Source organism: Sphingomonas sp. S1-29 (assembly GCF_026167545.1).
GTDB lineage: Bacteria > Pseudomonadota > Alphaproteobacteria > Sphingomonadales > Sphingomonadaceae > Sphingomonas.
This window is the reverse complement of sequence record NZ_CP110678.1, coordinates 1,501,850-1,556,251: the sequence shown is the minus strand read 5'-3', so window position 1 is coordinate 1,556,251 and position 54,402 is coordinate 1,501,850. Positions and strand designations below refer to the sequence as shown.

At 61.6% G+C, this 54,402-nt stretch carries 61 protein-coding genes and 1 tRNA gene (2 of these 62 only partly in view); 26 read left to right on the top strand and 36 right to left on the bottom strand.

What is annotated here, in order from left to right; translation table 11 throughout:
• The 3 genes in view from OKW76_RS07300 to OKW76_RS07290 are tightly spaced (each overlapping or abutting the next) and all read right to left on the bottom strand, a layout consistent with a single transcriptional unit that may run on beyond the window.
• Positions 1-467 carry the 5' portion of a class I SAM-dependent methyltransferase gene (locus OKW76_RS07300; RefSeq protein ID WP_265552449.1) on the bottom strand. It extends 82 nt beyond the left edge of the window, so 467 of the gene's 549 nt are visible here — the first part of the coding sequence; its start codon is at positions 465-467; the stop codon falls past the left edge of the window.
• Entirely contained in the window at positions 464-1,906 is a 1,443-nt protein-coding gene (locus tag OKW76_RS07295) for an APC family permease (RefSeq protein ID WP_265552447.1), read from the bottom strand. Before OKW76_RS07295 ends, OKW76_RS07300 begins: the two co-directional genes overlap by 4 nt.
• Complete coding sequence (locus tag OKW76_RS07290; protein WP_265552446.1) at positions 1,903-2,196, bottom strand: GCN5-related N-acetyltransferase; 294 nt, start codon at positions 2,194-2,196, stop codon at positions 1,903-1,905. Before OKW76_RS07290 ends, OKW76_RS07295 begins: the two co-directional genes overlap by 4 nt.
• 137 nt (positions 2,197-2,333) lie before the next feature.
• Between OKW76_RS07290 and OKW76_RS07285 the strand changes: the two genes are divergently transcribed.
• Positions 2,334-2,663 carry a hypothetical protein gene (locus OKW76_RS07285; RefSeq protein ID WP_265552445.1) on the top strand — a complete coding sequence of 110 codons (330 nt, stop codon included), beginning with the start codon at positions 2,334-2,336 and terminating at the stop codon, positions 2,661-2,663.
• Positions 2,664-2,705: 42 nt separating this feature from the next.
• Here the strand turns inward: OKW76_RS07285 and OKW76_RS07280 are convergent, their stop codons facing one another.
• On the bottom strand, positions 2,706-3,701 hold the full coding sequence (locus OKW76_RS07280; RefSeq protein ID WP_265552443.1) for a cell wall hydrolase: 996 nt from the start codon (positions 3,699-3,701) through the stop codon (positions 2,706-2,708).
• Positions 3,702-4,205: 504 nt separating this feature from the next.
• On the opposite strand from OKW76_RS07280, the gene OKW76_RS07275 reads away from it, so the two are divergent.
• Positions 4,206-5,300: a DUF475 domain-containing protein gene (locus tag OKW76_RS07275; RefSeq protein WP_265552442.1), complete on the top strand. Its 1,095-nt coding sequence runs from the start codon at positions 4,206-4,208 to the stop codon at positions 5,298-5,300.
• 13 nt (positions 5,301-5,313) lie between these two features.
• Here OKW76_RS07275 and OKW76_RS07270 read toward each other — a convergent pair whose 3' ends face one another.
• The 8 genes from OKW76_RS07270 to OKW76_RS07235 all read right to left on the bottom strand — a co-directional run bounded on the left by OKW76_RS07270 (position 5,314) and on the right by OKW76_RS07235 (position 13,944).
• Positions 5,314-5,715 (bottom strand): Na+/H+ antiporter subunit G, encoded by a 402-nt coding sequence (locus OKW76_RS07270; RefSeq protein ID WP_265552440.1) that lies wholly within the window; start codon positions 5,713-5,715, stop codon positions 5,314-5,316.
• A gap of 8 nt (positions 5,716-5,723) precedes the next feature.
• Positions 5,724-6,002 carry a K+/H+ antiporter subunit F gene (locus OKW76_RS07265; RefSeq protein WP_265552438.1) on the bottom strand — a complete coding sequence of 93 codons (279 nt, stop codon included), beginning with the start codon at positions 6,000-6,002 and terminating at the stop codon, positions 5,724-5,726.
• Complete coding sequence (locus OKW76_RS07260) at positions 5,999-6,490, bottom strand: Na+/H+ antiporter subunit E (RefSeq protein WP_265552436.1); 492 nt, start codon at positions 6,488-6,490, stop codon at positions 5,999-6,001. Before OKW76_RS07260 ends, OKW76_RS07265 begins: the two co-directional genes overlap by 4 nt.
• A complete protein-coding gene (locus OKW76_RS07255; RefSeq protein ID WP_265552434.1) occupies positions 6,487-8,010 on the bottom strand; it encodes a monovalent cation/H+ antiporter subunit D in 1,524 nt (507 codons plus the stop codon). The genes OKW76_RS07260 and OKW76_RS07255 overlap by 4 nt, the downstream gene beginning before the upstream one ends.
• Complete coding sequence (locus OKW76_RS07250; RefSeq protein ID WP_256508076.1) at positions 8,007-8,363, bottom strand: Na+/H+ antiporter subunit C; 357 nt, start codon at positions 8,361-8,363, stop codon at positions 8,007-8,009. The genes OKW76_RS07255 and OKW76_RS07250 overlap by 4 nt, the downstream gene beginning before the upstream one ends.
• Complete coding sequence (locus OKW76_RS07245; protein ID WP_265552432.1) at positions 8,363-11,185, bottom strand: monovalent cation/H+ antiporter subunit A; 2,823 nt, start codon at positions 11,183-11,185, stop codon at positions 8,363-8,365. The genes OKW76_RS07250 and OKW76_RS07245 overlap by 1 nt, the downstream gene beginning before the upstream one ends.
• A gap of 113 nt (positions 11,186-11,298) precedes the next feature.
• Positions 11,299-11,382, bottom strand: a tRNA-Leu gene (locus OKW76_RS07240).
• A gap of 1,053 nt (positions 11,383-12,435) precedes the next feature.
• Positions 12,436-13,944, bottom strand: a complete 1,509-nt coding sequence (locus OKW76_RS07235; protein WP_265552832.1) for a YifB family Mg chelatase-like AAA ATPase — start codon at positions 13,942-13,944, stop codon at positions 12,436-12,438.
• A 202-nt stretch (positions 13,945-14,146) separates the two neighbouring features.
• Here OKW76_RS07235 and rpmH point away from each other — a divergent pair, with 202 nt between their 5' ends.
• From rpmH to OKW76_RS07200, 7 genes are all read left to right on the top strand, one after another.
• Positions 14,147-14,281, top strand: a complete 135-nt coding sequence (rpmH, locus tag OKW76_RS07230; protein ID WP_256504976.1) for a 50S ribosomal protein L34 — start codon at positions 14,147-14,149, stop codon at positions 14,279-14,281.
• A gap of 5 nt (positions 14,282-14,286) precedes the next feature.
• On the top strand, positions 14,287-14,604 hold the full coding sequence (gene rnpA / locus OKW76_RS07225) for a ribonuclease P protein component (RefSeq protein ID WP_265552430.1): 318 nt from the start codon (positions 14,287-14,289) through the stop codon (positions 14,602-14,604).
• 148 nt (positions 14,605-14,752) lie between these two features.
• Positions 14,753-14,965 (top strand): membrane protein insertion efficiency factor YidD, encoded by a 213-nt coding sequence (gene yidD, locus OKW76_RS07220; RefSeq protein WP_265552428.1) that lies wholly within the window; start codon positions 14,753-14,755, stop codon positions 14,963-14,965.
• Between the two features lie 21 nt (positions 14,966-14,986).
• Positions 14,987-16,690 carry a membrane protein insertase YidC gene (gene yidC, locus OKW76_RS07215; protein ID WP_265552426.1) on the top strand — a complete coding sequence of 568 codons (1,704 nt, stop codon included), beginning with the start codon at positions 14,987-14,989 and terminating at the stop codon, positions 16,688-16,690.
• Positions 16,639-17,328 carry a ribosome biogenesis GTP-binding protein YihA/YsxC gene (gene yihA, locus OKW76_RS07210; protein WP_265552424.1) on the top strand — a complete coding sequence of 230 codons (690 nt, stop codon included), beginning with the start codon at positions 16,639-16,641 and terminating at the stop codon, positions 17,326-17,328. Before yidC ends, yihA begins: the two co-directional genes overlap by 52 nt.
• Positions 17,329-17,430: 102 nt before the next feature.
• Positions 17,431-17,697 carry a DUF3253 domain-containing protein gene (locus tag OKW76_RS07205; protein WP_265552421.1) on the top strand — a complete coding sequence of 89 codons (267 nt, stop codon included), beginning with the start codon at positions 17,431-17,433 and terminating at the stop codon, positions 17,695-17,697.
• 171 nt (positions 17,698-17,868) lie between these two features.
• The gene (locus OKW76_RS07200; RefSeq protein WP_265552419.1) at positions 17,869-18,264 is read left to right on the top strand and encodes a response regulator transcription factor; all 396 of its coding nucleotides are present in this window, start codon (positions 17,869-17,871) and stop codon (positions 18,262-18,264) included.
• 98 nt (positions 18,265-18,362) lie between these two features.
• Here the strand turns inward: OKW76_RS07200 and OKW76_RS07195 are convergent, their stop codons facing one another.
• Positions 18,363-19,049, bottom strand: a complete 687-nt coding sequence (locus OKW76_RS07195; protein ID WP_265552417.1) for a TetR/AcrR family transcriptional regulator — start codon at positions 19,047-19,049, stop codon at positions 18,363-18,365.
• Positions 19,050-19,144: 95 nt separating this feature from the next.
• Here OKW76_RS07195 and OKW76_RS07190 point away from each other — a divergent pair, with 95 nt between their 5' ends.
• The gene (locus OKW76_RS07190) at positions 19,145-21,547 is read left to right on the top strand and encodes a TonB-dependent receptor (RefSeq protein ID WP_265552415.1); all 2,403 of its coding nucleotides are present in this window, start codon (positions 19,145-19,147) and stop codon (positions 21,545-21,547) included.
• 165 nt (positions 21,548-21,712) lie between these two features.
• Entirely contained in the window at positions 21,713-22,990 is a 1,278-nt protein-coding gene (locus OKW76_RS07185; protein WP_265552413.1) for a spinster family MFS transporter, read from the top strand.
• Between the two features lie 106 nt (positions 22,991-23,096).
• On the opposite strand, the gene OKW76_RS07180 is transcribed toward OKW76_RS07185, so the two are convergent.
• Positions 23,097-24,704, bottom strand: a complete 1,608-nt coding sequence (locus OKW76_RS07180; RefSeq protein ID WP_265552412.1) for a GNAT family N-acetyltransferase — start codon at positions 24,702-24,704, stop codon at positions 23,097-23,099.
• A 152-nt stretch (positions 24,705-24,856) separates the two neighbouring features.
• Between OKW76_RS07180 and OKW76_RS07175 the strand changes: the two genes are divergently transcribed.
• Positions 24,857-27,454, top strand: a complete 2,598-nt coding sequence (locus tag OKW76_RS07175; RefSeq protein ID WP_265552410.1) for an ATP-binding protein — start codon at positions 24,857-24,859, stop codon at positions 27,452-27,454.
• A gap of 73 nt (positions 27,455-27,527) precedes the next feature.
• Here OKW76_RS07175 and OKW76_RS07170 read toward each other — a convergent pair whose 3' ends face one another.
• Together OKW76_RS07170 and OKW76_RS07165 are read right to left on the bottom strand one after the other, a co-directional pair.
• Positions 27,528-27,878, bottom strand: a complete 351-nt coding sequence (locus tag OKW76_RS07170; protein ID WP_265552408.1) for a response regulator — start codon at positions 27,876-27,878, stop codon at positions 27,528-27,530.
• Positions 27,860-28,111 carry a hypothetical protein gene (locus OKW76_RS07165; protein WP_265552406.1) on the bottom strand — a complete coding sequence of 84 codons (252 nt, stop codon included), beginning with the start codon at positions 28,109-28,111 and terminating at the stop codon, positions 27,860-27,862. The genes OKW76_RS07170 and OKW76_RS07165 overlap by 19 nt, the downstream gene beginning before the upstream one ends.
• Positions 28,112-28,768: 657 nt before the next feature.
• On the opposite strand from OKW76_RS07165, the gene OKW76_RS07160 reads away from it, so the two are divergent.
• Both OKW76_RS07160 and OKW76_RS07155 read left to right on the top strand, forming a co-directional pair.
• Positions 28,769-30,001: a tyrosine-type recombinase/integrase gene (locus OKW76_RS07160; RefSeq protein ID WP_265552404.1), complete on the top strand. Its 1,233-nt coding sequence runs from the start codon at positions 28,769-28,771 to the stop codon at positions 29,999-30,001.
• 42 nt (positions 30,002-30,043) lie between these two features.
• Entirely contained in the window at positions 30,044-30,331 is a 288-nt protein-coding gene (locus OKW76_RS07155) for a hypothetical protein (protein WP_265552402.1), read from the top strand.
• A 203-nt stretch (positions 30,332-30,534) separates the two neighbouring features.
• Here OKW76_RS07155 and OKW76_RS07150 read toward each other — a convergent pair whose 3' ends face one another.
• From OKW76_RS07150 to OKW76_RS07140, 3 genes are read right to left on the bottom strand one after another with little or no spacing between them, the layout of a single operon-like run.
• Positions 30,535-30,792: a hypothetical protein gene (locus OKW76_RS07150; protein WP_265552400.1), complete on the bottom strand. Its 258-nt coding sequence runs from the start codon at positions 30,790-30,792 to the stop codon at positions 30,535-30,537.
• Positions 30,793-30,821: 29 nt separating this feature from the next.
• Entirely contained in the window at positions 30,822-31,193 is a 372-nt protein-coding gene (locus OKW76_RS07145) for a hypothetical protein (RefSeq protein ID WP_265552398.1), read from the bottom strand.
• Positions 31,193-31,600 (bottom strand): M15 family metallopeptidase, encoded by a 408-nt coding sequence (locus OKW76_RS07140; protein WP_265552396.1) that lies wholly within the window; start codon positions 31,598-31,600, stop codon positions 31,193-31,195. The genes OKW76_RS07145 and OKW76_RS07140 overlap by 1 nt, the downstream gene beginning before the upstream one ends.
• Positions 31,601-31,677: 77 nt before the next feature.
• On the opposite strand from OKW76_RS07140, the gene OKW76_RS07135 reads away from it, so the two are divergent.
• Genes OKW76_RS07135 through OKW76_RS07125 form a run of 3 tightly spaced genes read left to right on the top strand, consistent with a single transcriptional unit; the run spans position 31,678 to position 32,776 of the window.
• Entirely contained in the window at positions 31,678-32,211 is a 534-nt protein-coding gene (locus OKW76_RS07135) for a hypothetical protein (protein WP_265552393.1), read from the top strand.
• Positions 32,212-32,246: 35 nt separating this feature from the next.
• Entirely contained in the window at positions 32,247-32,522 is a 276-nt protein-coding gene (locus OKW76_RS07130; RefSeq protein WP_265552391.1) for a hypothetical protein, read from the top strand.
• Positions 32,519-32,776, top strand: a complete 258-nt coding sequence (locus OKW76_RS07125; RefSeq protein ID WP_265552389.1) for a hypothetical protein — start codon at positions 32,519-32,521, stop codon at positions 32,774-32,776. Before OKW76_RS07130 ends, OKW76_RS07125 begins: the two co-directional genes overlap by 4 nt.
• 25 nt (positions 32,777-32,801) lie before the next feature.
• On the opposite strand, the gene OKW76_RS07120 is transcribed toward OKW76_RS07125, so the two are convergent.
• Positions 32,802-33,353 (bottom strand): hypothetical protein, encoded by a 552-nt coding sequence (locus OKW76_RS07120; RefSeq protein ID WP_265552387.1) that lies wholly within the window; start codon positions 33,351-33,353, stop codon positions 32,802-32,804.
• Between the two features lie 106 nt (positions 33,354-33,459).
• Positions 33,460-33,645: a hypothetical protein gene (locus OKW76_RS07115; RefSeq protein ID WP_265552385.1), complete on the bottom strand. Its 186-nt coding sequence runs from the start codon at positions 33,643-33,645 to the stop codon at positions 33,460-33,462.
• Positions 33,646-34,008: 363 nt separating this feature from the next.
• On the opposite strand from OKW76_RS07115, the gene OKW76_RS07110 reads away from it, so the two are divergent.
• Both OKW76_RS07110 and OKW76_RS07105 read left to right on the top strand, forming a co-directional pair.
• Positions 34,009-34,629: a hypothetical protein gene (locus OKW76_RS07110; RefSeq protein ID WP_265552383.1), complete on the top strand. Its 621-nt coding sequence runs from the start codon at positions 34,009-34,011 to the stop codon at positions 34,627-34,629.
• Positions 34,626-35,321, top strand: a complete 696-nt coding sequence (locus OKW76_RS07105; RefSeq protein WP_265552381.1) for a hypothetical protein — start codon at positions 34,626-34,628, stop codon at positions 35,319-35,321. Before OKW76_RS07110 ends, OKW76_RS07105 begins: the two co-directional genes overlap by 4 nt.
• Here OKW76_RS07105 and OKW76_RS07100 read toward each other — a convergent pair.
• Positions 35,318-35,647 carry a hypothetical protein gene (locus OKW76_RS07100; RefSeq protein WP_265552379.1) on the bottom strand — a complete coding sequence of 110 codons (330 nt, stop codon included), beginning with the start codon at positions 35,645-35,647 and terminating at the stop codon, positions 35,318-35,320. The two genes, OKW76_RS07105 and OKW76_RS07100, sit on opposite strands and share 4 nt — an antisense overlap.
• Positions 35,648-35,676: 29 nt before the next feature.
• Here OKW76_RS07100 and OKW76_RS07095 point away from each other — a divergent pair, with 29 nt between their 5' ends.
• Positions 35,677-35,949 carry a hypothetical protein gene (locus OKW76_RS07095; RefSeq protein WP_265552377.1) on the top strand — a complete coding sequence of 91 codons (273 nt, stop codon included), beginning with the start codon at positions 35,677-35,679 and terminating at the stop codon, positions 35,947-35,949.
• Positions 35,950-37,021: 1,072 nt separating this feature from the next.
• On the opposite strand, the gene OKW76_RS07090 is transcribed toward OKW76_RS07095, so the two are convergent.
• The 11 genes from OKW76_RS07090 to OKW76_RS07040 form a co-directional block, all read right to left on the bottom strand.
• Complete coding sequence (locus tag OKW76_RS07090) at positions 37,022-37,246, bottom strand: hypothetical protein (protein ID WP_265552375.1); 225 nt, start codon at positions 37,244-37,246, stop codon at positions 37,022-37,024.
• Positions 37,227-38,078, bottom strand: a complete 852-nt coding sequence (locus OKW76_RS07085; protein ID WP_265552373.1) for a hypothetical protein — start codon at positions 38,076-38,078, stop codon at positions 37,227-37,229. Before OKW76_RS07085 ends, OKW76_RS07090 begins: the two co-directional genes overlap by 20 nt.
• 718 nt (positions 38,079-38,796) lie before the next feature.
• The gene (locus OKW76_RS07080; protein ID WP_265552371.1) at positions 38,797-39,453 is read right to left on the bottom strand and encodes a hypothetical protein; all 657 of its coding nucleotides are present in this window, start codon (positions 39,451-39,453) and stop codon (positions 38,797-38,799) included.
• Positions 39,454-39,612: 159 nt separating this feature from the next.
• Entirely contained in the window at positions 39,613-41,040 is a 1,428-nt protein-coding gene (locus tag OKW76_RS07075) for a KAP family P-loop NTPase fold protein (RefSeq protein ID WP_265552369.1), read from the bottom strand.
• Between the two features lie 264 nt (positions 41,041-41,304).
• Positions 41,305-41,739 carry a hypothetical protein gene (locus tag OKW76_RS07070; RefSeq protein ID WP_265552367.1) on the bottom strand — a complete coding sequence of 145 codons (435 nt, stop codon included), beginning with the start codon at positions 41,737-41,739 and terminating at the stop codon, positions 41,305-41,307.
• Between the two features lie 266 nt (positions 41,740-42,005).
• Positions 42,006-42,347, bottom strand: a complete 342-nt coding sequence (locus OKW76_RS07065; protein WP_265552365.1) for a hypothetical protein — start codon at positions 42,345-42,347, stop codon at positions 42,006-42,008.
• Positions 42,344-42,691, bottom strand: coding sequence for a DUF2958 domain-containing protein (locus OKW76_RS07060; RefSeq protein ID WP_265552363.1), 348 nt, complete (start codon positions 42,689-42,691; stop codon positions 42,344-42,346). Before OKW76_RS07060 ends, OKW76_RS07065 begins: the two co-directional genes overlap by 4 nt.
• A 70-nt stretch (positions 42,692-42,761) precedes the next feature.
• Complete coding sequence (locus tag OKW76_RS07055) at positions 42,762-43,649, bottom strand: ArdC family protein (RefSeq protein WP_265552362.1); 888 nt, start codon at positions 43,647-43,649, stop codon at positions 42,762-42,764.
• Between the two features lie 44 nt (positions 43,650-43,693).
• Positions 43,694-43,828: a hypothetical protein gene (locus OKW76_RS07050; RefSeq protein ID WP_265552360.1), complete on the bottom strand. Its 135-nt coding sequence runs from the start codon at positions 43,826-43,828 to the stop codon at positions 43,694-43,696.
• Between the two features lie 653 nt (positions 43,829-44,481).
• Positions 44,482-44,796 carry a hypothetical protein gene (locus OKW76_RS07045; protein WP_265552358.1) on the bottom strand — a complete coding sequence of 105 codons (315 nt, stop codon included), beginning with the start codon at positions 44,794-44,796 and terminating at the stop codon, positions 44,482-44,484.
• 113 nt (positions 44,797-44,909) lie between these two features.
• Entirely contained in the window at positions 44,910-45,314 is a 405-nt protein-coding gene (locus OKW76_RS07040; RefSeq protein ID WP_265552356.1) for a hypothetical protein, read from the bottom strand.
• A gap of 150 nt (positions 45,315-45,464) precedes the next feature.
• On the opposite strand from OKW76_RS07040, the gene OKW76_RS07035 reads away from it, so the two are divergent.
• On the top strand, positions 45,465-46,277 hold the full coding sequence (locus tag OKW76_RS07035; RefSeq protein ID WP_265549176.1) for an IS5 family transposase: 813 nt from the start codon (positions 45,465-45,467) through the stop codon (positions 46,275-46,277).
• Here the strand turns inward: OKW76_RS07035 and OKW76_RS07030 are convergent.
• Complete coding sequence (locus tag OKW76_RS07030) at positions 46,268-46,498, bottom strand: hypothetical protein (protein ID WP_265552354.1); 231 nt, start codon at positions 46,496-46,498, stop codon at positions 46,268-46,270. The two genes, OKW76_RS07035 and OKW76_RS07030, sit on opposite strands and share 10 nt — an antisense overlap.
• A gap of 3 nt (positions 46,499-46,501) precedes the next feature.
• Complete coding sequence (locus tag OKW76_RS07025; protein WP_265552352.1) at positions 46,502-47,005, bottom strand: hypothetical protein; 504 nt, start codon at positions 47,003-47,005, stop codon at positions 46,502-46,504.
• A 91-nt stretch (positions 47,006-47,096) separates the two neighbouring features.
• On the opposite strand from OKW76_RS07025, the gene OKW76_RS07020 reads away from it, so the two are divergent.
• The 4 genes from OKW76_RS07020 to OKW76_RS07005 are packed head-to-tail and all read left to right on the top strand — an operon-like array spanning position 47,097 to position 52,817.
• Positions 47,097-49,028 (top strand): glycosyl hydrolase family 28-related protein, encoded by a 1,932-nt coding sequence (locus tag OKW76_RS07020; RefSeq protein ID WP_265552350.1) that lies wholly within the window; start codon positions 47,097-47,099, stop codon positions 49,026-49,028.
• A gap of 7 nt (positions 49,029-49,035) precedes the next feature.
• Complete coding sequence (locus tag OKW76_RS07015) at positions 49,036-49,389, top strand: hypothetical protein (protein ID WP_265552348.1); 354 nt, start codon at positions 49,036-49,038, stop codon at positions 49,387-49,389.
• Positions 49,386-50,927, top strand: a complete 1,542-nt coding sequence (locus OKW76_RS07010) for a hypothetical protein (RefSeq protein ID WP_265552346.1) — start codon at positions 49,386-49,388, stop codon at positions 50,925-50,927. Before OKW76_RS07015 ends, OKW76_RS07010 begins: the two co-directional genes overlap by 4 nt.
• Positions 50,928-50,942: 15 nt before the next feature.
• A complete protein-coding gene (locus tag OKW76_RS07005; protein WP_265552344.1) occupies positions 50,943-52,817 on the top strand; it encodes a hypothetical protein in 1,875 nt (624 codons plus the stop codon).
• 3 nt (positions 52,818-52,820) lie between these two features.
• Here OKW76_RS07005 and OKW76_RS07000 read toward each other — a convergent pair whose 3' ends face one another.
• A complete protein-coding gene (locus OKW76_RS07000; protein ID WP_265552340.1) occupies positions 52,821-53,372 on the bottom strand; it encodes a hypothetical protein in 552 nt (183 codons plus the stop codon).
• A 251-nt stretch (positions 53,373-53,623) separates the two neighbouring features.
• On the opposite strand from OKW76_RS07000, the gene OKW76_RS06995 reads away from it, so the two are divergent.
• A protein-coding gene (locus OKW76_RS06995) for a hypothetical protein (RefSeq protein WP_265552338.1) crosses the window boundary here: on the top strand, positions 53,624-54,402 show its 5' portion. It continues 25 nt past the right edge of the window; only the first 779 of its 804 coding nucleotides appear in the window; it begins with the start codon at positions 53,624-53,626; the stop codon falls past the right edge of the window.

Sequence of the window (54,402 nt, the reverse complement as noted above, 5' to 3'; positions counted from 1 at the left end):
AAGGCATGGCTCACGATCCGCGTCCCCGGCTTGAGCTGCAGCAGCCGCGGCATCAATTTCTCGTTGAGCGAATTGAGCAGGTACAACGTCACCACGCTCGCATCCGAAAAGTCGGTGGTGAAGATATCGTCGCGCTTGAAGGTCACCTTGCCCTCGACGCCCTGCGCCTTGGCGTTCGCGCGTGCCTCGGCGATCCGTTCGGGGTCGATGTCGATGCCGGTCGCCTTCACCTTGGCGCGCTTGACCGCGGCGATCGGGATCCGCCCGTCGCCCGATCCCAGGTCGTACAGCACGTCGCCGTCCTTCAATTCGACCATGTCGAGCATCGCCTCGACCACTTCGGGCGGGGTCGGGACGTAGATTACGTCGGGCAGCCGCTCGACCGGCGCGGTCTGCGCGAGGGAAGGGGAGGCGGGGGCGAGCGCCGCTAGTGCACAGGCGGCGGTCAGCATCCATCGGTTCTTCATGGCAAAGTCTCCATAGCTTCGTCGGGGACGGGGGTCAGGAACAGCAGGAACATGCCGCCCACCGCGAGCACGCCGATGCCCGCCAGCGCGCCCCAGCCGGTATAGGCGACGCTCGAATAGAGCAGGTACGCGGTGGTCGCGCAGAAGACCGCGGGCAGCAGTGGGTAGCAGGGCACGCGATACGGCCGCTCGAGATCGGGCATCCGCCGCCGCAGCACGAACAGCGCAAGGCCAGTGAGCAGCAGGAAGAACCAGAATACCGGCGCGGTATATTCGACGATCAGCCGGAAACCGTCGCGCGCGAACGCGCCCGCGAGCACCAGCACCAGCGCCACCGCCGCCTGCGCGATCATCGCATTGCCCGGCGTGTCGCGCTGCTCGTCCCAGCGCCCGAGCCACGACAGCGCGGGAAACCGCCGCCCGATCGCGCAGGTCGTCCGCGCGCCGGTGATCGCGGTCGCATTCGCCGAGGTGAGCGCGGCGATGGCCACCGCCAGCGCGATCACCGCCGCGCCGCCGTCGCCCAGCGCAAGCCGCGCGACTTCCGCCGCCACCGCGTCGCTCTCGGCCATGCCCGCCAGCCCCAGCGCGTTGAGGAACGACAGGTTCGCCAGCACGTACAGCAAGGTCACCAGCGCCAGCCCCGCCGCCATGATCGGCGCCATCCGCCGCGGCGCGTCCTTCATCTCGGCCGAGACGTACACCGCCTCGCTCCACCCGCCATAGGTCAGCAGCACGAACACCAGCATCAGCCCCAATGCGCTGTCGTCGGTCACCGGCGCGGGCCGCGCCTCGGCGGGCGACACCAGGAAGCCCGCGACGATCAGCAGCACCAGCCCCGCGACCTCGGCGATCGTCAGCCAGCGCTGCGCCGCCGCGCCCTCGCGCACCCCCGCGCGGTTGAGCGCGCTGATCAGGATCACCGCGAGCGCCGCCCAGATCGTCGATCCCATCGCCCCCAGCGGCAATATCGCCTGCAGATAATCGCCGCAGACATAGGCCAGCAGCGCGAGCGACCCGGTCTGGATCACCGACAGCCGCGCCCAGGCGTAGAGGAACGCCAGCCGCTCGCCATAAGCGCGCCCGAGGAAGTGGTAATCGCCCCCGACATTGGGAAACGCCGCCGCCAATTCGGCATAGCATAGCGCACCGATGATCGAGAGCAGCCCGCCCGCCACCCACACCGCGATCAGCATCTCGGCGCTGCCAGCGACCCCGGCCACCAGCGCAGGCGTCCGGAAGATACCCGCACCGATCACGATCCCGACGGTCAGCGCCAGCACGTCGAAATTGCCGAGCGTCCGGCGCGGCGCCCCCAGCGGCTGGTGGAATTGCGGTCGGTCGGTCACGAAAGCATCGGCATCCTTGCCCCCGGACATGGCGGTCTTGGCATCCCCGACGAACGGGTCGCTGCCGGGCGGGTTCCCCCGGGCGGTCACCGCTTGCCGCGCCAGCGCAGCGACTGGCGGTTCAGCGCGGCAAGATCCTCGCTACCCGCCAGCACCGCCCGCCCCAAGGCGATGGCGGCAGCCAGGACGTCGGGCGCGGCGTGGCGATAGGCCGGGCGCTCGCGGATCGCATCGTACCAGCATCCCCCCGTCGCGGCATCGAGCAGCACGCGCTGGAAACAATGGTCGCGCGCGATCGGCCAGCCGCGCGCCGCCGCCGCCTGCGGCAGCGTCTCGCGCGTCAGCGTCAGCCAGGCCGCCTCGAGTTCGTCGCGCTTCATCGCATTCCCTGAACCATGCGCTCGCTCTTGCCACATTTCGCGACACAAAACCGCCTTTCGTGCCAATCGGGCGCGACAAAGCGCGACCATATGTTGGTTCGACCCCGCAAGGGGCGCCACCCAAGGAGTGAAGCGTGATGAAGAAAATTGCCCTCATGATCGCCGGCCTCGGCATCGCTATTTCCGCGCTGCCCGCCACCGCGAGCGCCCAGCAGTGGCAGAACATCAATGCGCGCCAGGTGAATATCGAACAGCGGATCAACACCGGCATCCGCAACGGCGCGCTCACCCGCCCCGAAGCGACGCGGCTGCGCACCCAGTTCCGCAACCTCAATGGTCTCGAGCAGCAATATCGTCGTTCGGGCGGCGGACTGACCCAGGCCGAACGCCGCGACCTCGATCGCCGCTTCGATGCGCTGGCGCAGCGGGTGCGTACGCAGAAGAACGACCGCCAGGGTCGCCGCTGATCCTGGCTCCGGCCCCCTCCCCGATGCGGGAGGGGGATCGGGTCAGCGGATCGGCTGTCCCGAATCCTTCCACCGGTCGAGGATCTGCGAGTCGGCGGCGGCGACCGCGGTGCCGCTGTCGGCATAGCTCGGCTGGATCTGCGTCGCGGGCACGACCGCCGCAGCCTTGCTCGCGGGCGCGGCAACCGGTGCAACCGCCGGAGCCGCCTGCGCCATCACCGGCGCCGCAGCACCGAGCTTGCGCAGCGGCCCCGGCAGCGGCTCGCCGCCGAAATACCGGTCGCGAAACGCCGCCGGCGTCCCCCAATAACCTTTCCAGCGATGGAAGAAATGCGCGCCCTCGACCCCGGTCATCACCAGGCTGCGGTTCCACGACGGCGTCACCGCATAGGTGTGGTAATGCGTCGCCATCCCGACGGGCGCGAACACCGACCCGTTGAGCGCCGACGCCGCGACCCGCTGCGCGCGGTCCCACGCCGCGCGCGCCGGCACCCGCGCCATCGCGCCGTCGCAGGCGAAGCTGAACTGGCAGACGCGCTTGTCCGACCCCTGGAACACCACGCCGCACACCGTCGCGGGGAAGGCAGGATGCCGCACCCGGTTGAGCACCACCTGCGCGACCGCGCGCTGCCCGGCATCGGGCTCGCTCGCCGCCTCGTAATAGATCGCCGTCGTCAGGCATTGCAGCGCGCGCGACTGGTCGCTGCCCGATCCGCGCAAGGCAAAGGGCGGGGCGGCGGGGATCGTCGCGCCGGTGGTCAGGGTCGCGCCGGCGGGAACCGGCAGGTCGGGCAGCGCGATCGTGCCGGTGGTGCCGGCGGCGGGCGCGGCGTCGTCATCGAGCGCGGTGAGCAGCGCGGCCCCCGGAAAATGCTCGCCCGCGTCATACCCGAAGCCCGGCGCCGGCGACAGCGCCGCCGCCTCGATCTGCTCGATGCTGGCGATCGCCGCATGCGCGGTAAACCCCGCCAGCGCGAGCACCAGCGTGCCCGCAGCGAACATCTTGCACATCCGGCGGGAAGGAATCGACCAAAGCATGCAGCCCGCATAGCCCAAAATTCGACGCCCTTCGCGCCCCCAAACCACCCCGTCCCATCACGAAACGGATGAGGGTTAACGCAACGGAAGTCCTCCTCCACCAGGGGGGCAGCGTTTGCGCCTAGCAGCCCCCGCCCCAAACCATCCTCCCCCGCAAGGGGGAGGGGGACCATGCGCAGCATGGCGGAGGGGGAGGACCCCCAACGGCTCGCGCGTGTCCGCCCCCTCCACCGCTTGCGCGGTCCCCCTCCCCCTGGCGGGGGAGGAAAGTGGCGGTGCCGCGCCGCCCGTTCGACACGATTAATCCTCCCTCCGGCGGCGGAGGAAAGGGTGGGGTTGGCCTTGTCGCAGCCCAATCCCCATCAACTGGCTTGCGATCTTCGTCGACATCCACGAAGGCGTCTTTTGACCTAGCGGAACGTTGCATCACCGCGCCGAAACCCGGCAACCCCCTTGGGGGTGCGGCTGCACTCGACCGCCGGATGCAAGGATTAGACACCGCCGATGTTCCATTACTTCAAAGGTTCGCTGCTCTTCACCGCGATTTGCGTGGCGCTGGGGGCGTGGCTCGGCTGGAGCATGACTGGGTCGGTGGTCGGCACGCTCGGCGTGTTGTGGATCGTCGTCGTGCTCGGCGTGCTCGAAGTGTCGCTGTCGTTCGACAATGCGGTGGTCAACGCCTCGGTCCTCAAGGACATGGACGAGATCTGGCGGCGGCGCTTCCTGACCTGGGGCATCTTGATCGCGGTGTTTGGCATGCGGATCGTCTTCCCGGTCGCGATCGTCGCGATTGCGGCGTCGCTGGGGCCGATCGAGGCGATCCGGCTGGCGGCGAGCGATCCCGAGCAATATCAGCGCATCATCACCGACGCGCATATCGGCATCGCCGGCTTCGGCGGCGCGTTCCTGGGTATGGTCGGGCTGAACTTCTTCTTCGACAGCAACAAGGAAGTTCACTGGATCGAGGTGATCGAACGCCAGCTGATCAAGCTGGCATCGATCGACGCGGTGGCGATCGCGATCCTCCTGGCGGCGCTGTACGGCATCTCGACGCTGCTCGACCCTGCCGATGCCCTCTCGTTTATCGTCGCCGGCATCTTCGGCCTGCTCGCCTATATCGCGGTCGAAGCGGTCAATTCGCTGCTCGAAGCGCCAGAGGCGGTCGACGCCGCGGGGAACCTCACCGGCACCGTCGCGCGCTCGGGCTTTGCGAGCTTCCTGTACCTCGAACTGCTCGATTCCTCCTTCTCGTTCGACGGTGTGATCGGTGCGTTCGCGCTGACCAACAACATCTTCATCATCGCGCTCGGCCTCGGCATCGGCGCGATGTTCGTTCGATCGATGACGATCATGCTGGTCGAAAAGGGGACGCTGGCGCAATATCGCTATCTCGAGCACGGCGCGTTCTGGGCGATCCTCGCGCTGGCGGCGATCATGCTGCTGTCGGCGCGCTATCATATCCCCGAGACGATCACCGGGCTGATCGGCGCGGTGCTGATCGTCACCGCGCTGTGGCGCTCGGTGCGCTGGAACCGCGCCAACCCGGGCCAGGATGCGCAGGCGCCAGTAGGGTCGGACGGCAGCGCGCTGAAGATTTGAGGTGTCGTCGCAATCAGGTGTTGGCGGTCGAGGCCTGGGTCTTTTGCTCGGGTGCCTCGTACGTTGCCCAGGCGCCGTCCTCGCCCGGGCGCGGCGGCGGGCCGGCGATGCTGTCGCGCTCGGTAACCGCGCCGATCCGTAACCGGTGCAGGTGGACCTTGGCGATCATGTTCGCCGAGATCGGCGCGGTGATGAACAGGAAGAGCGAGATCAGCACTTCGTGCGCCGACCATATGCCGAGCTTCGCCTGGAAATAGAGCATCGAGGCCAGCAGCAGCGCGCCAAGCCCCAGCGTCGTCGCCTTGGTCGGCCCGTGCAGCCGCTCCATTGTCGATGGCAGGCGCACCAGCCCCCAGCTGCCGATCAGCACGAAAGCGCCGCCGAGCAGGATCAGCGCCGCGATCGCAATGTCCATCCCGCCGCTCATTCGATAATGTCCCCGCGCAGGATGAATTTGCAATAGGCGATGGTGCTGACGAAGCCGACCATCGCGAGCAGCAGCGCCGCCTCGAAATAGGTCGCGGTGCTGCCCATCATGCCCATCATGCCGATCAGCACGATCACCGCGATGACGTTGATCACCATCGTGTCGAGCGCGACGATCCGGTCGCCGAGCGCGGGTCCCTTGAGCAGCCGGTACCCGTTGAACAGCAACGACAGCGCGACCGCGCCGGCGGCGATCTGGAGCGCGATGGCGATCATGCGAAAATCCTCCGCAGCGGGGCTTCGTAGCGCGTCTTGATCCGCGCGATCTCGGCCTCGGGATCGGGTGCGTCGAGCGCGTGGACCAGCAGATAGCCGCCATCGGCGGATACGTCGGCGCTGACGGTGCCGGGAGTGAGGCTGATCGTCGCTGCGAGCACGGTGATCGCCTCGGGGGTGGTGAGATCGACGGGAATGACCAGCCATCGTGACCGGAGGTCGCGGTTGCGGCGGAACAGGATCAGCCGCGCGACGTGGAAATTGGCGACGACGATGTCGTAGAGCACGATCACCAGATACCCCAGCAGCGCGCGGCCGAAGCGGATGCGCGGCCGATCGGGCCAGAAGGGCTCGGTGAATTTGGGCAGCACCAGCGCGAACACCGCCCCCAGCACGATACCGCCGACGCTGACCCTGTTGGCCATCAGCAGCCAGACGACCAGCAGCATCGCCGACAGCGCGGGGTGCGGAAGGATGCGCTTCATCATTCGCGGTCGCCTGCCAGCACCGCGGCGATATAGCGTTCGGGCGCGAACACCTGCGCGGCGATCGCCAGCGACTGCGCGGTCGCCCAGCCGGCGCCGATCGTGAGCAGCGCGAGCAACGCCACCAGCATCGCGGGCGCGACGAACTCGGCGCGCGCCCGAGGGGGGCAGGCGATCGGGTCGCCATCGGGCGCCGCCTTCCAGAAGATCGCGCTGCCGCTGCGTGCGAAGCCGATCACGCCGACCAAAGTGGTGCCGAGCACCGTCGCCCAGATCAGCCGCCACGGCGCGGTGCCGAAGGTCGTCTGCAGGATGAAGAGCTTGGCGACGAAGCCCGACAGCGGCGGCAGGCCGACCGCGGCGATCGTCGCGGCCAGGAACAACAGCCCGGCGGCCTGCTGGCCGGCAAAGCGCGGGCTGGCGACGGTGGCATCGCCATATTGGCCGCGCCGGCGAAGCGTCACGTCGGCGACCAGGAACAACGCCGCGCCCGCCAGCACCGCATGGACCAGGTAATAGACCGCGGCGGCGGTGGTCGCCTGGGTCCAGCACGACAGCGCCAGCAGCAACGTCCCGGTCGATCCAAGGATCGCGAACGCCGCCTGCTCGCGCATCGCGCGTGCCGCCAGCACCCCTGCAAAGCCGACGATCGCGGTGAGGACCGCGGCGGGCAGCAGCCAGGGCGCGGGCACCCAGGCGGCGGCGCCTGCGTCGTCGCCGAAGATCAGCGGGACGACGCGGATCATCGCATAGACCCCGACCTTGGTCATGATCGCGAACAGCGCAGCGACCACCGGGGAAGTCGCGGCATAGGTGCGCGGCAGCCACAGATGGAGCGGCGCGATCGCGGCCTTGAGCGCGAACACCGCGACCAGCAGCAGCCCCGCCATCCGCAGCAGCCCCTGATCCTCGGACCCGAGCGCGGCGACGCTGCGCGCGAGATCGGCCATGTTGAGCGTGCCCGTCAGGCCATAGAGCAGCCCGAGCGCGATCAGGAACAGCGCCGAGCCGACGATGTTGACGACGACATAGGCGACGCCCGCCTTCAGCCGCGCGGCGCCCTGGCCGTGGAGCATCAGCCCGTAGGAAGCGATCAGCAGCACTTCGAAAAAGACGAACAGGTTGAAGAGATCGCCGGTGAGGAACGCGCCGTTGAGCCCCAGCAGCTGGAAATGGAACATCGGGTGGAAATGCCAGCCCTTGCGATCGACCGCGGTGACGATCGCGTGGATCATGACGATCAGCGCCAGCGTCGCCGCCAGCACCAGCATCGTCGCCGCCAGCCGATCGAGCACCAGCACGATCCCGAACGGCGCGGGCCAGTCGCCCAGCGGATAGGCGCGGATCGAATCGTCCTGGACGATGCCGAACAATGCGAGCGCCGCGACCAGCATCGCGGTGCAGCCCGCGAGCGACAGCGCGACGCCGATCCGCCGCCGCCGCCGCATCGCTAGCAACGTCAGCGGCGCGACGATCGCGGGGATGACGACCGGCGCGATCACCAGATGGTCGAGCAGGTTCATGGGCGCATCTCGTCGGCCGGGCGATCGGCGACGCCGTCGACCTGGTCCGATCCGCTTTCGAGGAAGCTGCGCAGCGACAGGATGACGACCAGCGCGGTCATGCCGAAGGTGATGACGATCGCGGTCAGCACCAACGCCTGCGGCAGCGAATCGGCATGCTCGGTGACCCCCTTGGCGTAGAGCGGCGGGCGATCGACCACCAACCGACCGACCGCGAACAGGAACAGGTTCACCGCGTAGGACAGCAAGGTCAGCCCGAGCACGACCTGGAAGGTGCGGCCGCGCAGCGCTAGGTAGATGCCGCCGGCGACCAGCACCGCGATCGCGCTGGCGACCAGGAATTCGAGACTCATCATGCTGCCTCGTCCCCGGCACGGTCTTCGTGGCGCGCGGCGCGCTGCGCGACATGGCTGAGCTGCGCCAGTGCCATCATCACCGCGCCGACCACGACCGCGAGCACGCCAAGGTCGAACAGCGACGCGGTGGCGAGCTCGAACTCGCCGATCAGCGGCAGCGTGAAATAGCCGAAGCTGCTGGTGAGGAAGGGGGCGCCGAACACCAGCGAGCCGAGCCCGGTGGCGATCGCGATCAGCACGCCGAACGCGATCAGCGGATGCTCGCCGATCTTGCGCCGCTCGTCGGTCCAGTCGAAGCCCGACGCCAGATATTGCAGCAGGATCGCGATCGATACGACCAATGCGGCGATGAAGCCGCCGCCGGGCTGGTTGTGCCCGCGCAGGAAGATGTAGATGCCGACCAGCATCGCCAGCGGCAGCAGCAGCCGCGTCGCCATCACGAACATCATCGGGTGGCGCTCGGGCGAATATTGCATGTCCTGCCGCCACGACCGCAGCCGCCGCCCGGCGACCCCACGCGCGGCGGGTTCGAGCAGCGCGTAGATCGCCAGGCCCGCGATCCCGAGCACGATGATCTCGCCCAGCGTGTCGAACGCGCGGAAATCGACGAGCGTGACGTTGACGACATTGGTGCCGCCGCCGCCCGAATAGCTGTTCGCCCAGTGGAAGGACGATACCGAATCGCGGATGTCGCGGGTCATCACCGCCCACGCCGCCCAGCCAGCGCCCGCGCCGGCAACGATCCCGAGCGCGGCATCGCGGCTCCGCCGCCCGCCGCTCGACAGCCGCGGCGGTATCTTGGGCATCAGATGGAGCGCGAGCAGCAGCAGCAGGATCGTCACGACCTCGACCGAAATCTGCGTGAGCGCGAGGTCGGGCGCCGAGAGCCGGACGAACGCCAGCGCCATGACGAGGCCGATGACGCTGATGAAGACGAGCGCGAGGTAGCGCTGGCGCTGCGCGACGACGACCGCGACGGTGGCGGCGACCAGCGCGAACCAGGCGACGATCGCGATCGCCGAGGCGGGCTGGGTGGCGCGGCTGCCAGCGCCGATGCCGCCGGGGGCGAGCAGCGCGTCGATCCCGAAGCCGACCGCGACCGCGAACAGCGCGAACAGATAACGCTGCAGCGAGGCGGCGTGGATCGCGAGCGAGGCGCGGCGGGTGGTATCGACCACCGCCTCGATCGCGGTGTCGAACATTGTCTTGGCATCGGGCGCGCGGCGGCGCGCCACGAACGCCGCGAACGGTTCGCGCCGCCACAGCAGCAGCGCGCCGATCGCGACCGCGGCGATGCTCAAGGCAAGCGCGGTGTTGACGCCGTGCCACAGCGCAAGATCGAGCGCGGGCGGGGCGGCACCGATCACCGCGCCGGTCGCGGCGATCACCAGCGGGCCGGCGATCGTCATCGGCAGCAGCCCGAAGGCGATCGCAAGCAGTACCAGCGCCACCGAGGGGCCGATCATCGCTGCGCCCGGATCATGCGGCGCCGCGACGTCGCCGGTGCGGCGCGCGCCGAAGAACAGGCCGTGCGCGTAGCGGAGCGAATAGGCGACCGACAAGGTCGCCGCGATGGTCGCGAGCAGCGGCACCAGCACCGCCTGGCCGGCGAAGGCGGTATGCACGCTCTCCTCGAGCATCATTTCCTTCGAGATGAACCCGCCGAGCGGCGGGATGCCCGCCATCGCGGCGGCGGCGAGCGTGCCCAATGTCGCGGTGAGCGGCATCAGTGCGGCGAGCCCGCCCAGCCGGGTGATGTCGCGCGTGCCGGTCTCGTGATCGACGATGCCGGCGTTCATGAACAATGCCGCCTTGAACGCGGCGTGGTTGAGGATGTGGAACACCGCCGCCGCCGCCGCTGCGGGCGTGCCGAAGCCGAGCAGCATCACCATCAGCCCCAATTGGCTGATCGTCGAATAGGCAAGGATCGCCTTGAGATCGTTGCGGAACAGCGCGACCCCGGCGCCGAACAACATCGTCACCAGCCCGGTCGACATGACCAGATAGAACCACCATTCGGTACCTGCGAGTACCGGCCAAAGCCGTGCGAGCAGGAACACCCCCGCCTTCACCATCGTCGCCGAATGCAGATACGCGCTGACCGGGGTAGGCGCGGCCATCGCGTGCGGCAGCCAGAAATGGAACGGGAATTGCGCCGATTTGGTGAAGGCGCCGAGCAGCACCAGGATCAGGATCGCGGGGTAGAGCGGCGAGGCCTGCACCGCATTGGCACGCGTCAGGATCGTTGCGAGCTCGTACGACCCCGCAGCCTGCCCCAAAAGCAGCAGCCCGGCGATCAGCGCGAGCCCGCCGCCGCCGGTCACCGTAAGCGCCATCCGCGCACCCTGCCGCGCATCGGCGCGGTCGCGCCAGAAGCCGATCAGCAGGAACGACGACAGGCTGGTCAGCTCCCAGAACACCAGCATCAGCAGCACGTTGTTCGACAGCGCGATCCCCACCATCGCGCCCTGGAACAGCATCAGGAACGACAGGAAGCGCCCCGTCGGCTCGTCCTTGTAGAGATAGCCCTGCGCATAGATCGCAACGAGCAGCCCGATGCTGAGGATCAGCCCGGCGAACAGCAACCCCAGCGGATCGAGCCACAGGCTGAGATCGAGGCCGAGCGCCGGGATCCAGCCGATCCGTGCGGTCAGCGGCGCCCCCGCCAGCACCGCGGGTGCCGCCGACAGCAGCAGGACGAACCCGACCGCGCTCGCGCCGATCGCTATGCCCATGTGCACGCCGCGGCCGGCGCGGGCGAGCAGCGCGAGCAGGATCGCGGCAACGAACGGCAATGCAGTCAGGGCAAGCAGGAGCATCAGGCGAATTCTTTCGGCAGCCTGAACGCGTTACCGACCGCAAGCCGCGATGGGTACCCATCAATCGACCCTTGCGCGTCGATTATGCCGCTCGGGCGACAATGCTCGAAAGATGGTGCCCCTGGCCGGACTCGAACCAGCACGCCTTGCGGCACTCGATTTTGAGTCGAGCGCGTCTACCATTTCACCACAGGGGCAGCGCGTCGTCGCTAACCGATGCGAGGGGCGGGGGCAAGATGCTGCGCGGCGGGGCGGGGGTGGTTTGGGGACAGGTGGGGGCGAGTCGCGGGCGGCCGGAGGCTCGGAAGGCTACAAAAGCTACACTACGTACCCCCCGGATTCGCCCTTTCCGCGCAATGGAACGCGATGCGGGTGCAGGATGCGGGGCGCGTTTTCATGCAGGATGCGTATCAAAGAGGGAGCTTGTAGGACAGGGGGGCTGGCGGCAGCGTCATCGTGCCAGCCGGGCCGACGGGATGACGGGAAGTGGGTGGAAAACGGATCGGCGGCTTTTTGGTAGTATTTGGTGAAAGCGGACATTGCGAGTTTGACGGCACGAGCTAAGCTAAGGCGGTGCCAACCCGGAACATGCTGGAACCCTTAGTCGATGAGGAGCCGACGGACTTCGCGGCATTAGTAGTCTCATGCGGTAAGTTCATTGATGCGTGGCTTGCTGATGGCGGCGAGCCAACCGACGAGGACGTGGTCGGCTTCTACAGTCTTTGGAGTCAATCGTTAGACGCGCGTGGCCGTGATGAAGGCGACTTCTATGATTGGGCTTACCCCTTCTTCGTTCGCTACCGCGATGAAGTTCGAGCCCTCCTTGAGCGGACATAATGTCGACAACTGGGTGGTGAGCAGTCCGTCCGCTTACGGAAGCGCGATGGCTTTAAGCGGATGCATTCTAATCGGCTTCTATGGGCTGCGGACGATCCTAAACGCGATGTAGCCTGCCACCGCGAGCACAAGACAAATCACGATCGTCGTGCCGGGCGTCAGATACATATTCGACACGATGAACCGCAGGGTCCACCTTGTCGGGGGGGCGGGTTGGCCGGATCGATCAAAACCGCATGCGTGCGGATTGGGATCATGCAGAAGACTACCCCCGCCGTGACGATTCCGAGGATTGTCAGTTTCCACCACATACGACGGTCATCATGTCCGCTCTAGGGAAAGTTGCAAGAAGCGGAAAACGACCGCAACTGGGCGATAGCCGTCGCCCGACTTTGCCACTCGCTCCGGCCCCCTCAATTCGTCGGCCCCCGCCGCCGGTAGCTCAGCGCCTCGGCGATGTGCAGTCTCCCTACCGTCTCGACCCCTGCCAGATCGGCGATGGTGCGCGCGACGCGCAGGACGCGGGTGTAGCCGCGGGCGGACATGCGCATCGATTCGGCGGCCTGCGCCAGCAGCTTGCGGCCGGCTTCGTCGGGGGTAGCGACGGCCTCGAGCGCGCGGCCTTCGACTTCGGCGTTCGTGCGCGTTGCGGTGCCGGGGTAGCGCGTCGCCTGGACGGCGCGGGCGGCGGTGACGCGGGCGGCGACTTGTGCTGATCCTTCGGCGGGGGGCGGGAGGATCAGGTCGGCGGCGGTGACCGCGGCGACTTCGACGTGGAGGTCGATCCGGTCGAGCAGCGGCCCCGATACCTTGGCCTGATAATCGGCGGCGCATTTGGGCGCGCGGGCGCAGGCGAGCGCGGGGTCGCCGAGATGACCGCAACGGCAGGGGTTCATCGCCGCCACGAGCTGAACCCGCGCGGGGAAGGTGACATGGGCGTTGGCGCGCGCGACGCTGACGGTCCCGGTTTCTAATGGCTGGCGCAGCGAATCGAGGACGGCGCGCTGGAATTCGGGGAGTTCGTCGAGGAAGAGGATGCCGAGGTGCGCGAGGCTGACCTCGCCGGGCTTCACCTTGAGGCCGCCGCCGGTGAGCGCCGCCATCGACGCCGAATGATGCGGGCTGCGGAAAGGGCGGTTGCGGGTTAGCTTGCCGTTGGTGAGCGTCCCCGCGACCGACTGGACCATCGAGACTTCGAGCGCTTCGGCGGCGTCGAGCGGCGGCAGGATGCCGGGCAGGCACGCCGCCATCAGCGATTTGCCGGCGCCCGGCGGGCCGACCATCAGCAGGTTGTGCCCGCCCGCGGCGGTGATTTCGAGCGCGCGCTTGGCGGTTTCCTGGCCCTTTACCTGCGCGAGATCGGGGCCGATGACCGGATCGTCGATCTCGCCGGGGCGCGGGGCGGGGAGCAGCTGGTTGCCCTTGAAATGGTTGAGCAGGCCGATCAGGTCGGTCGCGGCGACCACCTCGATTGATCCGGCCCAGGCGGCTTCGGACCCTTGCGCGGCGGGGCACACCAGCCCCTTGCCGGTTTCGGAGGCGTGCAGCGCGGCCAGCATCACGCCGGGGGAGGGGGCGATCCGCCCGTCGAGGCCCAATTCGCCGACGACGACATAATCGGCCAAAGTCTCGGCATCGATCACCCCCATCGCGCCGAGCAGCGCGAGCGCGACGGGAAGGTCGTAATGCGATCCTTCCTTGGGCAGGTCGGCGGGGGAGAGGTTCACGGTGATTCGCTTCGGGGGAAGGGCGAGGCCGATCGCGGCGATCGCGCCGCGTACGCGCTCGCGGCTTTCGCCCACCGCCTTGTCGGCGAGCCCGACGACGATGAAGGCGGGGAGCCCGGCGACGAGGTTGCACTGCACCTCGACAGCGCGCGCTTCGAGCCCCAGATAGGCCACCGTCGATACGATCGCGACCATGCGTGCCATCCCCCTTAACCATAAGGCATAGCGGGTTTCGGAAGCGATGGAACCGGGCGCTGCGCACGCGGCCGACGTTGACTTGAAACCGTCACCGGCGTATGGCGCGCCTCACAAGGCCGTCCGCGTGGCGGCCATTTTACGTTTTAGACGCGGCCATGTCGGTGCGCGGTCTAGCTTACAGATGCCAAGGGAATGACCGATGAAGCGGACCTTTCAGCCGAGCAACCTGGTGCGGACGCGCCGGCACGGCTTCTTTGCACGGATGGCGACGGCAGCGGGCCGCAAGATCGTCCGCTCGCGCCGCGCGCGCGGCCGCAAGAAGCTGACGGCCTGACACGCATGACCCTGCGCCGCGAGTATCTCGCGGCGAATCAGGGGAAACGCGCGCCGATGCCGGGCTTCGTGCTGCTGGTGCGCGCGCGCGGCGACGCCGATCCGGCGAAACGGATCGGTATTACCGTATCGAAGAAGGTAGGAAACGCCGTCATCCGCAACCGGATGAAACGGCGTTTTCGCATGCTTGCGCGCGACGTGCTGCCCGAACATGGGGTGGCGGGTGCCGATCATGTGCTGATCGGGCGGCATTCGGGGATCGAGCGGCCCTATGCCGATCTAGTGCGCGAGCTGGCGAAGGCTTGCGCCAAGGTGCGGCGGTGATGTTTGCTGTTGCCGCTGTTGCGCTGGTGGATGCCGGGGATTCCTGCGATCGAAGTGCAGCGTTTGCGGCTCTGGGCCCCGGCTTTCGCCGGGGTGACGGCTGGTTTCGCTGGGGTGACGATCTTTTAGTGGCGACGGCGCGCGTAGCATGATCGCGCGCATCCTCATCCTGATCGCGCGCGGGTGGCAGATCGGGCCTTCGCGTATCCTGCCGCCGAGCTGTCGCTACGCGCCCAGCTGTTCGGCCTATGCAATCGAGGCGCTTGGCCGCTATGGCGCAATCAAAGGCGGCTGGTTGGCCGCACGGCGCATCGCGCGCTGTCATCCATGGGGCGGGCACGGATATGATCCGGTTCCCTGACGCTCCGAACGGGGAAGTTTCGTGAAGGAAGAGCAGAAGAATTTCGTGATCTTCGCGGTGCTCGCGGCGTTCATCCTGTTCGGGTTTCCGCTGGTGTCGGGATATTTCTTCCCGACCGCCAATCCGCCGGTGACCAAGATCGAAGGCGGCAAGACCACCGTCCTTCCCAACCCCAAGGCCGATCCCGCCGCCGATACCGGCGTAGCGGTGCGCGACCGTCGCGCGGTGGTCGCCGAGACGCCGCGCGTTCGCATCGACACGCCGACGCTGGCGGGTTCGATCAACCTGAAGGGCGCGCGGATCGATGACCTGGTCCTGAAGCGCTACGACGAGACGATCGCCAAGGATTCGCCGCCGGTGCACCTGCTGTCGCCCGCGGGCAGCGCCAACGCCTATTTCGCCGGCTTCGGCTGGCGTTCGAGCGGGTTCGCCGCGCCCGATGGCGATACCGTGTGGCGCGCGAGCGGCGAGGTGCTGGCACCCGGCCGCCCGGTGACGCTCGATGCCGATAACGGCCAGGGGCAGCGCTTCCGGATCGAGCTGTCGGTCGACGAGAATTATATGTTCACCGCGCGCCAGACCGTTGCCAATGGCGGCGGTGCGCCGATCGCGGTGACGCCCTATGGCTATCTCAGCCGCCGCGGCGCCTCTACCGATATCGACCAATGGGTCGCGCATGTCGGCCCGATCGCGGTGCGCGACGGCAGCGCGGTGTATCGCGACTATGACGAGGTCGCCGAGGAGGCGACGCGCTATCCCACTACCGGCGGCTGGGCGGGCTTTACCGATCAATATTGGCTGACTGCGCTGGTGCCCGACCAAGGCACCCCGGTCGAGCTGCAACTGCGCTCGGGCGCCAACGGCCAGTTCCAGGCCGATTATGCGCAGCGCGACGCCGTCACCGTCGCCCCCGGCCGCACGACGACGCAGACCGCGCGCTTCTTCGCCGGCGCGAAGGAAGTGCGGCTGCTCGACCGCTACGAAGTCGATCTGGGCATCGTCCAGTTCGACAAGGCGATCGACTGGGGCTGGTTCCGGATCATCGAAAAGCCGATCTTCTATTATCTCGACTGGCTGTTCCGCCTGGTCGGCAATTTCGGCGTCGCGATCATCCTGCTGACGCTGACGATCCGGCTGCTGCTGTTCCCGATCGCGCAGAAGCAGTTCGCGTCGATGGCGAGCATGCGTGCTATCCAGCCCAAGCTGAAGGCGCTGCAGGAGAAGCACAAGGAGGACAAGCCCAAGCTCCAGCAAGAGATGATGGCGCTGTACAAGACCGAGAAGGTGAACCCGCTGGCGGGCTGCCTGCCGATGCTGTTGCAGATCCCGATCATGTTCGCGCTGTACAAGGTGCTGATCCTGACGATCGAAATGCGGCACCAGCCGTTCGTGGCGTGGATCAAGGATCTGTCGGCGCCCGATCCGCTGACCCCGCTCAACCTGTTCGGGCTGCTGGCGTTCACCCCGCCGAGCTTCATCGCGATCGGCGTGGTGCCGATCCTGCTCGGCATTTCGATGTACTTCCAGTTCAAGCTCAACCCAGCGCCGATGGACGAAGTGCAAAAGCAGGTCTTCGCGATCATGCCGTGGATGCTGATGTTCGTGATGGCGCCGTTTGCGGTGGGCTTGCAGGTGTACTGGATCACCTCGAACGTGCTGACGATGGCGCAACAATGGTGGCTGTATCGCCAGCATCCCGCGCTCAAGACGGCCCCCGCCAAGTGACGTCGCCCTTCGACGACGACGCGATCGAGGCGGCGCGCAAGATCTTCTCGGGGCCGATCGCGTTCCTGCGCTCGGCGCCTGCGCTCGAGCACATGCCCGAGCCGGTGGTGCCCGAGGTGGCGTTTGCCGGGCGGTCGAACGTCGGCAAATCGTCGCTTCTCAACGCGCTGACCAACCGCAACGGGCTGGCGCGCACCTCGAACACGCCGGGGCGGACGCAGGAGCTGAACTTCTTCGACGTCGGCGAGCCGCTGGCGTTCCGGCTGGTCGACATGCCGGGTTATGGCTTTGCCAAGGCGCCCAAGGACGTGGTGCGCAAGTGGCGCTTCCTGGTGAATGATTTCCTGCGCGGGCGGCAGGCGCTCAAGCGCAGCCTGTTGCTGATCGATTCGCGTCACGGCATCAAGGATGTCGATCGCGATATCCTCAAGATGCTCGATGCCGCGGCGGTGAGTTATCGCATCGTGCTGACCAAGGCCGACAAGGTGAAGGCGAGCGAGCTTGCCGAGGTCACCGAACGGACGATCGAGGAGGTGCGCAAGCGCCCCGCGGCGCATCCCGACATTCTGGTGACGTCGAGCGAAGGCGGCATGGGGATTCCCGAACTGCGCGCTGCGGTGATCGAGGCGGTCAGCTAGGCGCCGGTTCGTCCGTCGAGCAGGTCGGCGAGCGCCCACACCGCGGCTTCGCGCACGTCGGTCATGGTTGACCAAAGGTGGGTTTGGACCGAGGCCGAACCGATGACGATCGATACCAGCGCCCCCCGCGCCGCGACGCTGGCGTTGCTCGCCCAGCGCGCACCTGGCGCTACGATATGCCCGAGCGAGGTGGCCAGGGCCCTGGCCGCCGCAACCGGCGACGCGGCGGATTGGCGCGGGGCGATGCCTGCGGTTCACGCCGCGGTGGATCGGTTGGTGGCCGACGGGGTGGTGCGGCTCAGCTGGAAGCGCGAGGCGCTGGCATCCAGGCGCGGGCCCTACCGAATCGGCCGTGCGCGGCGCAGCTGATACGGCGAAGGTGCGTCTCGCGACGCTATCGCGTTGCAGCGTGTGCCGGCGGTTTAGCGACTCCGAACGGACCAAAAGCTTCATCGCGGGCGATGTGTGGTTGCGTGCGGCGGCATGAAGGTGTCGAATGGCAGCGCCAGGATTTCAGAGTATGCAAGCAAGGAACGAAGCGTGGCGCGTATCATAGTTGCGGAAGACGACGAGATCTTGGGCGAGATCGCGTGCGATGTGCTGGTGGCCTATGGCCACGCTGCGGGGCTGGTGCAGGATGGCGCCGAGGCGCTGCAGATCGTGAAGACAAGGCGACCCGACCTGCTGGTGCTCGATTGCAACCTGCCGGGCATGTCGGGGGTGACGGTGCTGCGCGAACTGCGCAACATGCCTGCCTTTTGCGATCTGCCGATCATGATGTTGACCGGACGGCGCGGGGCGCAGGACGAGGAACTCGCGCGCTTTGCCGGCGCCGACGATTATATGAAGAAGCCGTTCGATCCCGACGAGTTCGTCTTTCGGGTCGAGGAACTGCTGACGCGCAAGCAGAAGGCGTCGCCCCCAAAGCGCGCCTAGGCGATAGCCGCGCGGCGACGGTCGCGCTGCGCATTGCCGGGCATCGCGCGACCTGATCGAGCGAAAGGCTCGCCGTTCCAGCGGCTGGCGAGCGCGGTTCAGCCTTGCCTGGGCGCGAGCCCATGGCGCAGGAAATCGGCGGCTTCCTCGGCGATGGCCTCGTGCGGCCGGTCCTCGTTCCAGACGCCGTAGCGCAGTCCTAGGAACACGTTCATCCCCATCACCGCCCAGGCATGGACTTCGCCGACATCGGCGCGGATCTCGCCGCGCGCGGCGGCCGCGCGCAGCCGCGCGGTGATCCGCTCGGCGGTGGTCGCATAATGCAGGCGGAAGCTATCGGGATCGACGAATTCGGCCTCGTCGATGATGCGATAGATTTCCTTGTGCTGGCGCACGAAGCCGATGAATTCCTGCAACCCGGCGCGCTCGGCGGCGATGCCGTCGGGGGCGGCGCGGATCGCGGGGGCGACCCGATCGCGCACCTGCGCCGACATGTCGCGCACCAGCGCCCGGAACACCGCGTCCTTCGAATCGAAATAGGTGTAGAAGCTGCCGAGCGCGACGCCCGCGCGCCGCGTGATCCCGCTGATCGATGCGTCGTGGAACCCGCTCTCGCCGAATTCGATCGCCGCGGCATCGAGGATCGCGCGCAGCGTCCGGCGGCCGCGCGCGGTCCGCGGCTCCTTGCCCGCGCTGGCGCCCTGGACCTTGGTCTCGCCCGCAACGCCTTCGCCCAGAACGCTCTCGACTGCCCCGCCTTCGACCAATTTGGATCCCCTCTTCATTCCTAAGTTGAAGCCTGGTTCATGTTTCAGTATAGCGTCGTGCAACGAGGCACAACCCGCGGTGACGGGCGCCCATTTCAAGGAGGGGATACCGCATGGCACGCCTGCATTCGAACATCCGTATCGCGCTGAAACTCTCGGCCGCCGCGCTCGCGCTGTCGGCGGTTCCCGCCTTCGCGCAAGAAGCCGCCGATACCCAGGCGACGCAGGATGCGCAGCAGGACCAGGGCGCGCTCGGCGACCAGGACATCGTCGTCACCGCACGCCGCCGCGCCGAAAGCCTGCTCGACGTGCCGATCGCGATCACCGCCTATTCGGGCGAAGCGCTCGAAGCGCGCGGCGCGATCGACCTGTCGGATATCGGCGCGACCACCCCCAACGTGACGCTCGAGCCGTCGCGCGGCACCAATTCGACGCTGACCGCCTTCATCCGCGGCGTCGGCCAGCAGGACCCGGTGCCCGGGTTCGAAGCTGGCGTGGGGCTGTATCTCGACGACGTGTATCTCAACCGCCCGCAGGCGGCGCTGCTCGATATCTACGATGTCGAGCGGATCGAAGTCCTGCGCGGGCCGCAGGGGACGCTGTACGGGCGCAACACGATCGGCGGCGCGATCAAATATGTCACCCGGCGGCTGCCCGACGAACTCTCGGTGCGGCTGCGCGGTACCTATGGTAGCTATGACCAGGCCGATGGCGTCATCAGCGTCTCGGCGCCGATCACCCAGGGCATCCGCGTCGGGCTGGCCGGCGCGCGGCTGAGCCGCGGCGGCTTTGGCGACAACCTCAATCTGGGGATCGAGAACTACAACAAGGATATCTGGGCGGGGCGCGGGACGATCGAATTCGAGACCCCCGACAGCCGCCTGTTCGTGCGGATCGCGGGCGATTACACGCATGACAAGTCGAACGCGCGCAACGGCCATCGCCTGATCCCCGGGCTGCAATCGGGTGCGCCGGTGCTCGACGACGAGTTCGACACCCGCGCGGGCCTTGCCAACCCGGTCAACGATATCGAGGCGGGCGGGCTGACGATGAACGTCAGCGCGCAGCTGAGCGACGCCTTCACGCTGCGCAGCATCAGCGCGTGGCGGCAGGATCGAAGCTTCACCCCGATCGATTTCGACGCGCTGCCCACGGTCGATGTCGACGTGCCGGCAGTCTATCGCAACGAGCAGATCAGCCAGGAATTCCAGCTATTGTACGAAAGCGACCGGCTGAACGGCCTGGTCGGCTTCTATTATCTGGACGCCGAGGCTTCGACCAAGTTCGACGTGATCCTGGCCACCACCGGGCCCGCGCTGGGGCTGCCGGTGGCGGCGGGCTTCGGCCAGCAGACCGCGGGCGACGTGCGGACCGACACCTGGTCGGTGTTCGGCGACCTGACCTTCGACGTCACCGACTGGCTGAGCATCGCGGGCGGCCTTCGCTACACCAGCGATTCGCGGCGGTCGGACATCTTCAAGGCCAACCGGCTGGGCGGGGCCGACCCTTCGTTTGGCGGCAACGGCGTGAACCTGGGCGCGCCGATCACCGATTTCACCGGCGAGGCCACCTTCAAGAAATGGACCCCGCGCGCGTCGGTGTCGATCAAGCCGACCGAGGACATGCTGGCCTATGCCTCGTACGCCAAGGGCTTCAAGGGCGGCAGCTTCGATCCGCGCGGCAGCGCCAACATCACCCCCAACAGCAACGGCGTGCCGGGGATCCAGTATCAGGACATCTATGACTTCTTCCTGTTCGACCCCGAAGAGGTCGACAGCTACGAGGTCGGGCTCAAGGGATCGCTGTTCGACCGCGCCTTCACCTATCAGCTGACCGGCTTCTATGCCGATTACCAGAATGTCCAGGTGCCCGGATCGGTCGGCGTCGATGCCAACAATGACGGGGTGTTCGAAGGCTTTGCCGGCGTCACCACCAACGCCGCCGCGGCGACCTTCAAGGGGGTCGAGGCCGAGCTGTTCGCGCGGCTTGCGCGCGGCTTCGCGGGGCCGGGATCGCAGGTGACGGTGTCGGGAACGATGGGCTATATCGACGCGAAATATGACAGCTTCGTCGGCCCGACGGGTCGCGATGTCGCCGAGTTCCGCCGCATCCAGAACACCCCCGAATGGACCGCGAGCGGAACGCTGGGGGCGATCGCGCAGGTCGGGCCGGGCGAGGTCAACGCATCGACGACGGTGTCGTATCGCAGCGACACCACCCAGTTCGAAATCCCCAACCCCTTCCTCGACCAGCCGGGCTATGCGCTGTTCGATGCCAGCATCAACTACAGCTTCGGACCCGATCGCGCCTATTCGATCGGGCTGCACGGCAAGAACCTGACCGACGAACGCTACATCACGTCGGGCTATATCTTCGCGGTGGGCAACCCGGTGAACCAGCTGCCGGTGGTTACCCCGAGCGGCGGGATCACCCCGGCGCTGGGGCGCGAGGGGGTGGTGACCGCGTTCTACGGCAACCCGCGCCAGGTGTTCGCGACTTTCGGGGTGAAATTTTGAAGCCTGGCCTTGTCGGCGCATTGGCGCTCCCTCCCTCTCGCGCCTGCGGGCGAGGGAGGGAGCAGCGTAGCCGCGAAAGGGTGAGGGCCTGGCGGGGGGAAAGACGGTGCGGCGGCCATGGCCGGGGAATAGCGGAGATACCGACGGCATGTCACAGGTAATCGGATGACCACAATCGCCTCCCGCCCGGTGACCCCAGCCTATCGCGGGCTCGTGCTCGCGATGCTGTTGCTGGTCTATATCTTCAACTTTCTCGATCGGCAGATCCTCGGCATCCTCGTCCAGCCGATCAAGGCCGATCTGGGGCTGAGCGACACCCAATTGGGGGCGCTGGGCGGGATCGCCTTTGCGATGCTCTATTCGACGCTGGCGATCCCGCTGGCGCTGATCGCCGATCGGACCAGCCGCAGCTGGGTGATCACCGGATCGCTGGTGGTGTGGAGCGCCTTCACCGCCTTGTGCGGCACCGCGACGAGCTTCTGGCAGCTGTTCGCCTATCGGCTGGGCGTCGGCGTCGGCGAGGCGGGCGGGGTGGCGCCGTCCTATGCGATGATCGCCGATTATTTCCCGCCCGAGCGCCGCGCGCGGGCGCTGGCGATCTATTCGCTCGGGGTGCCGCTGGGGCTGGCGGGGGGCGCGATCCTGGGCGGTTATATCGCCGCGACGGTCGACTGGCGCACCGCGTTCATCGTCGTCGGGGTGGCGGGGATCGTCATCGCGCCGATCTTCCGGCTGGTCGTTCGCGAGCCGGTGCGCGGCGGCGCCGACGGCGCGACGGCGGGGCCGATCGTCCGCGCGCCGCTGGGCGAGGTGTTCGCGATCCTCGCGCGCAAGCCAAGCTTCTGGCTGATGGGCTTTGCCGCTGGTTTCAGCTCGATGTGCGGCTATGGCCTGGCGTTCTGGGTCCCCTCGGTGCTGGTGCGCAGCTTCGACTTCGCCTTGTTCGACGCGGCACTGTTCATCGGCACCGTGCTGCTGATCGGCGGATCGACCGGGGTGCTGGTCGGGGGCAGCCTGGCGGACCGCTTCGGCAGCCGCGACCGCGGCGCCTATGCCAAGCTGCCCGCGGTGGCGTGGCTGGTCACCGTCCCGTTCTTTGCGGCGGCGTTGCTCGCGCCCTCGCCGGTGGTAGCGTGGTTCCTGTTCCTGATCCCCAACGGGCTCAACATCCTGTGGCTCGGCCCGGTCAACACCGCGGTGCAGGGGCTGGTGCCAGCGCATATGCGCGCGACCGCGAGCGCGAGCTTCCTGCTGATCAACAATCTGATCGGGCTGGGGCTTGGCTCGTGGGTGATGGGGGCGATGTCCGACGCGATGACCGCGCGCTTCGGCGAGGAGGCGCTGCGCTATTCGACCGTCGCGGCGCTCGGCTTCTACTTGATCGCGGCGGTGCTGATGCTGCTGGCGGTGCGCCCGCTGCGCCGCGATTGGGTGGGGGGATAGCGGCGCGATCGCGCAGCGCGCGGCAGCGGCAATCAACCGACGCTTCGCGATGTCACCGCCGACGGGATCGGCCGATAGGCGGTCGCGCGCAGCCGGCGGTCCCGGCCTATCCGCCCCCAGGCACCTTCGGCCCGCGCGGTGCCGCGTCGACCGGCGCGCTCTCGGACGATTTGCTTCGGCTCCAGTCGATCCGATACAAATCGAAGCGCCGATCGGCGAGGTTGCGAACCGTGCCCTCGGCGCGCGCCCAGGTCAGGTCGGCAAGGTTCACGTCGGCGATCGTCAGCGCCTCGATATTCTCGCTGGCCTCGGCCGCGATCCCGTCGCGCGCGAAGGGGAAGTCGCACGGCGTCAGGATGCACGACTGGGCATATTGGATGTCCATATTGTCGACCCCCGGCAGGTTGCCGACATTGCCCGAAAGCACGACGAAGCACTGGTTCTCGATCGCCCGCGCCTGCGAACAATAGCGCACGCGCATATAGCCCTGTCGATTATCGGTGCAGAAGGGGACGAAGATGATCCGCGCGCCTTCGTCGACCAGGCGACGCGCCAGTTCGGGGAACTCGCTGTCGTAGCAGATCAGCACCCCGACCGGACCGATATCGGTCTGGATGACGTTGACCGAGCTGCCGCCCTTGATCTTCCACCAATAGGCTTCGTTGGGGGTGGGGTGGATCTTTTCCTGCGAATGCACCGACCCATCGCGAAGGCAGGTATAGGCGATGTTCTTGATCGTGCCGTCTTCGGTGCGGGTGGGGTGCGAACCGCCGACGATGTTGATGTTGTAGCGCATCGCCATGCGCGAAAGCTCGGCGACGATCGGCGCGCGATGCTCGGTCAACCGGTCGATCGCCTCCATCGGCGATAGCGTCTCGCTTTCGAACGAGAGCAGCGACAGCGTGAACAATTCGGGGAAGACCACGAAATCGGACCGGTAGTCCGCCGCGACATCGACGAAATATTCGACGTTCTTGACGAACTCGGCAAAGTCCTTGACCGCGCGCGCCTGGAGCTGGACGGTCGCCAGGCGGACGCTCTCGACATGGCGCGGCACGCGGAATTCGGGGGGCTCGTTCGGGTCGACATAGGGATTGCGCCACACCATGTGCGTCGCGAATCCCGCGGATTCCTTGTCGCCGGGCAGATATTTGGGAAGGATGCCGATCGGCGTGAAGCCGTTGGCCAGATGGAAGCCGATCACCGGATCGCGGAACTTCCCCTCGCGAACGCCGGTCAGATAATCCTCGGGCTTGCCCGCCTTCGCTTTCTGCCGCGCATAGCCGGGCATCCGCCCGCCGAACACGATTCCGCGCAGCTCGAGCCGCTCGGCCAACACCCGGCGCGCGTCATACAGGCGCTTGCCGATGCGAAGCCCGCGCTGGCTTTCGTCGACCGCCATCTCGATGCCGTACAGCCAGTCGCCGGTCGGATCGTGACGGCTGCCGAACCCATTGCCCGATATCGTCGGCCAATCGTGCGGCGCCAGCGCAATCGCCTCGTCGATCCGCGACGAAGCGCAATAGCCGACGATCTTCTTCTCGAGGACCGCGACGAACTGGCCTTCGGGGAAATTGTTGATCTGCCCGCGGATTTCACCGGCGGTGTAGTTTTCGGCATCGGGATACGCCGCGCTGATCAGCGCCAGGATGCCGCGAACGTCCCCCGGGACGGCGACGCGGACCTTTAGCTTTGCAGGGCTCTTCTTGGACAATGATCTGCTCCAACGTCTTCCGGATACGCAGGCGGGGGCCGCCACGCGCAGCAATACACCGATCCGGCGAGCGATCCAGGCGGCGCGCGATGATCGGGCAGAGGTTCTCTTAAGGACTGGCGCTTACGAAGGAGCAGCCACAGAAAGCCATCATGTCCGTCTCCGTCCGTACGCGATCGTCCTACCTCGTCCTGCTCAGCTTCGTGCTGCTGCTGAGTTGTGGCCTGGCGGCAGCGGGGCTGCAGTGGCAGCAAAACCGCTCGGACCAGTGGGTGAGCCATACGGTGGAGATGCAAAAGCGTCTGGCGCAGCTGCGTATCATGCGGCTTCGGGCCGAAGTGGCCCGCCGCGGGTTCGTGTTGACCGGCGACCCGCAGGATCGCGCCGCCGCGCACGCCGCGCGCAATTCGCTACGCAAGGAACTGGCCCCCCTCTCGGCGATGAGCGCCGACAATCCCGCCCAGCAAGCCAACATGGCGATGCTCGACCGCGCCACGCAGCGATATTTCCAGGAAATGGAACGCACCTTCGTGCGCATGGACGAAGGCCGGGGGGACGAGGTACGGCGGCAAATCAACGATCCCGCGGCTCGGCACGCGGATGCCCGGATCACGGCGCTGGTAGAGCGAATCAATGACAAGGAGGCGCGTCTCCTGCTGCAGCGCCAGCGGCGTTCGTCGCATTTGGAGAACCTGGCCCGCGGCGTGCTCGGGTCGTGCATCGCGCTGATCCTGCTGCTGGCGGCCATCGTCTGGCGCGACCGGGTGCTGCGGCTGCGGGCGTTGCGCGCTGCGAACGACGAGCTGGCGGCCGATGTCCAGAAGCGCGAGCTGGTCGAGGAGCAGCTACGGTTGCTGGCGACCAACGCCACCGATGCTGTATTCCGGATCAGTCTTGACGGCACTTTTCTGTACGCGTCACCCTCAACGAAGCAGGTCTTCGGGATCGACCCATCGGCGGTGATCGGCGGCGACATCGCGTTCGGCGTTCATCCCGAAGACAAACCCGAGCTCGCAAAAGGGTTCGAAATCCTTCGCACCGGCGAGCGCGATCGTACCTCGCTGACCTATCGCACGATCGAGCGCGGCGGCCCCCAGGCCTGGCGTTGGGTGGAGTCGAATGCCGGGCTGGTGCGCGATGCGGAAGGTCGGCCAGCCGAGATCATTGCTTCGGTGCGCGACGTGAGTAAGCGCAAGCTGCTCCAGCTCGAACTCGAGGCGGCACGCCTCCACGCGGAATCGGCGGCGCACGCAAAATCGAGCTTCCTGGCCAATATGAGCCACGAGATACGCACGCCGATGAACGGCGTGATCGGCTTCACCGATTTGTTGCTCGCGGCCGACCTGGCCCCCGAACAGCGACGGCAGGCCGAACTGATCGCCGATTCGGGTCGAGCGATGATGCGGCTGCTGAACGACATTCTCGACATTTCGAAGGTCGAGGCCGGACAAATGAAGATCGCAAGCGACGCCTTTGACCTACGCCATGCCCTGCGCGCTTGCGTGAAGCTGGTCATGCCTGCGGTCCAGCAGAAGGGCTTGGTGCTGAACGTCGATATTGCCGCCGAATTGCCGGTGATGGTGGTGGGCGACGGACTCCGCCTCCGGCAGATCGTCCTCAACCTGCTCGGTAATGCGGCGAAGTTTACCCCGTGCGGATCGATCACGCTGCGCGTCCGGTCGCAACCGTGCGTCGCCGATCCCGATCCGGATGCCATGGCAACGCTTTCGATCGAGGTCGAGGACACCGGCATCGGAATCGCGCCGGATCGCCAGGCAGCGATCTTCGAAACCTTCGTCCAGGCCGAGGCGACGACCGCGAGTCGCTTCGGGGGTACGGGGTTGGGCTTGCCGATCAGCAAGCAGCTTGCCGAACTGATGGGGGGGCAGCTGGTGCTCGACGACGAGATCGGCGGCGGTTCGCGCTTCGTGTTGACCCTACCCCTGCGCGCCAGTCCCGATAACGACAGCGGCGCACCGGATGTGGGGGCAGAGGCGACCAGCGACCCGGCTTCGACAGCGCTCGGCGCGCCGTCGCTCGTTCCGCAGGATCGCGGGCGCGTACTGGTGGCCGAAGATCACGACGTCAATCAACTGCTGATCACCGCCATGCTGCGCCAGCTGGGCTGGGACGTCGATATCGCGGTCGACGGGTCCGACGCGATCGCCAAAATCGACGCCGCGCTTGCCGCGGGTGCGCCGTACCGGATCGCGCTTATGGATATCCAAATGCCGATCATGGACGGATATGAGGCGACGCGACGATTGCGCGCGCAAGGTGTCGCCGCCAGCGATCTGCCGATTTTAGCGCTGAGCGCCAACGCCTATGCCGATGATATCGCAGCGTGCCTGGCCGCGGGAATGCAGGCGCACATTGCAAAGCCGGTGACGCTTGCCAGCCTGGACAAGGCCATGCGGGAATGGGATCGTCAGCACGCGGTGTCGTATAAGGGCCCCCCCGGAGAGTCGGTCCTGACGCCGGGCGTGACCATCCAGGAACGATACGCTGCTCGAAAGCAGGAGACGCTCGCGATGCTCGACGCGCTGCTGCGGCGCGGCCTGTTTTCCGATGCCGAGCTTACCGAAGCCTCGGGCTTGCTTCACAAGCTGGCCGGCACTGCCGGGATGTTCCGCGAGCCCGATCTCGGCGATCGGGCGCGCGACCTGGAGGACGGGATCGGCAGTTGGACGGGCGAGGATCGGCTGGACCGCGTCCGCGACGCGATCGAGGCGATTCGCGCAGCCGCGTAGCAGCGACGAGGTTTTCAGCGACTGCGGGACGGGGTGGCGGTTACCCCGACGACCCACCCGGCAGCATCACCGTCTATAAATGGGCCAGCCGGCGAAACGTGTCCATCACGCAGACGGGATCGATCGGCTTGTGCAGCACGACGCTCGACGGCTCGCGGGGCAGATAACGTTCGGGCGTCCCGGTGATGAAGATGACCGGTATTTCACCATAATGCGACGTTATCGCCTGCACTGCGCACGGACCTGTGCCCGCCAGCAAAATCACGTCGGAAAGGATGATGTCGGGTCGCCGCTCGTGCGCGGCGCCGACCGCCTTGTCTTCGGTATATGCCATCGCGATCGACTTGGGGCCCGCGCGTTCGGCGAGGCTGGCCAGATATTCGGCGATCAGCCGTTCATCTTCGATTATGAGCGCATGGCACATCGTTGCGACTCGGACCGCGGACGGGTGGATTGGTGTTGCTCGTCGCTTTGCAACGGCGCCGCGATGGCGGATAGCAGCGCATGCGACCGCCACATCGGTGCGCCCGCGTCGTCGGCTGCTTCGGCACGGTCGAATTGTCCGTCGGCGGCGCGTTCGATGATCGCCACCGCCTCACCGCTGCTGAGCATCGCTTTCTCGCAAAGCCCGTGAATCAGACTTTCGGCCAGCAGCAAGGCCGCCTGACCGTAAGCAGAAACTTCCGCTGGGCGTATCGGCCCGATCGCTGGATCATTGTCGTTTGTGGGCGTGGAAACGCCTTCCACACAGGCGGGAGCCCGCATTCGCTCTTGGCCGCTGACGCCTGGTGAAGCATGCCAACGGTAAGGCGCTGATACCCCATCCCGTCCCGTATGTTCGCGACATGCAACAATTCTGGACAATAATTTTCGTTAATATCGAAAGAGCGACACCGGCTCAACGCCTGCAAGTCGAATGGGTTTGTTCCGGGCGGAAACTTTCTGGCGGGGATGAGGCGGGCCATCCGAGCCGACGGGCAGCGCCGGCCCCATTCGCGCGCAGATCGGCGAAGCCGCCGCGTAGCGCAATCAACGGTCGACCGCTGCGGCATTTTTTGAAAGTTTCGGCAGAGCAATGGTGCCGGTTGCAGGAATCGAACCCGCGACATCCAGTTTACAAATCCATTTTTGAGCCGTTTCCACGATCCCCAAGGTTGGCCAAGGTTGGCAAACTCCCAAGATATTCAACCACTTAGGTTGAAACTTTGGGGCGACGCCTCCCACCTTTGGCCAAGCTTCTAACCCACGAGCTAACCCCCGCGTCCGGTGGGATAAACCGTAGGTTTTCAGGTTAAGCGATTTTGGAGAATAGAAATGGCCAACAAGATTCCAGCCCGTCCTACCAATAGGTTTTTCACCGACTTGGAAAGCCGTCCCAAGGATTACCAAATGGGAGATGAAACAGTCTCCAATCTATTTCTCACCATCCGACCCACGGGCGTGAAAAGGTGGAATTATGACGCGGCGAATACTTGCAACATGAACTCGCGCCGGATCAAGATGTCGCTGGGCACATATCCCGCGTACGGGCTCGCTGAGGCGCGAGAGTGGGCGGAAGAGCTTAACCGGTTGCGGGGTCGGGGCATCGATCCACGGGTCGCAAAGGTGGAAGCTGAGGCGGTGCAGGCGCGCAAAAACGCCAACACAATGCGGGCGGTGCACGCAAAATATATCGAGTTCAAAAGTATCGAGGGTGTGCGCACGCTGGACGAAAAGACACGGCTTCTTGAGCGCAATGTGTTTGGCCAGTTTGGCGACCGACCGATTACCGAATTCTCTAAGGCGGACGGGCGAGCCTGCGTGCAGGCCATGAGGGGAAGGGGGAGCTACGGTGCAGCAAATCGGATGCTGTCAGAGCTACGGACATTCCTGACATGGGCGGCGGCTGAAGATCATGTGGAGCATAATGTCGCGCTCGGGATTCTGATGACGAAGGAGGACAACCCGCGCCGCGCTCTCGAAATGCACGAGCTTGTTTGGTTGTGGCGTGCCCTCGACAGCTACCCAGCAGATCAGTCCGATCCCGTGCGGATGCTCATCCTAATGGGTTGCCGCGTCATGGAAAGCCACGGTGCCGCGCTGTCGGAGGTCAAGCGGGGTATCTGGACGATCCCACGGGGGAGGGCGAAGAACGGCAAACCATGCCTGTTGCCGCTGGCACCGATGGCGAAATCAATTTTCGACGGTGCTCGGGAACGGTCCTTCGAATCTCAGCGGGGGTATTTCTTCCACGGTGCGCCTTACAAAGGCATGGCGGTCCCATTCCTAACAGTCCTGCGCGGTGATCTGGACAGGATGGCGCGGCAGGAAGGCGAGACAGTCGAGCCGTGGGATATGCACTGTATCCGCCATGCGGTGCGGACGCACATCGTCAACGGGGACGATACGAAGAAGTGGCTGGCGGAACTGATTCTGAATCATTCCGCAGGGGATGCAGATCGTCGCTACGATCATGGCGACTACCTCGAATCTAAGCTGGCACTGCTAACATCATGGGAAGAACGGTTGATGAAAGCGGTAGATGGTAGAGCAAAGATCGCCGCTTGATCGTATTTGACTTGACAAGTAGCTTGTTGGATATACTCAAGCGTGTCGTTTTTCGTTGCCAACCTTGGTCAGCGTCTGTATCTGGTCGTCAACAGGAACGATTGGATACAGATGATGACTCAAAAAGACGATTGGATTAGCAGTTCGGAAGCTCAACGGATTCTTGATGTAAGCGATGAGTATCTCGCTACTGCGGCGCGGAACGGCCACATTGAGACGGGGCGACTAAAAAACGCCACTACGGGGCGTCCATCGCGCAATGTCCGCTATCGTAAGCTTGATGTCTTGGGGATGATGATCTCGAAGGAGCTACAGCGATGCGAACGGTAATCGATGCTAACACTGATCTGGACACGATCGAGGACTGGTGCGAGCGGCAGCGCATCGCCGGGGATTGGCAACCCGTCTTGAGCAACCGTTTGATTGTAGGGTGGGCTACCGATGCAGACCCGGATGAACGGTTTCTACTCCGCCTGAGATTCGGTTTCGCACCAGTCGAGATAAGTAGGTTGGGGGTAATGGGATGATCGCCGTCAAAGAACAGTCAGCCTGAACAGAATCTCGTTGTCGTCCGACCAAGATAGCTCACCGCTCAGATCATCATAATCAAAATCAAGATTGCGATCTATCGCGAAGATCAAACGCTTCGCTTCTATGGACCAAATCGGATTGGGGTCCGGATCGGCAAAGCCGTGGAGACGAAGCTTAACCGTAAGAGCGTTCATGCGCTCATAAAGTTCCACTCGGCCTACTGCCTCTTGCCGCAATAGAGCGCGCTTATTCTGGTCCATATCTAACTCCTGTGTATCCTGCGGAGTATTTAGACCGTCTTTGCGTTTGGGTGGTCGCGGGCTAGTAGGTCGAGTAGATACTCAGCATCCACGACCGCCAGCATCTTGCGACGATCCTGTCTGACGAACGCGACCGGCTCCAGACCGTCTTTGCGATCAGCCTGCTCCAGCGCTGCATATACCGGGGTAAAGCCGGTCGCCTTGCTCTTAACCTCGATCGAGATCGGCAAAATGGTTTTTGCCATGGCGGAAAGCTGGATATCCGCCCCACCAGAGCCCATCGGACACGATCGGCAATCGTCGGGCGTCATGCTCGGGAATCGCGCTAAGATGGCGTCTCTCACCCATTGCTGGGCATTCCTCCCCTTTGCTTTCGCGGCCTTGATCGAGATACGCGCCATTAGGGGAACGGGTACCGCTTCGGATCAAGCTCCCAATGCGGACCATCCTTGAACGACCGCCAATCGCCTCCCCAGCTTAGCGCTACCTCACACTCCTTCGCCGCCTGCTTAATGAAGGGCGCGAGCTTGTGGTAGTGCGGCCAGTGCCACGAGATTTCTGAATCGCCGTCGCCATCGGTATCGATGAACGGCACAAGATCGACGGCATGTCCGGTAAGATGCTTGGAGCGTAGCGTCTGGGATGCGCCTTGCTTCACAAGCTGGCGCTGGCGCGCAATCGTGCGAAGCCCCTCCAAGACCATAAAATCAATCTGGGTGATGGTGATTGCGTGTTTGACGACGCGAACAAGATCAGGATGGACGCCATCAAGGCGTGAAAGCGATGTTTGAGATAATCGGTAAGCCATACCTCTATTTATGAATAGGCAGCCGATGGCCCGATGGGGATAAATACAAGCAAGCCCCAACGGAGAACTTACCTTACATGCCCATCCATCTTAACAAAGAAATTCATGCCGTCCCTATCTACTCGGTAGACTCAGCGGGTAATCCGACCAACGCCAGCACAAAGCTTGTCGATAACACCGGCGCGACGCCTTTGATTACCAGCAACTATCCCGCCGTAGATGGCTGGATCGGTGGAACGGTCTCCCCCGTATTGGCAACAGGCTCGTTCGGAATGGCGTTCAACGGCACGACTTGGGACCGTGTGCGCGGCGACACATCTGGCGCTTGGACGCACGCTCCGCAGAACACCGTATCGGGAGCGCTGAGCGGTACCATTGCGACAACGGGTGGGACGGCCTCGATTCCGTTCATCAACACCGCTCGGCAGGAAGTGCACAACCCGTCCAACGCCATCCTTTGGGCAAGCTGGGCCGGTGCGCCCACTCCTAATGGTGCAGGATCGTTCCAAATCGCGGCTGGCGCGAGCTACTCGACCGACCGCACGACGGGGACGCTACAGCTACTCTCGACGGCGGATGCTCAGAGCTACACCGTCCATCGATTCTCGTGAGTAAACGCCCCCACTACGATGTCCTCCTAGACATCATGCTCGGTGATTTCCAAAAGACCGCGATCCAGTCGTTCCGCTCTGCCATGGGCGACGATGGCCACAAGGTGGAGCCGAAACAGTCGAGTTCGTATTGTGTCGCGCGAGTGTTGGAGGGGTTGGGCGATCGTAGCGATACGCTGGCAACGGTTCCCTATACGGGTGCCATGCCCACCTATGCCCACATTACCGATCCCGCCCATGCCGCGCAGATGGTCGCACGCGGTCTCGCTAAGGCGGTAGGGAACCGTAAGACCCGCCGCGCTGGACGATGACCGGCGAACCATTCGGGCCGTTCGCCTACGGTCCCTACACCGGGCCAAAACAAGTTTTTGAGGATGGCGGCGGGGATTGGGCCTGTTGGCTCTGGCTATCCGTAAATTTCCAACGCTCGGATTACCTGCATCGGGAACGACGCCTGCGCTGGTCGCTCGATGGGAACCGATATTTTGGCGATTTGTCGATGATCTGGTTCCACGATCTCGACCATGCCGCCCTCTATGTCATGCGATGGCGGGGGCTGGTGTAGGAGCCGCTCCAATGACAGCACTCGCTCACGAGTTAAGGTCTAGTTCTCGATCGATATCGGTTAGCTTAAGCTCAGGAAAAACTTCTGGAAGAGAATTATATTGCTCCCGAATTTCTTCATAAAGCTTTGTCTGCTTGATTATGAGTTCAGCCTGATGCGCGGATGGGGCTTCCGATATGCCTTTTCGCACCAGCCTTCTGACTTCGATATACTGGTTAGCCTTGCTAAACACCTGTAAAAACTGCCCGTAGGTTTCATTAGGGAACAGAAAGGACGCTTGCGAATACGCCACATCTACCTCTTCCAGCAAGTCCTTCGATAAAGCATCAGGTTTTTCCTCTATTATGGTCCGTAGCAATCTGTCGATCGCGCTATATACCCGGTAGCGCTTTTCAAACAGGTCATGCGCCAGTTTCGACCGCTCTAGATAAACTTGATTTTCGAGAATGCGGGTTTGTCGTTTGCCGATCCTGTAAGCGCCGATGACCGCCGCAAGGCCGACGATCAGTCCCGTCAGCGCCTGCATCAACGACGCGAATGTAGGCCAGTCAAACGCACTCCACTGCATCATTCTCATACCCCAATCGATCGGGGCAATTAGGGGGCATTGCGCAGCGCAGCGCAAGCGAGCTTCATGGGGGAGGCGACGCGCCTCCCCCCGATCGATCAGTCAAAAATAAGTTTTAGCCGGTGACCCACTCGCCACCCTGCTCCCGATAGTCAAAGCCGCTGATCAACCAATCGCCGGTAAGGGCCTCCGCGATCTCTTCGGGATCGGCCTCTTCCATATCGAGCGTTGCGGTGGAGGGCAGACCGGGGACGAACTCGTTATCGGTCTCATAGGTAATGTTGCGCACTTCAATCATCATGGTCCGGTCTCCGTTGGTTAGGACGGAGAGCCACATAGTCGCCAAAATTGGCCACTCAAAGTTAAATCATTGTCAAGTGAACATTAGGTCCGATCCAATCTCTTAGCGCGGAGACCAAAATGTGTGCCACCAAAGATAATATTGTCAAACGAAAGAATGGTGTTGCGGGACATATTCTGGCTATGTATTTGATCGATCGACTGAAGCGAACGAAGTCCAAGTTCAGGTAGGTTGTCGCGAGATCGTCTAGGCAAAGGACACACCAAAACGATTTCGCTTCTTCGGATGTTAGGCCCGGACGGCTTGGCATGTGGCTATCTCGTGGGGGCCGGAAGCCCCCACCTTTATAACGGGCTTACGCTGATGATCGACATGAACACGCAAGAGAAAACTATCTACCGTCTACTACGCGACCCCAAGGATTTTGCCGCTAAGGCGATGATCGACAAATGGGTATCGCAGGGCAAGATGAAGCTGGAAGATGTGCGGCTAGCGCCATCGAGCGGCTTAAGCCCGTTCTACCGGCTATATGAGCACGAGCGCGAAGAGAACGCTAGGCTCACGAAACAAATCCGCGAATTTAACGACAAGCTTGAGACGCTCTACGCTAAACTAAAGGTGACCAAGACCCGCCACCATTTTCGCGAAGAGGACCGCGAACTGGAATGGCGCTTCACAACTCGCGAAGCCCTGAGAACAAATCTTGGGCGCAATCTGGGGGCTCACGGGCTGACATCGTGGGAGACCCGCGAATGGGCGATCGACTGGTTCAGGGCGAATCTGTGGACGCTACGCGAGGTATCAACGGCTACCCTACTCGAAGCGATCAAAATCGTGCACCAGAACAAAGGGTGGGAAGAGCGGCACGCTGCCCTGAAGGCGCTGATCGATCCAAATCGTAAGGAGCGGGCAGGGCCACCGTGGCAGGACTGGACGAAAGTGCGCGACCGGTTAGAGCGGAAGACTGAGAAGGCAGGGCAATGACCAAGGCAGTTATCAATATACTACACGAACACTTCACTAGGTTTGTAGACGGTAAAGAGCGGCTGATAGGAAACTCCTATTCCAAGATGCATCTGCTACCAGCATTCTTCATTGACGATAAAGTAAAGTGCGAAGTGGAAATGGTGTATGAGCCGTTCGGGCCGTTGCCCTTTGAACGGCTTTGGGTGGTCTATCAGACAGATAACGGTATCTTCGGGCCAGCAACAAACATCGTGTCGGTTTATGACGGGGATGTTATGACCATGTTTAAGCTATCAGCCCAAGCAGACCTGAAGCCATCTATCATGTTGAGGCTGGACGACCCAAGCAGCGCGGTGGCACCTTCGGCGGTGGACGCGAAGTTGGCTATCATGGAAACCCTGCCTGAGCTTCGTTTTGTTTTTGGAGCGATCATGAAACAGGATCGTGAGATCGTGACCCCAGATGCTCTCACAAAGCTTAACCGCAAACGCGGTTACGCCGGTAAAAGCAAGCTGGCACCATTCATCACGATCAAGAATACCATAACAGCACCCCAGCCCCACCAAGGCGGAACCCATAAGTCGCCGGTGGGCCATGAACGGCGGGAGCATTTTCGCACTTCCCGCAAGACCGGGAAATCCTACCCGGTTAAGGCGTCGAGCGTGAATGGTGGGAGCTATGTCCCCCGGAACTACCGGGTTGAGACCTAACCCCCCGCCAACGCTTCGATGATCGCCTCCAAACGCTCAACCCGACGCTGCAAAATGATTTTGGCCTCGGCTTCGTTTTGCAGGTCACGGCGCAGCGTCTCGATCAGCGCCTCTGCACGACCGGCGGCACGATCTGCCGTGTCGGCGACCCTCGCAACGGTCTTGATGTCCCACCCTTCACAAACTTGATTTGCTTGGATGTAGACCGTCATCAGGGCTTTCGTCGGAGCGTCGAGATCGGTCGTGCCGATGATCGCGAGAGCTTCGCGGTGGGTGGGGGTGCGCATCTGGTATTTAGGTTGCGAGACGGCCTGCGGTGCGTGCAAGCATGGTGTCCACTAAGGAGAGGGGAAATATGCGGGCGATCATTACGGCTCTTGCTGCTTTGACCTTGGCGTCCTGCCAACAGGCAGAACCGGCAGAGTTCGATCCTGAAGAAACGGTCGTGTCGGCACCCGATGCCGAAGGTAATGTGGCCGAAGATACCGTTGCTGCCTGCACTAAGCGGGGCATTGCGTATTTCAAGGAGATCGGGAGCTACCCCACTTTGAGCAGCGCGCCGAACCGTGGCCGTGCTGCCGATGATGTGGCAGCGGAGCGCTGCAATCGGACGCTGACGGCGTTCTGAACACGCTGGGGGAATGTGTGCGCAGCCCCTGTTCGTCGAAGGCTACCGGGAGACGCGAGTGCATCTGGGACGAGTGGGCCGACGAACCGAGATCCAAAGAAACGGTATAGAAGCGCGGCGTTCGCACTCTAAACAGCCAGAGTTTGGCCAGCTATAGGTCGGCAGCATCTGGCACGCGACCTGTCAACCCTATGCGGCCTTTTCCCGATCCGCTATTATTAGCGCTATGCGCAATATCCCTTCACTGCTGGGCGACCGCCGCTTTCGACAAGTCGAGCTAATCCGCCTGTTTACAGAGGGGAGGAAGGGCCACCCTCTCTACGGTCTGGCGGCGCTGTTGTTGCCGCGAGTGATTGGATTTGGAGTGATCGGCCTTATCGGGTGGTCTCAAATCACCTAGCTCAACGAGTTCGACATGGAAATCGTCGGTAAGGATTTATCCTTTTTGCCGGTCTGGCGGGTCAGCGGTGCTGCCACCACCGAACGATCCAATAGCAGCCAAACCCAATTATCAACGACACAACCGCTGTCGGGGCGGTAGCAACCAACCAGAGGCTACGCATTTCGCAAGGGCCGGGGGAGCAGCTACCCATCGAGGTTGCAAGCGCCAAGAGCAACCACAGGGGGATGCCTATAGCCACCGCACTTAGGCACCCGGCGGATCGGGCTTTGCGATCTTGTTCTTCGGCATCCATGTCAGCGGCGATGCCACCACCGAATGAATTTATAAATGCTGAGCCCTGCTAGCGAAGCTACAATCAGTGTCGGGGCTGTAGCCACCACCCACATTTTCACAGGATGACAGGGGCCATGATGGCAGTAGATCATAAACGACAGGCCAATGAGCATGAAAAATAGCGGGAGGCCAACTATCACCGCGCCTAAACAGCCGACTATGCGGGCTTTCCGGATTAGGTAGCGTTCGTGTGCATCCATAGCCCAGCGATGGGGGATTATAGGGGGAGGCGCAATCGAACAGTGCAGGCGCGTCGTAAGTCCGCGCCTGCACCGGTTTGCTCCACCTATCCGGAGTTAGCCCGGTTGGTATGTTATTTAGATGGGCGAGGGGTTTTCACGCCCACCGCATCTTGAACAGCATCGCTTCGTTCTCCTCGGCGAACTCGACCACACAGGCCAACTCGACGGTCTCTTTGGCGGGGTAAGTGGTTCGAATGTTGACGAACGCTATCTCGGTGTCGCCTTTGCAGTTGGCCTCCAGCCACCGTTCGATGATCGCGACGGGTTCTCCCGGCTCCAGATGCACCGCCGTAATGCGATCAGTAGGGGCAATCGGCATCGATCATCTCCCTTACGATCTCCGGCGTGGGGGCGGGTTCGGGACTAGACAGGACGCCCGTGCGCCATCCCGCGTGATCCGAAGGCATCGCGAGACGGCTGCTTAAAACGGCGTTCTTGGGGAGGGGGGTGCCGTTCGCGTAGTGGCGTTCAAACGAGTGGAACTGGATCGATTCCCCCGGATGCCCCATTAGGATACCGATGCGCATGTCGTCCCGCAGCGCTTCGGCTTCGGCTTGATCGATCACGGCGAGCGAGTTCAAAACGAAGGTTGTTCCGTTCCCCTTGGTGGTCGAGTATGCAGGCCCGCCCAAAGTCTCAGGGGGAAGCCCTGCGATCAGCTTGGCGTAATCGGACCAATCTTGCGATACCGGCTCACCGTTCGTGATAACGAAGCCGCCCTTCGATTGTTTTGGGTCTTGATACTTGGCCAGTTTCTCGGTGCGTTCGTCGGCGTCCATAAGGTCGAAGGTGACCTTCACCGCGCGCGACTTGGTGGTCAAAGGCACCGTCGCAGGTGTCGTCCATAGCTCAAGCTGAGCACGGAAGCGCTGCGCGCGCGCGGACGGTTCCTTCTTTTTGCGTGATGGTTTGCGCCCTCCTGTCGCTCGCCAGTTGTCAAACAGGGTAAGCTGCGCGGCGGTGATCTGATCGAGTCGGGGAAGGGTGGTTGTCAGTTCCCGCTTGATCTCTTCGTCTCGATAAAGAAGGGCATTGTAAAATACCGGACATTTGCGCCGTGTCATCGAGACTAGCGTTTGCAGCATATCCGGATCGCTGTCCGCAGTTTCTTCGAGATAAAGTAGTAGTGTTTGAAATTCGTCGTGCTTCATGATGTCCTCTCATAGCTCCGCTGATGGGTCGCCAAACCCTCACAGATTTATTTATCATGAAGCATCGATGGGCCACCTTATTAAAGTGACCTCCGAAGCAAGTTGGCGATTTTCAGTCTGTCTATGAGGTGCCAGTCTATGTGACGGCAAGCGAAGCAGATGGCTTCGGAGGTCATATGTATTTATATCGAAATTAGTGTTGCGTGTCTATTTACGCGGATAGCTATGGCCGGTTTCGCCGGTTCCGAGTTGTTGCATTTCCAGCGCGCCATGCACGGTCTATTCGAGTGGTGCGAGGTGCCACTCTTATATACTAAGGGAAGGAAATAAGGGGCACAAAGTGCCTATATATAAGATTGGCACCTAAGTGCTCAATCTCGAAGCGACATACCGGCTCTGTCGAGCGGGGGAAGAAGAAAGAAGAAGCAGGAAATGGCGTATTTCCGCCATTTTAGTCGAGTAAAACTCGATTTAAGAGCAAGCTGCCGCGTCGATCTGAAGCATTTACTTACGCTGGATCAACGGTTCTACGGCGCGGTGCCGGTCTACCCTAGATTGGCACCCAACCTATGGAAGGGTGCCAATCAACTGACATTGGCACCCTACAGGTGCCAATCTACCCTAGATCGGTCCCTCGGGTGCCCATCCGGGTAGATTGGCACCTAATCATAGCAAGGTGCCAATCCACCCTAGATTGACACCTTGCTGCTGATACTGGTCAATCGACCACATAATGCATTCCAGCACCATCGATCCCGGTGATGGTGAGCTTTACATCCTTAAAGGCTACTGGCTGTGGAAACTGTGTGCCTAGGGGAAAGGTATATTCCTCTGTAAACGCTGGTCGGGCCATGTCATCGACGAATTCGCGGTATGAGAGGCGCAGCGTGTCCTTCGTGGACCCAAGGTAGATCAGAACTTGCTTCAGGCTGCCGGGCGCACCATCGATATACTCGCTCTCGATGTATGGTAATGGCTTCGGCAGTTTCTTCCCGCTTTGAACTTCATTACCCGCTACCCTGTCGAAAGTCCCGTTCCCGTCGTCATCCATAAGGCAACCGACATAGTACTTTTTGGCAAATGCTTCCATTGTCGGTGAGGCACACGCCTTTAGTTTCGCCTTGCTGTCGATCCGCATAAGTTGCGTTCCAGCAGGAAGATCAACCTGTGCAAACAAAATCTTTGCTTTAACCGGTTCGTCGATGCGATAGGATTTGGCAGCCCTGTATTTTTGATGAACATATACATTGCTTCCAACCGTGGCTGTCGATTTTATGCCCTTGCTTGGTGTTACCAGTTCCCGCATTTCTTGAGCGTTAGCAGCGCCATTGGCCGATACCAAAGCGATGGCCCAAGCAAACCCCATCTTCTTCATTATTCATCCCCCGACTCACCATCATGGTAGGGCCATCGCCCCCGGCGTCAATCAGCACCAGCCAACGCGGCGCGGGGCGCGTGAGGTTAGCTAATTAGCGATCTGCCGTGCCCGATAAAATACGGTTCGAGAAAGAAAATTGCTCTGGGTGGCTATTTGTTAAGTCACAATATGACGACCCGCATTCGAAACGCGCGACTCGACCTCGGTTAAAAAAGATGGGGAAATATCATTGCCCATCAGTGGACCGCGAGTATTCCGCTCTTCATGCATATAGTCCCTGCTATATTCATGGTCATACTTTGCATGAACGACGGGTTGGGTCATAGCTGCTTTCAGGGTGGCGATTACATTCGAAGCTTTAGTTCGTTTTTCCGTCGTGTGCCCCCGTGTCATATCAATATTCTTTAAGGGCGGTAGCCGCCATTCTTCGAAGGAAGCCATGTATGGGTCTTCTGTGCTACGGCTCTGATTAGAGTCATTCCCAAAAGTGTAAAATTCACCAACTGCTTTGAGTAGAGTAAGTGGCTCGACCTTGATCCTATAATTCCAACTCGCAACATAGGTGGCAATAATATCGAACATCTGTTCCAAATCGCGGTTCGACCATTTGAAAGAACTTGTCCATGTTTCAAAGATATCAACCGGGCTTAAGCCAAGGGTGGGGTAGAAGCTGGCAGACAGATCGATATCGAATGAGAGCGCAAGGTTTTCCAAATACCGTCTCTTCGATGGCTTTGGAAAAACAAATACACGATCAAAGAAGCGGCGAAGGTAGCGGTTGCTATCGAAACCCTCGCCGTAGATCGCTTTCACCGAATGTGCCAACTGCTCACTATCAGTTGCCACGATGAATATAAGCCCCTCTATCGAAAAGAGGTGTTTGATGTCTTCGAGCATTTTGATCGCGTAAAGCGGACGGCAACGATCAAGCTCGTCAATAAACACGAACATGGGCAGCGTCGCTCCGCCGCTGGCTGACGCGGCGGCTATCGTCTCTCGGATTCGGCTACGGAAAGTTTCGATGGCACGGGATGCGGCCTTGTGATTTGCGACTCGTTCCGCCGCAATCTTCGCTGCAACGGCGTTCAGTGCCGCGTCTGCGCCCTTTTCAAAGGCGGCGGCGTCCAGCGTCTCGGCTCCATCGCTGGCCTGCTCGATCAGCTTTTCTAAGCCTATTCCGGTAGCCATCTTTATGAAATGAAATCCCACTTGCTTCAGGGCTTCCGTGCCAATGGCGGCAGCGGCGCGCTTAGCGTGATCGAATGGCACGGTTACGCTGTCTTTATGGGCAAATGGCAGCAGCATCTCGTCGATAGCCGCGATCACCGATGTGAGGGGGTCATCGCCATGGTCATCCTGCCATGCATTGACCATGGCGACGGTTCTGCCGTCTTCGGCTAATTGTGCCTGAAGATTTTGGAGGAAGTAGGTTTTACCCTCTCCCCAACGCGCATCCAGATTTAGGGTGTAACCGGCGCTTCCAGCCTTTCTGCGGGCTTCGTATCGCTCAAGAACCATCTGAAGAAGATGCTCGGCATCTGCCTTGCGATTGAGGTGGTCGCCTGACCAAGGTTCGTGGATCATACCTACACGCTAAATGGCACGCGCTCGGTTGGGTAGCCCCTCTCGCAATGGTAGCGGAAGCGGCTTTGCGACCCGATCGATAGATACGGTATGAGCAAATCATCCCCGACCGTATCGCCCGCCGTCGAGCCAATCGTCTATATGACGCGCTCAAGCGCTCTGGACATGATCCAGCAGATTATGACGCTGTAGAGTTAGCGAGATCATATCGAAGCATCGGGGGAAGTTTGAAGAGCTTTGTGGGGATGCTGGACCGATGATCAGCTAGAATTTGCGTGCGGGAAATCCAGAGAATGGGGCGCGCTTGCATTCAAGCTTAGATACATCTTTGATAGGGTCGGTCGGCTTTGTCGCATTACGCAGACGGTATGTCCTCTCAGCGTAGTACTTTCCCGACTCCCTATTGACATATCTAATGAGTTTTTCACCTTCATTGTCGCTATTTACGAATAGGATCATGCGGTCATCAAAAGCTGCAATGTCGAAGGTTTCAGGGCACGCCTGAGCGCAATAGCGCTTAAGCTTTAAATCAACCCGAAACTCAATAGAAACAGGGCGCTCCTTGCCCATAAGCCCTTCTGTTAGGGTGCCACTACAGATTAGGTTAAATGCTAATGCCGCCTGTAGGATCATTTCCGCCCCCTGTAAGATTGCGCCATAGCTCCACGGCTTCCAATGCGGCGCGTTCATCGCGGCCATGCCCCATATAATGGGATACCGCGAGCAGTGCCTTTCCGCGCAGTTCGTTAGCTGAATGCGACCATCGCATCATGGTTCGGCGGTCCTTCATGTCGATCGCCGCGCATAGCTCGTCGATACTCATACCAAGGGCTACGCGCATTTCCTTCAGGTGGGTTCCGGTTAGCGTCATATGTCCCCATACGAGCCCGTAGGAGCCCGACACGCATAGAGGGGCGCAATGCCCCTCCATGTTTCTCCTAGCGCTGTATCGGCCCGGATGGGCACTAGGCAACCATCCTCCCGACGAACTTGGCGAATGTCCGTTCGCTCGCCTGATATCCCTTCCTATGGCTGGGGTACCGAACCCCGCACGATCGAGCGATCGAGCATTCGCGCGACCGAAAATAGCCATCCGCCCGAAAGGTCATCGACCAGACCGGCTTACCGGTGCGGCGATCCTCGCCAAGCGCGGCTGTCCATCCCTCGCCAAGAATCTGGGGAGCCCATCCCCTGTTGTTCATCGGCACCTTAAGGGCGCGCAGTAGCTCGACAGCCTCAACAAGGGGCAGGGTCTCATACGACAAGGCATGGTCCCCAATGCGGTAGTAGGCGACGCGGGCGATCATCGACCCATCCCCGCGAAGATAGCTTCAGCAGCCGCGACAGAGCCATGGGCGCGCGATGCCTCAGCCCATTCGCTAAGCGTGCGGCCGGTTTTGAATGAGGCATCGCGTTCGATGCGCAATCCGAAAGGAAGATGGATTCGGGCGATCTCGCCAAGGCTGAAATAGCCCAATTCGGGGCATTGGAAGCCCAAGTCGGCCAGCCCGAATAGTGTCATGCCATCGATCTCGGTGGCGAGCCATGTGGCGGCACCCACGGGATTATATAATTTCAGCACGGGAACGGCGTTGTCGGTGCCACGATTGGCAACAAGCTTAGCGCGAAGTTCGACGGTCAATAGCTGCACGGTAGGTCTCCAGAGTGTCGGGCTTGGCCCGGTTGACGGTGAGGGGGCGGCGCTAACCGCCCCCAAGGCATTAGGCGGCGAGTTGCTCGACATCCTCCCCGGCGCACGCTTCAATCCACTGTGCGGCCTTGCTGGCCAGCGATGCCGCCTTAAAGATGGCGCGATCATCTTCGCGAAGGACGGCTAACCAGTTGCCGACATAATCCGCGTGACGGGTCGTGTATTCGATGCCGACCCCTGCGCAGACATATGCCGCGCCGATCTCCGCGACGAGTTCCTCGCGAGCGTAGTCTTTGCTCCCAAATTTATTGAGGATGGCGCGATCAAGGCGGCTCTTATGCCCGGTCGAATGAACCAGTTCATGGCTAAGGGTGCGGTAGTAATCGAGCAGATCGGGGAATGCCGCACTTTCGGGCATTTGGACGAAATCTTGAGAGGGCGAATAGAATGCCTTGTCGCCGCCGTGCTGCACCTTAACGCCGGTTGCCTGAAATAGGCTGTCGGCGAGTGCCACTCGGTCGCGCTCATCATTGGTTGGGAGGGGGGCCTCAAAGGTGCCGATGCCTTCACATTGCTGGATATTAAAAACCGACATCGATTTGAGGAAAAACACGCTAGCAGCATCCTTGCCAGTCTGAGCGGCCTTCGCCTTTTCGCTCTCTGGGACGAACGACCCCGCATAAACGATCGTGGTGCCGCGCTCGCCTTTGCGGACATGCCCGCCGAGATCGGTAGCTTGCTTGTATGTAAGCCACCGATTGACCGCATAATTACCCTTAGACATCGCCGACCAAATCAACAGGATGTTGACGCCTGAATAGACGCGACCGCTAATGTGGTTTCTTGGCATCGTCATAGGGCTAGCTCCAGCCGTCCAAGGCCGAGCCCAAGGGGCAATGCCTTGCTTCAGATCGGCAATGATTTGAGCGGTGACGGTTGCGTAGATATCGCGCTTCATGATGTGTCTCCGAATGTCGGGCTTGGCCCGGTTGACAGTCAGTCTCAGTTAAGGATGTCGGCGCATTCCAGCAGTTCAATAAGCTTGCGCGCCCACTCATTGGCAGCGGCATCCTTGCCGCAAGCTTTGAACGCGATGGCCTTGGCCAATGCACGGTTGACTTCAGATCGGTCAATCATTCTGGGAGGGTCTCCATTGGTCGGGCTTGGCCCGGTTGACGCCTTTATTAATGTCGATGGCTCGCTATACTGTCAAGCGGAAATAGTCAGGGGAGCGAATATTTCCCAAGTATTCCCCGCAGGCGAGGTGTCAACTAAAATGGACACATTAGGTGTATGGTCAGACTAACACACCACATGTCAGCGGCGCGGCAGCTTCGGCGGTGTCTGATGCTGTTAACGCTACCAATACCGCAATCGTCCCCGAAAGCTCGCCCGAAACCTTTCATACGGTTATGCAAACCGTATGAAACCCGCAGAAAACCGTCATTTATTGACGATCTGAGACGATTCAGGGGTTAATCTGGGGATGATTGGGCGATCGTCCCAACACCGTTTGAGGCACGATCTGGGGCGATGATGAGGGGAAAGGATAGGGGAGACGATAGGACAGGGATCAGGGGACGATCAGGGACAAGCTGGGGAATATCCCCGGCGATGCCGCGCGCGGTGGTATCTATCTATGATGGGGCGAGGATCGGGGCACATCATGGGGCAGATCGTCGGGGAGACGGTCGGGGAGACGATCCGCGACCCCACCCCCACCCGTGTCCCTCTCGCGAAGGACCGGGGCGAAATTTCCCCACCACATACATCCACGATTCTAAAAATTGTTAAGTTCCGAAGGTGGGGCTCTCCCAAGCTTTAGCTTGTTTCTCTAAAACATCGTTTTCATGTTTGGCTGCGGTCTCGTGATCGTTCTCACTGGCATAGGATGAGCTTAACGCCAGCGCGTGTCGCGCAGCTTCATATACTGCTTCGAGTAGTTCGATTGTGGGCCGATTTTCATCGAAGCTTAACCGGACGGTCAAGTTAGCTACTTGAGCGACGGAGCGGCCAGCAACATCCTCAACCGTCCTGAAGGATACAACGGCCTTCCAGAAGTTGGGGTAGGCTGGCACGATACTGTCAATCTGAAATCGATCCATTTGGGCGTCCTTGCTGTGAGGCTTTAACGGTAGCGGGTCACGCTAGGGGCGTGAAGGGCAGCCTTGGCAGAGCGCTCAGACCCACCCCCTTCAAATCGTAAAACCAAAGCCGCCTATTGTTGTTCGTCAGTTTTTGGTTTTGGGTCGAACGATGTATCATCGACCCTTGGGCCTGACGCGCTTACCGCTACGGCAAACTCCTCAACATTACGGCGCACGATCTTGAGATTGTCATACGGCTGCGAAAGTTTATGCGTGGGCATATTGCCGTCTGAATCTTGAAACAGATCATGCCGCCCATAGAAATCCCAGATGCGCTGGGCTCGTCGCTTATCGGCGTCAGCGTTATGATCATCATGTTTGATGATCGTTATCACTAAGTGAAGTAGCTCTAATTTGTCATCGACTTGAAGGTGATTTGAAATATAAGCGCATTGATCTTTGAAATTGCGCGGCACCTGAGCGCCTTCGTATTGCGCCCATCGGCCAACCTGCCTCTCCCAAAAGTGGAAAAGCATAAGCAATGTTGCTTCAGCTAATAGCTGCCGCGCCCTTCCTGCTTGATGAATGTCATATCTTAGAGGCCGTGTCAGAACGGTGGCGTAACAGTGGACGATCGAGCTTCGATGTGATTCCGGGCGGTTGCGAGACCAGACCTGGAAGGCATCATGTGGAACCCGACCGCCCGTGCGCTGCATAGCCGCACGGGCCTGCGCTATGGAAGCGATCTGACCGATGCGGAGTGGGCGATTGTCGCGCCGCTTCTGCCCAAGCCTTGCGATCGAGGGCGACGTCGCCGCTGGCACTGGCGCGAAGTGCTCGACGCGATCTTCTACGTGCTGAGGACGGGCTGCCCATGGCGCTTTCTGCCTGATGGCTTCCCGCCCTGGCGCACCGTCTATCGCTGGTTCGGCGAGCTACGCGATAGTGGCGGGTTCGAGGGGTTGAACCACCATCTCGTCCAGATGGATCGTGCCCGTGTCGGGCGCGAGCCGATGCCATCAGCGGCCGTGATCGACAGCCAGAGCGTGAAGACGACCGAGGCCGGTGGCCCATGCGGCTACGATGCCGGCAAGAAGATCAAAGGTCGAAAGCGCCATGCCATGGTGGATAGCGACGGGCGGACGCTCGAACTGCTGGTTCACCCTGCCGACGTGCAGGACCGCGACGGCGCCGTGCCTCTGCTCAAGATGTCCCGCGAGCGGCACCCGTTCGTGAAGCTCGTTTACGCCGACAGTGCCTATACCAGCGCGCGTGTCGCAACGGCGACGTCGATCGGCATCCAGATCGTGCGTAAGTTCGCCGACCAGACCGGCTTCGTCGTCCATCCGCGCCGCTGGGTCGTCGAACGAACCTTTGCCTGGCTCAACCGCAACAGACGCCTCGCCAAAGATTTCGAGCAAAGCATCCGATCCGCCACTGCCTTCCTATACGCCGCGTCCGCCATGTTGCTTATCCGGCGGCTCGCTCGTTACGCATGAGATTCGAGACGGGCTCTTAGGTAGGTCTCAGGCGGATAGTCGTCCTCCGCGACTGCGATATGCTGGCCGGAATTGACTGCCCGTTCAACCTCGCGAAGTCGGGTTATCAGTTCATCAAGGCGTTTAGCGAAAGCATCGTCAGCTTGGTCAAATGCCATCATGATCGAATTAACGCCGCTCTCGAATTCATATCCCCATGTGTTGAACGGGAAGGCGACCATTCCCTACCCCATCACTTTCGACATCGGGTAGGTCTTCGTGATCGCGTCTCCCATCATGTCTACCGATACCGTCAGCGACGACCCCTCCACGGTGTAGGTTGCGACATCCTCGGTTCGCCAGCGACCTTGCTGGCCATCATCGAACGCGTCGAACTGCGCCCACTGCATTGATTGGCCATCCGGGGTGATTTGGCATCGTGACTGCCACCGCTTCCCATCGTCGGGACGACGGTATGAAACATGGAAGAGATTATCCTCCAGTTTCTTCGCGGTCATGGTGCCGGGGTCTCGACCGTTCACTACCGCGATCAGAGCTTTGCACGCTCCAAGCGGGTTTTGGGTGACGAAGGTGTCAGGGAGTTCGACAACCCGTTCGACCGCTGGTTCGGCAATAACCGGCGTTACTGCAATCTCGTTCGCGCCCGTGGTTGTGGCGGTGTTTTCGGTTGGCGGCGACCCGCACCCTGCCAAGCTCGCCGACATCATCGCGGCCCATACAATCTTCATAGCTAACCCCCCGGTTTCAGACAGATAGCCCGTTGGCTATTGGATTGATCGGCGACCGACAACCCAACCCGAGCATCCAGCTAAATAATGGATGCTAACGATCAACATTCCCGATTTTGGGAAAATCTTCGCCACCGCCGATACCTTCGACGAACTTCGATCGATCCCGGCCAACAAAATCCGAAACGGTTATTCCGCTATCGTAAACGGCGGCATGGCCCCCGGTGACGGTCTCGGGGGTCTCTACTATTGGGACGCCATCTCCACCGCTGAGGACGATGCCGATACCGTCTTGACTCCCGATAAGCCGCTGGCGGCGGGACGGTGGATCAAGATCGGTCTAGCTGAGCCCGGTCCTCAAGGTCCGCAGGGCACCCAAGGGGAGGGGCTCGCGACCGTCATGTCTCCTACTGGCGCAACGCTAGTGGGGTATCAGGGACGCACCGTAGCTCGGAAGCTCGCGGAGACGGTCTCGGTCAAGGATTACGGCGCGGTCGGCAACGGCATCGCGGATGATACCGCAGCGATCCAAGCAGCGATCGACGCCAGCCAAGGCGGTGTTGCCAGCGTCCTATTCCCGACCGGCACCTACAAGGTAAGCGCCACCGGCCTGCATCCATGGGCTGGCGGCAACGATATGAAGGTCGCGCTCTTCCTGCGCAGCGGTATCGAGCTTGTAGGCCAGCGCGGGACCACCATCATGATGGCCCCTGATCTTTCGAGCGATGCCGCACCGATCGGCATGGCGCTGATGTTCACCAACACCGCGCTCGAAAACATCTCGATCCGGAATCTCCGTTTCGACATGAACGGCGCGAACAACAAGCACGCGCATTCGCTACGCAATCATGCGCATCTGCATGTCTCGGGCAATGCTGCCTATATCGATAATGTCGATATCCATGACTGCGAGTTCATCAATACCGCAGGGGTTTCCTGCATTGTCATGGGGCAGTGCGGACCCCCACCCGAAGGCGTCAACATCCCGCTCGGTAGCGGCTGGAATATCGCCCGCTGCAAGTTCATCAATAACGGCACGGACACGCTCGATCATTCGTCCATCTTCGCATGGGCTGAGGATGTCGTGATTTCGGAATGCCTATTCGACTCTCCGCCATTCATCCCAGACATCGGTAATGGGAATGCGTGTGGCGTCGAGCTACATGGTGCGAACCAGCGGCTGATCAACAACACCTTCCGGGGTGGTGCATATCAGGCCGTATGGGTCAGCGAGAATACCACGAGAGAATCTCGCAACCTGATCATTGATAGCAACACCTTCCTCGATATCCTCGCATTCGGTATTTGCTTCTTCGGTCAAGGCGAACAGGATTACCTCAAGCCTGCCCGCTCGACGAAGATCAGCAATAACCAGTTCGAGTTCAGCAACATCCCTTACCCCGGCGTCGATGTTAAAGGCGGCGTCACGATTGCTTCGCCTTATGGGCAAGAGGAGTGGGAAGTCACCAACAACACCTTCCGCATCGCAGAGGGTATGACGACGGCTAATGCGGGCGTGCTAGTGATTGGCGGGCTCGAAGGACAGAAGCACGACAAGGGATTGATCGAGGGCAACACCTCCTATGGTTGCAGCTATTGCGTTGCCCTCTTCACCTATGACGAAGGTGAAATCGGTACCGTAATGATTCGTAATAATACCGCCTTCGATTCCAACGGTGCAGGAGTATTGACCAATGGTTCGGGCATCTTGGTAAGTGGCGGCTCCGCTATCTTCCATGACCTAACGATTGAGAACAACCATACGATTGATACTCAGAGCCCGCCGACTGCATTTTGGGGGCTGAGGATGAGTGGGACGGTCACCCGCCTGTCAGAGAAGTTCAACAGAGCCTACGGGGTGATCGTTGCACCCACCGATTATACCGGTCTCAGCGTCGGCTTTAGATACGGTTTCAACTCCGTTCCCGAAGTAATGGGCGGAACAACGATCGATACAGAGGCTCGTGCTGCTATCGAAGCAATCCGTATCTCATTGGTGCAGGCGGGAATGCTTCCTGAATAAATATGGGATGACCGATTCTACATCATTCGAGGGCCGCAAACCAAACGGCCAGTTCCAGAAAGGTGTCAGCGGGCGAAAGCTCGCTGGCAAGCCTTCCCAGAAAGCCACCGTCGAGGACATTCTCGACTCTAACGCGATCAAGGTCGCGCAGATGTTGATCAAGATCATCCTTGACCCTGATACCGCTGGCGGGCCGCGTGTCGCCGCGATCAAGGAATTCGGAGATAGATGGCAGGGCCGTCCTACTCAAACCACCGTAATGAAGAAGGCTGAGAACGAACTCGACGAAATCGATCTGTCCAACTTGGATGAGGAGACGCTCCGCAAGGTTGTAGCTGCACAAGCCCGAAAGGATTCGTGAGCGCAACTACGCTTACCGTTCGCCAGCAACTCGTTTACGAAAAGGAACTCTGCGAACGGTCGTTCAAAGACTTCATCCGGCTGGCATGGCCGCATGTCGATACAGCGGAATATAAGCATAACTGGCATGTGGATGTTCTGGCGGAGCATCTGCAAGCCTGCACCGATGGTCGCATAACACGCCTGTTGATCAACATCTGCCCCGGCTCAGCGAAGAGCCTTATCGTCAATGTTCTATTTCCGGCGTGGCTATGGGCCATTCGCCCAAAGACCCGCGTGCTATCCGCCAGCCATAGCTTCGATCTGGCGACCCGCGATTCACTCAAAACGCGCCGCCTCATTACTTCGGAATGGTTTCAGCGACGCTGGCCTATCGGGTTGAGGAACGATCAGGACGCTAAGACTAAGTTCGAAAATGACAGTTTCGGGGCGCGTGAAGCCACTCCGTTAAAGAGCATAACCGGCAACCGCGCCAACTTTGTTATTATCGATGACCCGCACTCGGTTGATGATGCCAAGTCGGCGGCAATGCGTGCCACGGCGGTGGAGACCTACCTAACGGCGGTACCAAGCCGTCTCAACGATCCAGACCGCGATGTTATCATTTGCGTGATGCAGCGCCTCCACGAGGGGGATGTGTCTGGCGCGATCCTTGGGCGTCCGGACCTAGATTATGACCATTTGTGCATCCCGCTCTTTGCCGATGGCGTGGATCGTCCACCGACTTCGATTGGGTGGATCGATCCCCGCGAAGAGGGGGAGAATATGTTCCCCGCTCGCTACACCGAAAAGGTCGTTCGGGGGTATCGTGCCTCCCTTGGTCCGCTGCAATTCTCTGGCCAGTATCAGCAAGCTCCGGCTCCGGATGCCGATGGGTTTTTTCGGAGAGAGTGGTTCCATCGATATGAACCAAGCGCGCTTCCCCAGCATGTAAACTATTACATGACCTCGGATCATGCCCCCTCGGGGAACAACGACTACAATGTGTTCCGCATATGGGCGGTGGACCATAATCGAGCGCTTTGGCTGGTGGATTCGTTCCGCAAGCGCTGCACCATGGATATCGCCTTGGGGCTGTCCCGCGATGCCAACGCCAAGACGGTTATTGCGCCTGAGGGTGCCTTCGCCCTGATCCGCAAATACAAGCCAAGGGCTTGGTTTCCTGAGAACGACGGCACTTGGGCGGCGATCAAATCGATGGTTAGCGCCGCCATGATTGAAACCAAAACCTTCGTGACGATCGACCCGCTCCCGACGAAAGGCTCGGGGGATAAAGTGGGTAAGGCGGTGGGGTATCAGGCTATGGCCGCGATGGGGCAGGTGCATTTACCGGTCGGCCCCATCGGGGATGAAGCCCTCAGCGAATACGCCATGTTCCCGGCGGGGAAGAGGGACGATCAGGTGGATGCTGATTCCGCCATCGCGAGAGCGCTTGAGGATGTAATCCCAGCATGGTTGCCTATCATTGCGCCGAAGAAAAAGCGGTCAATGTTTGACGACGACGATAGTAGGGCAACGAGCGACGACTGTTGGGGGTAATCGGCTAAATAGTCGATGGATGATAACATTGCGCAGTATGTCGCGCCCCTCGATCATAGCGACCTCAAAAAGTTTGTTGAAGAGTTCCGCGATAACACGCGCGAGAATAACGAACTGATTCAGCGCGACCGTGATTATTACGATGGCGATCAGATTTCGGATGATGTCCGCGCCGATTTGAAGAAGCGCGGGCAACCCGCGATCTACACCAACAAGATCGGTCCAGCGCTATCGGGGATACTCGGCATCATTGATGCCGGTGAAAGCGATCCCGCGTGCCTTCCCCGCACGCTTCGGTCTCAGGACGCCGCCGATGTTGCGACCAAGACGCTAAGGTATGTAGCTGATCGCGCTCAATATAAGACCGTTCGCAAGCTGTGCAGCGACAACTACTTCATCCAAGGTATCGCGGCTGGGATTGTCGAGTGGGACGGTCGCAACATTACCGTCTCCCGCATTCGCTGGGAAGATTTCGTTTATGATCCTTTGTCACGCGAACATGACTATAGCGACGCAAAGTATCTCGGTATCGCAAAGCTCATGGATGCCGTCGATGTAAAGGCCATGTTCCCCAAGACTTATGAAGAGCTTGGCCGTCCTGAGGGCGATAGCTTCGACTTCATGAATGATAAGTCGAATGAGAAATGGTGGCACTCTCACAACCGGAAGCGCCTTCGCGTAGTCGATCTGTATTACCAGACAGGCGGCGAATGGCACCGGATGATATTTTGCGATCAGGGCGAGCTATGGTCGGGACCATGTGAGTATGTGGACGATGAGGGCGTATCGATCTGCCCAATCGCCGCCACGACTTACGAGATTAAGCAGAATGGCGACAGATATGGGTGTATCCGCAACATGATCCCGTTGCAGGACGAAGTGAATGCCCGTCGTTCGCGCCTCCTGCACTTGGTCAACCATCGTCAAGTTCGGGCTATGGACCCCCGTGCAGCCGCGACGAATGTTGAGGTCGTTCGCAAGGAAGCCGCACGGGCCGATGGCGCAATCCCAGATGGTTGGGAAGTCATCCATTCGCAGGATTTGGCGCAAGGCCAGATGATGATCATGCAACAGTCCGGAGCCGATCTGGACCGTATGGCACCGACTCCATCGGTTCTAGGACGGGTGGCATCGTCGAGCGAGTCAGGCCGCGCGCGGCAGATGCTCCAGCAGGCCGGATACACCGAACTCGCGAGAGCTTTCGGGCGCTTTGAGGCTTTCGAAATGAACCTATATCGAAGAATGTGGTTCGCGGCGCGCCAGTATATCGATCAGCCCACCTTGGTGCGCATCGTTGACGATCCCCGCGCTGTCGAGTTCCTACAGATCAACGAACCCGTCATGGAAGAGCGGATGGTCCCGGTTGCCGATCCAGCGACGGGGCAACCGCTCATCGATCCCTACACGGGCCAGCCCGTCATGCAGCCTCACATGGTTCAGATCGATACGAAGAACCGTCTCGCTGAACTGGATATGGATATCCAGCTAACGACTGTTCCCGACCTCACCACTCAGCAGCACGAGGTATTCGAACAGCTTATGGCCCTCGCTGGTTCGACCGGCGTGAGCCCATTTGCGCCTGAATTTTTGGCATTCCTCGAAATGGCGCCGCTGGCGGACAAGACCGCCACAATCGAGCGTATCCAGAGGCTCGCGCAGAAATCGAGCGAGCAGGACGCGGAAGCTCAGCAGGCCATGCAGCAGATGGCGACAGCCGAAAAGGGTGCGGAAATCTCGGGCAAGGAAGCCAAGGCGGCGAAGGATCAGGCACTCGCCGCAAAAGCCGCGATGGACGCTAAGAAGATCGAGCAGGAGGTAGCTCGGGGGGCCATGCCGGTTAATCCGTCCATGATCCCTCCCGGCTTCGGCGGGGGCTACTTCAGCGGCTGAATATCAGAGGCCAGTGTCTCTTTTACGAAAATAGCTCGCCTGACAGGTATCGTAGTCTGCTCCTTCATATCGAATGGCAACATATGACCCATCATCACCGGCGGTCATTTGAAGGCGGATGTTAGTCACTGATGAAGGAAGATTGGCACCGTCAGCCTTTATCCAAAAGGTATCGAGAACGCGCTTCTCACTCTTTAGGGCTTTACGAAAGTCATTCTTCTCTTCCGTGCTGGCATCTTTGTCTAACCAATCGAAGTCATCTGAAGGTTGGCCGTAGCGCCGCACCAAAGCGTCGCGCCAGTAAGAAAACTCCTTTCTTGTCTCCACGCCGGAGAGATCGGAGCGGATAGTATTTCCGACCCCGGTAACGGCGCAAACCGTGCCATCATCCGCCGCCATCGCGAAATATAGTTCCATTCGTGCATGGGGCAACGGCGGTTGAACAATGTGCTGGCCCGGTTCCGGCTCGGTGGTCTTATAGTCTCGGATATTGCCGCCGAGCTTGACGCCGAACGCCTGCGCATTCGCGGCCATCGGCGCGACGAACGCGGCCACCCCCAGCGCTATCCCCCAAATCCTCATAATCGTCCCCCTTGTAGCCTTCGATCCATAAATCCGATCGCGGCCTGCGCAAGCGATAAGCCCCGCAGACTAAATAAGTCTGATGACCGATAGCTACGGTCGAATGGGTCGCCGCCATCTAATAGGGCGTATCGCTTTTCGTTGTGCGTAACAACTGAATGGGTCGCCGCCATTTCACCGGGCGTTTCGCGAAACTACACGCGCAGTTGTAGAAAAAGGATCGAATGGACGATTTTGAGAATCTGTTTAACGACGACCCGGTCGAAGACGACATCGTTGAGGCCGTTGAAGAGGAAGTAGCCGAAACGGTTGATGAGACCGCAGAGGACCTTGAGGAAACCGCCGAAGACGATGCGGATACCGTAGAAACGGTTGAAGCTGAACTAGAGAGCGAGACCCCAGAGACGCTTGAAGAGGCTGTTAAAGAGGCTCCCGAAAGCGTTCCAGTCGCCGCAATGTTGGCAGAGCGCAATCGCGCAAAGGCAGCAGAGCAAGAACTGGTATCTCTTCGTAGACAGATGGCAGCAGCACAAGCCGCCCAAGCTCAGCTAGCCGATCCTTACGATGATCCAGAGACCTACCGGTCTCAGCAGATGGAAATGATGCGTCAGCAAATCCAAGAGGAGATGCGTGTCGCTAAACTTTCAGAAAGCGTTGTTCGTGGCCGTGAAAAATACGGTCAAGAGACGCTCGATGAAGTCGCTGAGTGGGCGGAATCAATGGCGGCAATCGATCCGACATTTGAGACCCGCGCAATGTCTCAGCCTGATCCGGTCGAATGGACCATCGCAGAACGCAAACGCTCCGCACAGCGTCAACTCTTTGAAACCGATCCGGATGCCTTCGTGCGCCAGCGGGCTCTTGAGTTGGGGCTAACCGCGACTCCGGTCGCACAAACCAACACAACGATAACAGAGGCGCGAAAAGCGTCCGCCCCCGGCCCTAAGTCATTAGTTCATGCAGTATCGCGTCAACCCAATGCACCCAAGTCAGGAAAGGACGA

Excerpts from the sequence above, each read along its gene's own strand:
- OKW76_RS07290 (WP_265552446.1), bottom strand. The coding sequence starts at position 2,196 with ATGAAGCGCGACGAACTCGAGGCGGCCTGGCTGACGCTGACGCGCGAG.
- OKW76_RS07285 (WP_265552445.1), top strand. The coding sequence starts at position 2,334 with ATGAAGAAAATTGCCCTCATGATCGCCGGCCTCGGCATCGCTATTTCC.
- OKW76_RS07280 (WP_265552443.1), bottom strand. The coding sequence starts at position 3,701 with ATGCTTTGGTCGATTCCTTCCCGCCGGATGTGCAAGATGTTCGCTGCG.
- OKW76_RS07275 (WP_265552442.1), top strand. The coding sequence starts at position 4,206 with ATGTTCCATTACTTCAAAGGTTCGCTGCTCTTCACCGCGATTTGCGTG.
- OKW76_RS07270 (WP_265552440.1), bottom strand. The coding sequence starts at position 5,715 with ATGGACATTGCGATCGCGGCGCTGATCCTGCTCGGCGGCGCTTTCGTG.
- OKW76_RS07265 (WP_265552438.1), bottom strand. The coding sequence starts at position 6,002 with ATGATCGCCATCGCGCTCCAGATCGCCGCCGGCGCGGTCGCGCTGTCG.
- OKW76_RS07260 (WP_265552436.1), bottom strand. The coding sequence starts at position 6,490 with ATGATGAAGCGCATCCTTCCGCACCCCGCGCTGTCGGCGATGCTGCTG.
- OKW76_RS07255 (WP_265552434.1), bottom strand. The coding sequence starts at position 8,010 with ATGAACCTGCTCGACCATCTGGTGATCGCGCCGGTCGTCATCCCCGCG.
- OKW76_RS07250 (WP_256508076.1), bottom strand. The coding sequence starts at position 8,363 with ATGAGTCTCGAATTCCTGGTCGCCAGCGCGATCGCGGTGCTGGTCGCC.
- OKW76_RS07245 (WP_265552432.1), bottom strand. The coding sequence starts at position 11,185 with ATGCTCCTGCTTGCCCTGACTGCATTGCCGTTCGTTGCCGCGATCCTG.
- OKW76_RS07235 (WP_265552832.1), bottom strand. The coding sequence starts at position 13,944 with ATGGTCGCGATCGTATCGACGGTGGCCTATCTGGGGCTCGAAGCGCGC.
- rpmH (WP_256504976.1), top strand. The coding sequence starts at position 14,147 with ATGAAGCGGACCTTTCAGCCGAGCAACCTGGTGCGGACGCGCCGGCAC.
- rnpA (WP_265552430.1), top strand. The coding sequence starts at position 14,287 with ATGACCCTGCGCCGCGAGTATCTCGCGGCGAATCAGGGGAAACGCGCG.
- yidD (WP_265552428.1), top strand. The coding sequence starts at position 14,753 with ATGATCGCGCGCATCCTCATCCTGATCGCGCGCGGGTGGCAGATCGGG.
- yihA (WP_265552424.1), top strand. The coding sequence starts at position 16,639 with ATGGTGGCTGTATCGCCAGCATCCCGCGCTCAAGACGGCCCCCGCCAA.
- OKW76_RS07205 (WP_265552421.1), top strand. The coding sequence starts at position 17,431 with ATGACGATCGATACCAGCGCCCCCCGCGCCGCGACGCTGGCGTTGCTC.
- OKW76_RS07195 (WP_265552417.1), bottom strand. The coding sequence starts at position 19,049 with ATGAAGAGGGGATCCAAATTGGTCGAAGGCGGGGCAGTCGAGAGCGTT.
- OKW76_RS07190 (WP_265552415.1), top strand. The coding sequence starts at position 19,145 with ATGGCACGCCTGCATTCGAACATCCGTATCGCGCTGAAACTCTCGGCC.
- OKW76_RS07185 (WP_265552413.1), top strand. The coding sequence starts at position 21,713 with ATGACCACAATCGCCTCCCGCCCGGTGACCCCAGCCTATCGCGGGCTC.
- OKW76_RS07175 (WP_265552410.1), top strand. The coding sequence starts at position 24,857 with ATGTCCGTCTCCGTCCGTACGCGATCGTCCTACCTCGTCCTGCTCAGC.
- OKW76_RS07170 (WP_265552408.1), bottom strand. The coding sequence starts at position 27,878 with ATGTGCCATGCGCTCATAATCGAAGATGAACGGCTGATCGCCGAATAT.
- OKW76_RS07160 (WP_265552404.1), top strand. The coding sequence starts at position 28,769 with ATGGCCAACAAGATTCCAGCCCGTCCTACCAATAGGTTTTTCACCGAC.
- OKW76_RS07150 (WP_265552400.1), bottom strand. The coding sequence starts at position 30,792 with ATGGACCAGAATAAGCGCGCTCTATTGCGGCAAGAGGCAGTAGGCCGA.
- OKW76_RS07145 (WP_265552398.1), bottom strand. The coding sequence starts at position 31,193 with ATGGCGCGTATCTCGATCAAGGCCGCGAAAGCAAAGGGGAGGAATGCC.
- OKW76_RS07140 (WP_265552396.1), bottom strand. The coding sequence starts at position 31,600 with ATGGCTTACCGATTATCTCAAACATCGCTTTCACGCCTTGATGGCGTC.
- OKW76_RS07135 (WP_265552393.1), top strand. The coding sequence starts at position 31,678 with ATGCCCATCCATCTTAACAAAGAAATTCATGCCGTCCCTATCTACTCG.
- OKW76_RS07130 (WP_265552391.1), top strand. The coding sequence starts at position 32,247 with ATGCTCGGTGATTTCCAAAAGACCGCGATCCAGTCGTTCCGCTCTGCC.
- OKW76_RS07125 (WP_265552389.1), top strand. The coding sequence starts at position 32,519 with ATGACCGGCGAACCATTCGGGCCGTTCGCCTACGGTCCCTACACCGGG.
- OKW76_RS07120 (WP_265552387.1), bottom strand. The coding sequence starts at position 33,353 with ATGAGAATGATGCAGTGGAGTGCGTTTGACTGGCCTACATTCGCGTCG.
- OKW76_RS07115 (WP_265552385.1), bottom strand. The coding sequence starts at position 33,645 with ATGATGATTGAAGTGCGCAACATTACCTATGAGACCGATAACGAGTTC.
- OKW76_RS07110 (WP_265552383.1), top strand. The coding sequence starts at position 34,009 with ATGATCGACATGAACACGCAAGAGAAAACTATCTACCGTCTACTACGC.
- OKW76_RS07105 (WP_265552381.1), top strand. The coding sequence starts at position 34,626 with ATGACCAAGGCAGTTATCAATATACTACACGAACACTTCACTAGGTTT.
- OKW76_RS07095 (WP_265552377.1), top strand. The coding sequence starts at position 35,677 with ATGCGGGCGATCATTACGGCTCTTGCTGCTTTGACCTTGGCGTCCTGC.
- OKW76_RS07090 (WP_265552375.1), bottom strand. The coding sequence starts at position 37,246 with ATGCCGATTGCCCCTACTGATCGCATTACGGCGGTGCATCTGGAGCCG.
- OKW76_RS07085 (WP_265552373.1), bottom strand. The coding sequence starts at position 38,078 with ATGAAGCACGACGAATTTCAAACACTACTACTTTATCTCGAAGAAACT.
- OKW76_RS07080 (WP_265552371.1), bottom strand. The coding sequence starts at position 39,453 with ATGAAGAAGATGGGGTTTGCTTGGGCCATCGCTTTGGTATCGGCCAAT.
- OKW76_RS07075 (WP_265552369.1), bottom strand. The coding sequence starts at position 41,040 with ATGATCCACGAACCTTGGTCAGGCGACCACCTCAATCGCAAGGCAGAT.
- OKW76_RS07070 (WP_265552367.1), bottom strand. The coding sequence starts at position 41,739 with ATGGCCGCGATGAACGCGCCGCATTGGAAGCCGTGGAGCTATGGCGCA.
- OKW76_RS07065 (WP_265552365.1), bottom strand. The coding sequence starts at position 42,347 with ATGATCGCCCGCGTCGCCTACTACCGCATTGGGGACCATGCCTTGTCG.
- OKW76_RS07055 (WP_265552362.1), bottom strand. The coding sequence starts at position 43,649 with ATGAAGCGCGATATCTACGCAACCGTCACCGCTCAAATCATTGCCGAT.
- OKW76_RS07050 (WP_265552360.1), bottom strand. The coding sequence starts at position 43,828 with ATGATTGACCGATCTGAAGTCAACCGTGCATTGGCCAAGGCCATCGCG.
- OKW76_RS07045 (WP_265552358.1), bottom strand. The coding sequence starts at position 44,796 with ATGGATCGATTTCAGATTGACAGTATCGTGCCAGCCTACCCCAACTTC.
- OKW76_RS07040 (WP_265552356.1), bottom strand. The coding sequence starts at position 45,314 with ATGCTTTTCCACTTTTGGGAGAGGCAGGTTGGCCGATGGGCGCAATAC.
- OKW76_RS07035 (WP_265549176.1), top strand. The coding sequence starts at position 45,465 with ATGTGGAACCCGACCGCCCGTGCGCTGCATAGCCGCACGGGCCTGCGC.
- OKW76_RS07030 (WP_265552354.1), bottom strand. The coding sequence starts at position 46,498 with ATGGTCGCCTTCCCGTTCAACACATGGGGATATGAATTCGAGAGCGGC.
- OKW76_RS07025 (WP_265552352.1), bottom strand. The coding sequence starts at position 47,005 with ATGAAGATTGTATGGGCCGCGATGATGTCGGCGAGCTTGGCAGGGTGC.
- OKW76_RS07020 (WP_265552350.1), top strand. The coding sequence starts at position 47,097 with ATGCTAACGATCAACATTCCCGATTTTGGGAAAATCTTCGCCACCGCC.
- OKW76_RS07015 (WP_265552348.1), top strand. The coding sequence starts at position 49,036 with ATGACCGATTCTACATCATTCGAGGGCCGCAAACCAAACGGCCAGTTC.
- OKW76_RS07005 (WP_265552344.1), top strand. The coding sequence starts at position 50,943 with ATGGATGATAACATTGCGCAGTATGTCGCGCCCCTCGATCATAGCGAC.